59 protein-coding genes and 1 pseudogene (1 of these 60 only partly in view) are annotated in these 53,820 nt (G+C 58.9%); 33 read left to right on the forward strand and 27 right to left on the reverse strand.

Features of this window, described 5'->3' with window-relative positions:
• Window positions 1-79: 79 nt before the first annotated feature.
• The 5 genes from cobN to NW822_RS02235 all read right to left on the reverse strand — a co-directional run bounded on the left by cobN (window position 80) and on the right by NW822_RS02235 (window position 5,476).
• Window positions 80-2,290, reverse strand: coding sequence for a cobaltochelatase subunit CobN (gene cobN / locus NW822_RS02215; RefSeq protein WP_414403375.1), 2,211 nt, complete (start codon window positions 2,288-2,290; stop codon window positions 80-82).
• Between the two features lie 289 nt (window positions 2,291-2,579).
• The gene (locus tag NW822_RS02220) at window positions 2,580-3,767 is read right to left on the reverse strand and encodes an SBBP repeat-containing protein (protein ID WP_414403376.1); all 1,188 of its coding nucleotides are present in this window, start codon (window positions 3,765-3,767) and stop codon (window positions 2,580-2,582) included.
• Window positions 3,764-4,057 carry a hypothetical protein gene (locus tag NW822_RS02225; protein ID WP_414403377.1) on the reverse strand — a complete coding sequence of 98 codons (294 nt, stop codon included), beginning with the start codon at window positions 4,055-4,057 and terminating at the stop codon, window positions 3,764-3,766. Before NW822_RS02225 ends, NW822_RS02220 begins: the two co-directional genes overlap by 4 nt.
• 3 nt (window positions 4,058-4,060) lie before the next feature.
• Window positions 4,061-4,213 carry a hypothetical protein gene (locus NW822_RS02230; protein WP_414403378.1) on the reverse strand — a complete coding sequence of 51 codons (153 nt, stop codon included), beginning with the start codon at window positions 4,211-4,213 and terminating at the stop codon, window positions 4,061-4,063.
• A 156-nt stretch (window positions 4,214-4,369) separates the two neighbouring features.
• Window positions 4,370-5,476 (reverse strand): dockerin type I domain-containing protein, encoded by a 1,107-nt coding sequence (locus tag NW822_RS02235; protein WP_414403379.1) that lies wholly within the window; start codon window positions 5,474-5,476, stop codon window positions 4,370-4,372.
• 181 nt (window positions 5,477-5,657) lie between these two features.
• Between NW822_RS02235 and NW822_RS02240 the strand changes: the two genes are divergently transcribed.
• Window positions 5,658-6,014: a hypothetical protein gene (locus NW822_RS02240; protein ID WP_414403380.1), complete on the forward strand. Its 357-nt coding sequence runs from the start codon at window positions 5,658-5,660 to the stop codon at window positions 6,012-6,014.
• Between the two features lie 23 nt (window positions 6,015-6,037).
• Complete coding sequence (rpmB, locus tag NW822_RS02245) at window positions 6,038-6,274, forward strand: 50S ribosomal protein L28 (RefSeq protein WP_414362805.1); 237 nt, start codon at window positions 6,038-6,040, stop codon at window positions 6,272-6,274.
• 57 nt (window positions 6,275-6,331) lie between these two features.
• Here rpmB and NW822_RS02250 read toward each other — a convergent pair whose 3' ends face one another.
• Window positions 6,332-7,060: a pentapeptide repeat-containing protein gene (locus tag NW822_RS02250; RefSeq protein ID WP_414403381.1), complete on the reverse strand. Its 729-nt coding sequence runs from the start codon at window positions 7,058-7,060 to the stop codon at window positions 6,332-6,334.
• Between the two features lie 244 nt (window positions 7,061-7,304).
• On the opposite strand from NW822_RS02250, the gene gshB reads away from it, so the two are divergent.
• Window positions 7,305-8,252 (forward strand): glutathione synthase, encoded by a 948-nt coding sequence (gene gshB, locus NW822_RS02255; RefSeq protein WP_414403382.1) that lies wholly within the window; start codon window positions 7,305-7,307, stop codon window positions 8,250-8,252.
• A gap of 361 nt (window positions 8,253-8,613) precedes the next feature.
• Here the strand turns inward: gshB and NW822_RS02260 are convergent, their stop codons facing one another.
• From NW822_RS02260 to NW822_RS02280, 5 genes are all read right to left on the reverse strand, one after another.
• The gene (locus tag NW822_RS02260; RefSeq protein ID WP_414362801.1) at window positions 8,614-9,234 is read right to left on the reverse strand and encodes a biotin transporter BioY; all 621 of its coding nucleotides are present in this window, start codon (window positions 9,232-9,234) and stop codon (window positions 8,614-8,616) included.
• Window positions 9,235-9,555: 321 nt separating this feature from the next.
• The gene (locus NW822_RS02265; RefSeq protein WP_414403383.1) at window positions 9,556-10,986 is read right to left on the reverse strand and encodes an RtcB family protein; all 1,431 of its coding nucleotides are present in this window, start codon (window positions 10,984-10,986) and stop codon (window positions 9,556-9,558) included.
• Window positions 10,987-10,998: 12 nt separating this feature from the next.
• Window positions 10,999-11,421: an archease gene (locus NW822_RS02270; protein WP_414362798.1), complete on the reverse strand. Its 423-nt coding sequence runs from the start codon at window positions 11,419-11,421 to the stop codon at window positions 10,999-11,001.
• A gap of 141 nt (window positions 11,422-11,562) precedes the next feature.
• Window positions 11,563-12,345: a hypothetical protein gene (locus tag NW822_RS02275; protein WP_414403384.1), complete on the reverse strand. Its 783-nt coding sequence runs from the start codon at window positions 12,343-12,345 to the stop codon at window positions 11,563-11,565.
• 200 nt (window positions 12,346-12,545) lie between these two features.
• The gene (locus NW822_RS02280; protein WP_414403385.1) at window positions 12,546-13,001 is read right to left on the reverse strand and encodes an ABA4-like family protein; all 456 of its coding nucleotides are present in this window, start codon (window positions 12,999-13,001) and stop codon (window positions 12,546-12,548) included.
• Between NW822_RS02280 and NW822_RS02285 the strand changes: the two genes are divergently transcribed.
• Both NW822_RS02285 and NW822_RS02290 read left to right on the forward strand, forming a co-directional pair.
• Entirely contained in the window at window positions 13,000-13,170 is a 171-nt protein-coding gene (locus tag NW822_RS02285; RefSeq protein WP_414362794.1) for a hypothetical protein, read from the forward strand. The two genes, NW822_RS02280 and NW822_RS02285, sit on opposite strands and share 2 nt — an antisense overlap.
• A gap of 377 nt (window positions 13,171-13,547) precedes the next feature.
• Window positions 13,548-13,811: a ParB N-terminal domain-containing protein gene (locus NW822_RS02290; protein WP_414403386.1), complete on the forward strand. Its 264-nt coding sequence runs from the start codon at window positions 13,548-13,550 to the stop codon at window positions 13,809-13,811.
• On the opposite strand, the gene NW822_RS02295 is transcribed toward NW822_RS02290, so the two are convergent.
• The 4 genes from NW822_RS02295 to NW822_RS02310 all read right to left on the reverse strand — a co-directional run bounded on the left by NW822_RS02295 (window position 13,791) and on the right by NW822_RS02310 (window position 16,990).
• Complete coding sequence (locus tag NW822_RS02295; protein ID WP_414403387.1) at window positions 13,791-14,489, reverse strand: response regulator transcription factor; 699 nt, start codon at window positions 14,487-14,489, stop codon at window positions 13,791-13,793. The two genes, NW822_RS02290 and NW822_RS02295, sit on opposite strands and share 21 nt — an antisense overlap.
• 126 nt (window positions 14,490-14,615) lie before the next feature.
• Window positions 14,616-15,404: an ABC transporter permease gene (locus NW822_RS02300; RefSeq protein WP_414362791.1), complete on the reverse strand. Its 789-nt coding sequence runs from the start codon at window positions 15,402-15,404 to the stop codon at window positions 14,616-14,618.
• Entirely contained in the window at window positions 15,404-16,165 is a 762-nt protein-coding gene (gene cobA / locus NW822_RS02305) for a uroporphyrinogen-III C-methyltransferase (protein WP_414362790.1), read from the reverse strand. Before cobA ends, NW822_RS02300 begins: the two co-directional genes overlap by 1 nt.
• Window positions 16,166-16,231: 66 nt before the next feature.
• Window positions 16,232-16,990, reverse strand: coding sequence for a sirohydrochlorin chelatase (locus tag NW822_RS02310; RefSeq protein ID WP_414403388.1), 759 nt, complete (start codon window positions 16,988-16,990; stop codon window positions 16,232-16,234).
• 130 nt (window positions 16,991-17,120) lie between these two features.
• Here NW822_RS02310 and NW822_RS02315 point away from each other — a divergent pair, with 130 nt between their 5' ends.
• The 4 genes from NW822_RS02315 to NW822_RS02330 all read left to right on the forward strand — a co-directional run bounded on the left by NW822_RS02315 (window position 17,121) and on the right by NW822_RS02330 (window position 20,858).
• Window positions 17,121-18,074, forward strand: coding sequence for an asparaginase (locus NW822_RS02315; RefSeq protein ID WP_414403389.1), 954 nt, complete (start codon window positions 17,121-17,123; stop codon window positions 18,072-18,074).
• Window positions 18,075-18,692: 618 nt separating this feature from the next.
• Window positions 18,693-19,577: a hypothetical protein gene (locus NW822_RS02320; RefSeq protein WP_414403390.1), complete on the forward strand. Its 885-nt coding sequence runs from the start codon at window positions 18,693-18,695 to the stop codon at window positions 19,575-19,577.
• 380 nt (window positions 19,578-19,957) lie between these two features.
• Window positions 19,958-20,686: a hypothetical protein gene (locus NW822_RS02325; RefSeq protein WP_414403391.1), complete on the forward strand. Its 729-nt coding sequence runs from the start codon at window positions 19,958-19,960 to the stop codon at window positions 20,684-20,686.
• 28 nt (window positions 20,687-20,714) lie between these two features.
• Window positions 20,715-20,858: a hypothetical protein gene (locus NW822_RS02330; RefSeq protein ID WP_414403392.1), complete on the forward strand. Its 144-nt coding sequence runs from the start codon at window positions 20,715-20,717 to the stop codon at window positions 20,856-20,858.
• Window positions 20,859-21,165: 307 nt separating this feature from the next.
• On the opposite strand, the gene NW822_RS02335 is transcribed toward NW822_RS02330, so the two are convergent.
• Together NW822_RS02335 and NW822_RS02340 are read right to left on the reverse strand one after the other, a co-directional pair.
• Complete coding sequence (locus tag NW822_RS02335; protein ID WP_414362783.1) at window positions 21,166-21,840, reverse strand: DUF3318 domain-containing protein; 675 nt, start codon at window positions 21,838-21,840, stop codon at window positions 21,166-21,168.
• Window positions 21,841-21,967: 127 nt separating this feature from the next.
• Window positions 21,968-22,459, reverse strand: a complete 492-nt coding sequence (locus NW822_RS02340) for a YajQ family cyclic di-GMP-binding protein (protein ID WP_414403393.1) — start codon at window positions 22,457-22,459, stop codon at window positions 21,968-21,970.
• Between the two features lie 100 nt (window positions 22,460-22,559).
• Between NW822_RS02340 and NW822_RS02345 the strand changes: the two genes are divergently transcribed.
• Both NW822_RS02345 and NW822_RS02350 read left to right on the forward strand, forming a co-directional pair.
• Complete coding sequence (locus NW822_RS02345; protein WP_414403394.1) at window positions 22,560-23,399, forward strand: SDR family NAD(P)-dependent oxidoreductase; 840 nt, start codon at window positions 22,560-22,562, stop codon at window positions 23,397-23,399.
• Between the two features lie 72 nt (window positions 23,400-23,471).
• Window positions 23,472-23,834, forward strand: coding sequence for an FHA domain-containing protein (locus tag NW822_RS02350; protein ID WP_414362778.1), 363 nt, complete (start codon window positions 23,472-23,474; stop codon window positions 23,832-23,834).
• Here the strand turns inward: NW822_RS02350 and NW822_RS02355 are convergent.
• A complete protein-coding gene (locus NW822_RS02355) occupies window positions 23,831-25,054 on the reverse strand; it encodes a lipopolysaccharide biosynthesis protein (RefSeq protein WP_414403395.1) in 1,224 nt (407 codons plus the stop codon). The two genes, NW822_RS02350 and NW822_RS02355, sit on opposite strands and share 4 nt — an antisense overlap.
• A 154-nt stretch (window positions 25,055-25,208) precedes the next feature.
• Here NW822_RS02355 and mrdA point away from each other — a divergent pair, with 154 nt between their 5' ends.
• From mrdA to NW822_RS02375, 4 genes are all read left to right on the forward strand, one after another.
• Window positions 25,209-27,083, forward strand: a complete 1,875-nt coding sequence (gene mrdA / locus NW822_RS02360) for a penicillin-binding protein 2 (protein WP_414403396.1) — start codon at window positions 25,209-25,211, stop codon at window positions 27,081-27,083.
• 333 nt (window positions 27,084-27,416) lie between these two features.
• A complete protein-coding gene (locus tag NW822_RS02365; RefSeq protein ID WP_414362772.1) occupies window positions 27,417-27,725 on the forward strand; it encodes an HU family DNA-binding protein in 309 nt (102 codons plus the stop codon).
• A gap of 85 nt (window positions 27,726-27,810) precedes the next feature.
• A complete protein-coding gene (locus NW822_RS02370) occupies window positions 27,811-29,031 on the forward strand; it encodes a pyridoxal phosphate-dependent aminotransferase (RefSeq protein ID WP_414403397.1) in 1,221 nt (406 codons plus the stop codon).
• Window positions 29,032-29,220: 189 nt separating this feature from the next.
• Complete coding sequence (locus NW822_RS02375) at window positions 29,221-30,171, forward strand: hypothetical protein (RefSeq protein WP_414403398.1); 951 nt, start codon at window positions 29,221-29,223, stop codon at window positions 30,169-30,171.
• Between the two features lie 14 nt (window positions 30,172-30,185).
• Here the strand turns inward: NW822_RS02375 and NW822_RS02380 are convergent, their stop codons facing one another.
• Entirely contained in the window at window positions 30,186-30,668 is a 483-nt protein-coding gene (locus NW822_RS02380) for a bis(5'-nucleosyl)-tetraphosphatase (protein ID WP_414362767.1), read from the reverse strand.
• A gap of 240 nt (window positions 30,669-30,908) precedes the next feature.
• Here NW822_RS02380 and NW822_RS02385 point away from each other — a divergent pair.
• Window positions 30,909-31,193, forward strand: a pseudogene (locus NW822_RS02385) (YidH family protein); the annotation flags it as partial.
• Window positions 31,194-31,287: 94 nt separating this feature from the next.
• Window positions 31,288-31,476 carry a hypothetical protein gene (locus NW822_RS02390; RefSeq protein ID WP_414403564.1) on the forward strand — a complete coding sequence of 63 codons (189 nt, stop codon included), beginning with the start codon at window positions 31,288-31,290 and terminating at the stop codon, window positions 31,474-31,476.
• Here NW822_RS02390 and NW822_RS02395 read toward each other — a convergent pair.
• Window positions 31,443-31,850, reverse strand: a complete 408-nt coding sequence (locus tag NW822_RS02395) for an ArsR/SmtB family transcription factor (RefSeq protein ID WP_414403399.1) — start codon at window positions 31,848-31,850, stop codon at window positions 31,443-31,445. The genes NW822_RS02390 and NW822_RS02395 overlap by 34 nt on opposite strands.
• A gap of 113 nt (window positions 31,851-31,963) precedes the next feature.
• Here NW822_RS02395 and NW822_RS02400 point away from each other — a divergent pair, with 113 nt between their 5' ends.
• Genes NW822_RS02400 through NW822_RS02415 form a run of 4 tightly spaced genes read left to right on the forward strand, consistent with a single transcriptional unit; the run spans window position 31,964 to window position 35,594 of the window.
• A complete protein-coding gene (locus NW822_RS02400; RefSeq protein ID WP_414403400.1) occupies window positions 31,964-32,680 on the forward strand; it encodes an MBL fold metallo-hydrolase in 717 nt (238 codons plus the stop codon).
• A gap of 42 nt (window positions 32,681-32,722) precedes the next feature.
• Window positions 32,723-33,190, forward strand: coding sequence for a DUF29 domain-containing protein (locus tag NW822_RS02405; protein WP_414362762.1), 468 nt, complete (start codon window positions 32,723-32,725; stop codon window positions 33,188-33,190).
• 44 nt (window positions 33,191-33,234) lie between these two features.
• Window positions 33,235-33,810 (forward strand): rhodanese-like domain-containing protein, encoded by a 576-nt coding sequence (locus NW822_RS02410; protein WP_414403401.1) that lies wholly within the window; start codon window positions 33,235-33,237, stop codon window positions 33,808-33,810.
• The gene (locus NW822_RS02415) at window positions 33,807-35,594 is read left to right on the forward strand and encodes a SulP family inorganic anion transporter (RefSeq protein WP_414403402.1); all 1,788 of its coding nucleotides are present in this window, start codon (window positions 33,807-33,809) and stop codon (window positions 35,592-35,594) included. The genes NW822_RS02410 and NW822_RS02415 overlap by 4 nt, the downstream gene beginning before the upstream one ends.
• Here NW822_RS02415 and NW822_RS02420 read toward each other — a convergent pair.
• Window positions 35,557-36,825 carry a hypothetical protein gene (locus tag NW822_RS02420; protein ID WP_414403403.1) on the reverse strand — a complete coding sequence of 423 codons (1,269 nt, stop codon included), beginning with the start codon at window positions 36,823-36,825 and terminating at the stop codon, window positions 35,557-35,559. The genes NW822_RS02415 and NW822_RS02420 overlap by 38 nt on opposite strands.
• A 218-nt stretch (window positions 36,826-37,043) precedes the next feature.
• Here NW822_RS02420 and trxA point away from each other — a divergent pair, with 218 nt between their 5' ends.
• The gene (trxA, locus tag NW822_RS02425) at window positions 37,044-37,376 is read left to right on the forward strand and encodes a thioredoxin (RefSeq protein ID WP_414334976.1); all 333 of its coding nucleotides are present in this window, start codon (window positions 37,044-37,046) and stop codon (window positions 37,374-37,376) included.
• 21 nt (window positions 37,377-37,397) lie between these two features.
• Window positions 37,398-38,132, forward strand: coding sequence for a lipoyl(octanoyl) transferase LipB (gene lipB / locus NW822_RS02430; protein WP_414403404.1), 735 nt, complete (start codon window positions 37,398-37,400; stop codon window positions 38,130-38,132).
• A 42-nt stretch (window positions 38,133-38,174) separates the two neighbouring features.
• On the opposite strand, the gene NW822_RS02435 is transcribed toward lipB, so the two are convergent.
• Complete coding sequence (locus tag NW822_RS02435; protein ID WP_414403405.1) at window positions 38,175-38,711, reverse strand: tetratricopeptide repeat protein; 537 nt, start codon at window positions 38,709-38,711, stop codon at window positions 38,175-38,177.
• A 117-nt stretch (window positions 38,712-38,828) separates the two neighbouring features.
• Between NW822_RS02435 and purB the strand changes: the two genes are divergently transcribed.
• The 7 genes from purB to NW822_RS02470 all read left to right on the forward strand — a co-directional run bounded on the left by purB (window position 38,829) and on the right by NW822_RS02470 (window position 47,136).
• Window positions 38,829-40,124: an adenylosuccinate lyase gene (gene purB / locus NW822_RS02440; protein ID WP_414403406.1), complete on the forward strand. Its 1,296-nt coding sequence runs from the start codon at window positions 38,829-38,831 to the stop codon at window positions 40,122-40,124.
• A 9-nt stretch (window positions 40,125-40,133) separates the two neighbouring features.
• Window positions 40,134-41,114 carry an aspartate carbamoyltransferase catalytic subunit gene (locus tag NW822_RS02445; RefSeq protein WP_414403407.1) on the forward strand — a complete coding sequence of 327 codons (981 nt, stop codon included), beginning with the start codon at window positions 40,134-40,136 and terminating at the stop codon, window positions 41,112-41,114.
• A gap of 484 nt (window positions 41,115-41,598) precedes the next feature.
• The gene (gene pstS / locus NW822_RS02450; RefSeq protein ID WP_414362538.1) at window positions 41,599-42,672 is read left to right on the forward strand and encodes a phosphate ABC transporter substrate-binding protein PstS; all 1,074 of its coding nucleotides are present in this window, start codon (window positions 41,599-41,601) and stop codon (window positions 42,670-42,672) included.
• Window positions 42,673-42,944: 272 nt separating this feature from the next.
• Window positions 42,945-43,916 (forward strand): phosphate ABC transporter permease subunit PstC, encoded by a 972-nt coding sequence (pstC, locus tag NW822_RS02455; protein ID WP_414362539.1) that lies wholly within the window; start codon window positions 42,945-42,947, stop codon window positions 43,914-43,916.
• A gap of 18 nt (window positions 43,917-43,934) precedes the next feature.
• On the forward strand, window positions 43,935-44,822 hold the full coding sequence (gene pstA / locus NW822_RS02460) for a phosphate ABC transporter permease PstA (protein ID WP_414403408.1): 888 nt from the start codon (window positions 43,935-43,937) through the stop codon (window positions 44,820-44,822).
• 67 nt (window positions 44,823-44,889) lie between these two features.
• A complete protein-coding gene (gene pstB, locus NW822_RS02465) occupies window positions 44,890-45,687 on the forward strand; it encodes a phosphate ABC transporter ATP-binding protein PstB (protein WP_414403409.1) in 798 nt (265 codons plus the stop codon).
• A gap of 93 nt (window positions 45,688-45,780) precedes the next feature.
• Window positions 45,781-47,136, forward strand: coding sequence for an FAD-binding oxidoreductase (locus NW822_RS02470; protein WP_414362542.1), 1,356 nt, complete (start codon window positions 45,781-45,783; stop codon window positions 47,134-47,136).
• A 17-nt stretch (window positions 47,137-47,153) separates the two neighbouring features.
• Here NW822_RS02470 and NW822_RS02475 read toward each other — a convergent pair whose 3' ends face one another.
• From NW822_RS02475 to eda, 3 genes are read right to left on the reverse strand one after another with little or no spacing between them, the layout of a single operon-like run.
• Window positions 47,154-47,663, reverse strand: a complete 510-nt coding sequence (locus NW822_RS02475; RefSeq protein ID WP_414403410.1) for a diacylglycerol kinase family protein — start codon at window positions 47,661-47,663, stop codon at window positions 47,154-47,156.
• Complete coding sequence (gene ybeY / locus NW822_RS02480) at window positions 47,647-48,138, reverse strand: rRNA maturation RNase YbeY (protein WP_414403411.1); 492 nt, start codon at window positions 48,136-48,138, stop codon at window positions 47,647-47,649. The genes NW822_RS02475 and ybeY overlap by 17 nt, the downstream gene beginning before the upstream one ends.
• A gap of 34 nt (window positions 48,139-48,172) precedes the next feature.
• Entirely contained in the window at window positions 48,173-48,868 is a 696-nt protein-coding gene (gene eda, locus NW822_RS02485) for a bifunctional 4-hydroxy-2-oxoglutarate aldolase/2-dehydro-3-deoxy-phosphogluconate aldolase (protein ID WP_414403412.1), read from the reverse strand.
• A 160-nt stretch (window positions 48,869-49,028) separates the two neighbouring features.
• Between eda and NW822_RS02490 the strand changes: the two genes are divergently transcribed.
• Window positions 49,029-50,189, forward strand: a complete 1,161-nt coding sequence (locus tag NW822_RS02490) for a murein hydrolase activator EnvC family protein (protein ID WP_414403413.1) — start codon at window positions 49,029-49,031, stop codon at window positions 50,187-50,189.
• Here NW822_RS02490 and NW822_RS02495 read toward each other — a convergent pair.
• Both NW822_RS02495 and NW822_RS02500 read right to left on the reverse strand, forming a co-directional pair.
• Window positions 50,180-50,830, reverse strand: coding sequence for an ABC transporter ATP-binding protein (locus NW822_RS02495; protein WP_414362547.1), 651 nt, complete (start codon window positions 50,828-50,830; stop codon window positions 50,180-50,182). The genes NW822_RS02490 and NW822_RS02495 overlap by 10 nt on opposite strands.
• Window positions 50,831-50,888: 58 nt before the next feature.
• Complete coding sequence (locus NW822_RS02500) at window positions 50,889-51,137, reverse strand: hypothetical protein (protein ID WP_414403414.1); 249 nt, start codon at window positions 51,135-51,137, stop codon at window positions 50,889-50,891.
• A 150-nt stretch (window positions 51,138-51,287) separates the two neighbouring features.
• On the opposite strand from NW822_RS02500, the gene NW822_RS02505 reads away from it, so the two are divergent.
• Together NW822_RS02505 and metE are read left to right on the forward strand one after the other, a co-directional pair.
• The gene (locus NW822_RS02505; RefSeq protein ID WP_414403415.1) at window positions 51,288-51,812 is read left to right on the forward strand and encodes a low molecular weight protein-tyrosine-phosphatase; all 525 of its coding nucleotides are present in this window, start codon (window positions 51,288-51,290) and stop codon (window positions 51,810-51,812) included.
• Between the two features lie 112 nt (window positions 51,813-51,924).
• Window positions 51,925-53,820, forward strand: partial view of a 5-methyltetrahydropteroyltriglutamate--homocysteine S-methyltransferase gene (gene metE / locus NW822_RS02510; protein WP_414403416.1) — the 5' portion only. It continues 363 nt past the right edge of the window; only the first 1,896 of its 2,259 coding nucleotides appear in the window; it begins with the start codon at window positions 51,925-51,927; its stop codon lies off the right edge, out of view.

Consider the following 53,820-nt stretch of genomic DNA (forward strand, 5'->3'; position numbering starts at 1 on the left):
CCCCCTGCCCCTCTCCCGGAGGGAGAGGGGGGCTAGGGATTGAGGCGGCGAGCTTTCCCTTGCAATTCGGTAGCGACTTTTAGGCCGGCGGTTTGTCCGGCCAGGGATCCGTGAGGTCGGCGGCCAGGGGATCCCAGTCCCAGCCCCAGTCGCGGGCGATGGCCTGCGTAAGGCCCAACTGTCCAGCACCCGGGTAGCGGGCCAGGGCCAACAGGAGATCCACCAGTTGCTCGCCAGTGGGGGTGCGGCCAAAAATGTGCAGTCCATCCCGGATCTGGGATTCCTTGAGCTCGCAGAGGTAGCCATCGAGGCGGGTCCAGTCTTCCTCTTTCTCTAGGTTGAACTGCAAGTCGAGGTGCTCTTGGCGGACAAGTTCCTGGATCTGGGCGCGGATCAGCGGGCAGCGCCCCGGATCCATCTGCTGGGCCTCGTAGTACTCGTCCATCAGCCGCTCCAGTTCCGCCAAGGGTCCGTAGAGCTCGGCGCGGGTTAGGGGCGGGGTGAGGTGGTCGAGGATGACAGCCTGAGCCCGCCGCTTGGCCTGGGATCCCTCGCCGGGATCGTTGACGATGAAGGGGTAGAAGTGGGGCAGGGGCCCCAAGGCTATTTCTGGGTAGCAGGTGGCTGAAAGGGCGGATCCCTTGCCAGGCAGCCACTCCAGGTTGCCGTGCTTGCCCACATGCACCACCGCCTGCACGCCAAACACTTGCCGCAGCCACAGGTAAAAGGCTAGGTACTCATGGGGCGGTACCAAATCTGGGGCGTGGTAGTTCAAAGAGGGATCCCGGTCGTAGCCTCGCGGCGGCTGGATGCCGACAAAAACCTGCTCCAGCTGCAGGCCGACAATGGGGAGGTCGTGGGCGGGCGGATCCCCCCACTGCCGCACCAGATCCTCTTGGACAGCGGCAGGCAACTGGGCAAACCACTCCCGATAGAGGGCAGCCGGCAGCACCTGCCGCGCCGGGCGTAGGGATCCCAGCGGATCATAGGTTTGGCCCTGGGTTAGCCAGCGGATGAGCTCATCTCCGCTCTGGGGCAGTGGACAGGCGCGGTAGCCAGCTTCCGCCAGGGCCTTGAGGATCTCCACGCAGCTTGCCGGTGTATCCAACCCTACCCCATTGGCCAGCCGTCCATCCCGGCTGGGGTAGTTGGCCAAAATCAAGGCTAGACGGCGCTGATTGGCAGGAGTGCGCCGCAGCTTTACCCAGTTGGCCGCCAGCTCGGCCACAAACGCCACCCGATCCGGCACAGCCTCATAGGCCATGATCTCCGTCTGCAGGCGGGGATCCCACTGTTGAACCGTCTTGAACGAGATGGCGCGGCTGAGGATGCGCCCGTCCACCTCCGGCAACACCACGTTCATGGCCAGATCCCGCGCCCCCAAGCCCCGAGTGGAGTTCTCCCAGCGCTCCCGCGACCCACTGCTCAAGACCACCTGCACAACCGGCACATCCAGCTCCTGCCAGAGGCGGACATCGGGCTGCTCGCTCTCCAGGCGGGCCAGGGAAAAGCTAGTGGTGTTCAACAGAAGTTCAATTTGGCCGCCGAAGTGCTCCCGGATGGCCTGCGGCAAGTCCGGTTCCTGCAGGCCATAGGTGTACAGACACAGCGGCTGCAACCCCCGCTCCTGCAGGGCTTTGGCCAGGGCATCTATTGGCTGCGTATTCCCCGCCAAAACATGGGCGCGGTAGAGCAGGATCCCTACCTTGGGGGCGTGGGGATCCCTGAGGGGGGATAGGGGGGGATGGTAGATCCCCAGCCGAGGCAGCACCTGCGGCTCTGGCACGGCGTACTCCTGTCCCAGGAACTCCCTGGCCAAGAATTTCAAGCAAGCCGCCACATTGGCTGCTCCTCCCTCCAGCCAGTACTGCCACACCCGGTCGGCCACTGCCAGGGGCACGGTGGAGTGGCTAACCAAATCCCAATCGGGGCGGTCATCCCCAGGGATCACAATCAGGGTGGATCCCGCTGCTGCCGCTACCTCTTTGGCCACCTCCAGGCCATAGCTCCAGTAGGCCCTTCCCCCCAACAGGCGCAGGAGCACCACCTGAGCTTGCCGCAACACCTTCTCGGCGTAGTCGTCGATGCTCAGAGGCTGTTGCAACTGCAAGAGGTTAGCCGCCCGCACCGCCGGGAAATCAGCCGGCAGCAGGCGCATGGCTGCGCTCAAGGCCGTCAGATCCGTGTCGGCTGCCGACAGGACAACGATGGGGGCCGGATCCTGCTCCAGGAAAACGACCCCGCCTTGGGAAGGATCCCATCCCCCCGGCAAAGCAGCTATCCGGTGCATAGAGCCAGCGCCAGGCGCCTCGCCATCTCCTTGAGACTACCCAGAAGGATAGCTTGGTAGCCCTGCACTTGAGTGGGGGGCGGAAAAGGGTATACTTGCCGAAAAGGTGTATCGTTCCCGGGCCAGCAGCTAATCACGGTGAAAAATCCGCCTGGTGTAAGCGTCCGGGACGCGAGAGGGCTCCGCCCCGCTGAGGCGAGCAGGGCTTTGCCTCAGGGGACTGTCTAGAGGCGTCTTGACAGCGCCACTACGTAAGAACCCTACGCCTTGAGGCGGTGGGAGTGTCAACCTAACGGCCGTACTTGAGCACAAAGACATCTTTCAGACCAGCATGGGGCTCTCCGGCGAGGGATCCCCAGGTTACACCTACCACCCCGAGGGTGCCCTCTTGGTCTAGCGCCATGGCCTGGATCCAGTCGAAGTCGGCGCTGCCGAACTGGTGGCGCCAGAGCTCGCCGCCGTTGGTATCGTAGAGGCGGACAAAGGCATCGCTGCGACTTGCAGGAAATCCCTGGGTGGATCCTGCCACCCAGACCCTTCCGAGCCTATCCACGGCAATGGCCAGAGGGCGCTCCCCTTTCGCGCTGTCCCATTGGCGGCTCCAGAGCTCGTTGCCGTAGGGATCATACTGCCGCACAAAGACACTGTACCCCTGGAGCAAGGCCTGTCCAGCAGGAGCCTCTTGGGTATAGCCCGCCACCCAAACTTTTCCCTCCTCTCCCACAGCGATGGCAAGAGTGCCGTCGCCCCCTTTGTTGGAAAACTGGCGCAGCCAAACCTGGTTGCCGCTGGGATCATACTGGCCGACAAAGCCGCCGGCCCTTGTGCGGTCGCGGACGAATCCGGTTATCCAGAGATTTCCTGCCCCATCGGCGGCCAGGGCAGTGACCTGGGCCCCTAGCTCGCGGACCCAGAGGGGTTTGCCGTCAGCGTTGTATTGGCGCACAAAGCTCTTGCCTCCGCTATTTCCGGCTACCCAGACATTGCCCTTGCCATCCACGGCAATGGCAGTGACCTGGTCAGGCTCAGCACCGCCCAACTGCTGCGTCCAGCGCTCCCGACCCTGGGGATCGTGCTTACGCAGGAAGATGTCTTTTGCGCCGGCATTGCTGTAGCCAGGGAAAGCGCCGTAGGTCACTCCTGCCACCCAGGTGTTCCCTCTCCTGTCCACTGCCACCGCCACAACTTCGTCTAAAGCAGGGGTGCCCAACTGCCGTGTCCAGAGCTCTCGGCCCCAGGGATTGTACTTGCGCAAGAAACCATCACCACCCCCTGCCGAGCTTTGGCCCAAAAAGCTTCCCTCCGTTACTCCCGCCACCCAAATATTTCCCTTTCCATCAATTGCGATGGCGCGAGCCTCGTCAGAGGAAGGGGTACCAAACTGGCGCAGCCAAGGGCTGGGACTACAGCCAAAACCTAAACCGAAAAAAGCTAAGCCGCCCAGAACTGCTCTAGCCAGTGCCTGTCTCCTGCTCATAGGCCCTCTTTTGGGGGGCACTGGGCAAAGCATAGCAAGGGCTCTCCCCAGCTATCGCGAGGGATAAGCCTCCACGTCTTCTGCAGCAGCACAGGATCCCTAGGTAACCTGAGGCATTGCTTCAGGGCTAGCCAGGCGCGGCAAAAACTGCAGTGCTGCTTGCCCTGGAACAGGCAAAAAGGCTGGGCCTCTTCAAAGTTGAACTCAGGCTGCCACTGCACGGCAATAGCCCAGGGATGGATTTCCTGCGCGATGGCCTCGATGAGCTCGTCGGGGAAACAGGCAGCCAAACGTCAGCCCGCCGGCACTCCCCAAACAGCCGGGTGGTGCCAAGAGACCAGGGAGAGGGCTTCGACGCCGACAATGAGCAGGTGGAGCGGAGGAGGCTGACGCTGGGGCAAATGGGCTTGCGATTGATCCAGCTCGTCGTACACCAATCCATCCACGGCAGCTAGCAGCGCTTGTGGCTTGCTTTCCCCCAACAGCAGCGCAAATGGCCTCCCCGTAGGGGCTCAGCGCTACAACGACACCCAGGTCATGCTTTGAAGTTGGAAAGCCTTCGCGCAAGTTACGGCCTAACTGGCGCAAGTTAGCTTGGGCGTTTAGTTGGGGATCTCAATCGCGACATTGGCCAACTGCACATCGTCGTAGTCCACCCAAGCCCCACCATCCTGGCCGAGGGTGTCACTCCCCAGCGGCACAACGATATCCAGGGATCCCCCAAAAAGAGGGATACTGATCCGGGGGCCGCCAGCGATCCTGCCCGGCTGGAGCACCGTTTTGCCAGTGCGCAGCGTCACCGTATTCGATCCCAGGCGCAAATGCTGCAGCGGCAGAGGGATGTGTAGGTCGTCTCCTCCCAACTGGAGCTGCTCCACCTCTACCCCGTTCAAAAGCACGCGCATGGGAGACATATCGGCAGTGGGGATCCGGGACTGGCCAGCCCGATAGGCAGCGGCTGTGTCCAACCCAATCAGGGATCCAATGCGCAAAACCGGTGGGCGGGGCGGCAGACGTTCTAGGCTGAAGGAGCGGGTCATTTCCACCCCTTGGGCAGGACCAAGAAATTGCCCGGCGGCAGCGGATTCCGGGGAGTAGTGGTTATCGCCCAGGCGGATGACATTTGCCTCCAGGACCAGAGTTGTGTTGGGATCCCAGCGCTCCAACTGCAACTGCCAAGGTCGATCCCCGCCGGCTGAAACTCTGCTTGTACTTTGGGAATAGGGCAAGTAATTCTCCAGGCGCGCTACCAAAATCTCCTCTGCCGGCAGCGGCTCCGGCAGGCGAAACCGACCCTGAGCATCCGTGCGCACTGAAATCCCCGCCCCCGGAATGGCCACCTCCACACCGGCCAGGGGCTGCCCCGTCAGGCGATCCACCACCTGACCCGAGTAGGCAGAATCTAACTGCCCCTGTCCTGGGGGAGCATCCGTAGCGGCTTGAAGGCGCTGCTGGAGAACCTGCCCATCGGCTTCGCTAATCTGCCCGTCCTGATTGACATCGGCAGCTTGAATCTGCTCGTTGGTTAACTGCAGCTCTCCGCGCCAATAGGCTCCCAGCAGGTTGAGATCCTGCCCCGTCAAATGACCATCTCCATCCAGATCGCCCGGTTGAAAAGGCTGAACCTGGGCAGCGGCAACACCCATCCAGCCAAAACTCAGGGATCCCAGCAGCAAGAGAGAAGGGGCTAAACGGGAAACCCTACACATGGCAACTTTCCGTAGGGAAAAAGCTGGAAGGCGTCCTCTATGTTGTAACTCAGCTCACTTTCCCGCAGCAGGACTGCTTAAGCCGAGGCAGGGTACTCTCGAGCGCAATTTTGCTCACTTGCCTTCGGCTGCAGGAGCCGAAAACTTGATGGTAGGATAGCCGTGGTGACTTGCTTCCCCTATGGCTCGATACTCCTGCGTTACCCAGCTTGTGGGTTCAGCCGAGCAGTTGAGCGAAGCAATCCGCGCCCTCTTGGAGCGTTGCCAGCTCACCATTCTCCACAGTGGCCCTGACTACTGGGTGGCCGGCGAGCCTCCTGGAAAAAACCCCTACCCCAAGCTGGTAACAGTGGAAGTGTTTGTGGATCGCACCCGCCAGACCTCCGATGGGTCTGTCCAGGTAACCTGCATTGCTAAAAACGAAGAGCTGCCTCTAAGAAGCGTCAACCATTGCCAACAAACCTTTAACCAATTGAGGGCAGAGCTAGCCCAGTTGCAAGCCCAACTTGCTGACCAACGGAAAAACACTATACAATAGCAGCGCTGAGTTGCTTGTATTCCATGGCACGTCGTTGCCAACTGACCAACAAAAAACGCAACAACGCTTTTGCCATCTCCCACTCCCATCGACGTACCAAGCGCCTACAGGAAGTTAACTTGCAGTGGAAGCGCATCTGGTGGGAAGAGGGCAAGCGGTTTGTCCGCCTGCGTCTTTCGACCAAGGCCCTAAAAACCCTCAAGACCAAGGGGATAGGAACCATGGCCCGCGAGGCTGGCATTGACCTCAACCAATTTTAAGAGGTCGCTTGGGAAACTGGGCCCCTAGGCGGGCCTGGGATCCAAGCCAGTAGGCCTCTACAGCAACCCAAATAGCTTGCGCGACTTGGGCTGAAGCCCCGCCAGCAGCGTGTTGAGGGTGTCCCGCTGGGTTAGTTCGTTGGTGCCGCTGGCGTGCTCAATCAAGAACTTGCGCATTTCCTCGGAGAGCTTGGCGTCAGTAAAGTCGGCGCCAACAAAGCTGGCCCCCTCAATTTGGGCCTCTTGTAGATTGGCCCCCACCAGGAGGGCCTGGTCAAGGTTGGCCTCCTGCAACTGACAACTGGCCAGGACAGCCTGGGAGAGGTTGCAGCGAAATAGGTTGGCTTGGCGAAAGTCGGCGCCGAAAAAGTTCCCCTCTGTCAGGTTGGCAGCTACCAGGCTAGCCGCGCGAAAGATGGAGTGGCTGAAACGCCCCCCCTGAAAGCTGCTTTTGTCCAGCTTGGCAGCGGTGAAGTTGCTGTAGTCTCCCACGGCTTGACTGAAGCTGGATCCCCGCAGATCTGAAGCGGCAAAATTGGCCCGCTCCATCTCGGCACGGCGAAAGTTACACAGCCGCAGATCCGCCTGCTGCATGCTAAGGGAGCGCAAATTGGCCCGCGTCAGGTTGGCCTTGGGCATTTGAATGCGGTCGAACAGGCCTCGCGAGAGGTAAGCACCTTCGAGGTTGGCACCCACCAGGGAGCGTCCTTCCCGCAGGGCTGCTAGCAAGTCCCGCGTGGTTTCAATGCGAACCGGCTCCAAGGGCTGAGAGGGAGGGGCACTCACAGGCTGGCTATTCCCTACAAGCAGTCTAGAAACTCGATCAACCCCGCTAGCAACTGACCGCTAGCTCACAAAGACCCCTAGCTACCAGGCTAACGTTTGCACCGCCTGCTGAGGTTAAGAGGAAGTTAACAATGGCTCTCCGCCAGCTGTTCTGGCAACCCTTGCCGAGATGGCCTTCTAGTTGAATTGGCCTCGATTTATTGCATACTCAGGGCAGCCCTTCGTCTGTGAACCCTAACCCTCTATGCAGGTAGCCTTTATCCTCGATCCACTGCCCCAGTTGCAGGTGGGCCACGACACCAGCGTTGCCTTGATGGAGGCGCTGCAGCGACGCGGGCACCGCATTTTTTGCCTAGAACTAGCCGATCTCTACTGGGATCAGGGAGAAACCTGGGGGGCGGTATCTGAAATCCGGCTGGATCTAAAGGCGGATCCCTGGTACGAGGTCAAAGAACGGCGCCTGGTGCCCTTGAGCCAAATGCAGGCGGTATGGATGCGCAAGGATCCGCCGGTGGATACGGCCTATCTCTATGCCACCTACCTCTTGGATCGCCTCCCTCCCAGTCGTACCTTGGTACTCAACCATCCCGCTGGCATCCGCTCCGCCAACGAAAAGCTCTATGCCCTGCAATTTAGAGAGTGGATCCCGCGCACCTGTGTTAGCAGCAATAAGGCCTTGCTCCGCCAATTTGTCGAGCAGGTGGGGCAAGCAGTGCTCAAGCCCCTGGGCGGCAAAGGAGGAGAAGGGATCCTGCGGGCCAACGCCGGCGATCCCAACCTCAATTCCCTCATCGAGCTGAGCACTCAATTTGGCCGGCTGCCCGTGATGGTGCAAGAGTATCTGCCCCAGGCAGCAGCGGGAGATAAGCGCATTTTGTTGCTAGAGGGTGAACCTTTGGGCGCCGTCAATCGCATTCCCGGCGAGGGGGATTTTCGCGGCAATGTGGCTGCCGGCGGTCGGGTGGAGAAAACTGAGATTACCGAAAAAGAACGGGCTCTCTGCGCAGCTTTGGCGCCAGTACTGCGCCAGGAGAAACTCTACTTTGTAGGCATTGACGTAATTGGTGAGCGGCTGACGGAGGTTAACGTTACTAGCCCAACGATGTTGCGGGAGATCAGTCAGTTACAGGGAGTTGATCTGGCTAACCAAGTGGCCGAGTGGTTGGAGAAAAAAGTGCCTGTTAAAACCTAACCTCCCCCCGCACTCATTTAGATGCATGCAGCCACGGGAATTTCTACAGCCAAGACCTTCTACCCCCTCGTTGCGGGGGGCCTATAAAGTCCAGTGCCGCACCCCCATCCCTCACCGAGTTGTATTCAGGTTCTCAGCTATCAAAAACTCTTCAGCGCTGTCAATTCAATAAAAATAGCCCCCAAAGGGGGCCTGTCGCGACCGGCCAGCGACCTACAAAGCCCTAGAGCAAAATAAGAAGCGCTCCATTAATGGGTGGCTTTGAACACCGCTTTGATCAAGTACTAGAATCCCAGAAAAAGAACTCGATCCCGGCAAACATCATCTTTTTTTTAGATTCTCGCCAGGCCAATCCCGCCCCCTAGGATTCGGGAGCAGCTGCTGGCTGCTTCCGCCCTAGCCAGCGCCAAGTGGCGGGCAACAGGACTGCCGCCAGCCCACACTTCAACCCATCGCCGGGGATGAAGGGAAACACCCCCTTGCTGAGCACCGCCAAGACGGAGGTGGGGCCGACATTCTCGTTCAGCCATACTCCCAGCCAGGTAGCTCCCAGAGCGTAGATCAAAACTGAGCAGGAGAGCATGGCTGCTGCCATCTTCCAAGGACTGCGATCCGCCCCCCAGCGCTCTACAAACCAGCCCATCAGCGCTGCAGCCAGGGGAAAAGCCAGCAGGTAGCCTCCTGTTGCCCCAGTTAGGTGTTTGAGACCGGCTCCGCCGCCGGAGAAGAAGGGCAGTCCTAGTAACCCCTCCAGCAGATACAGCAGCAAGGCAAGAAAGCCCAGCCTGGCCCCCAAGCCTGCCCCCACCAGCATTACCCCAAAGGTTTGTCCAGTGATGGGTACCGGCGTAAAAGGCAAAGGAATCCGCACCTGCGCTAGAGCTGCTACGACTAGGCTCCCTCCCACCACCAGCAGCAGATCGCGAACGCGAGAAGGACGGGGCAGAAAAGTCTGGGCTAAGGGTAGGTAAGTGGCAGTCATAAAGCACCTGCAGTATCGAGGTACAAAGCGCAGTATACCAAAGGAGGAAGCACACGCCAACTTCTTCTAGGGGATCCGTGCTTGGGCAAACACATCTTGAGGAATAACTCACAAGCACGGCAAAACCTCATGTGGATAAGCTGTCCGCTTCGCTAAAGCACTGGCTGCAGCTGAGCACTCAACAGCTTCTCTAGAAGTTGGAAAATCCAGATTGGCCTCTCTTCAAGTGCCTAGACTGCCGAACTGTTTCCCTAGGAATTGGCAACAACAAAAAAGGGGCCATTAAGCCCCCAAAAATGGCCTCCCCTTGTTGGGGAATAGCTAGCCTTTGATACACAGAATGGGCTTTAAGCGCGCTACGAGTTTCGCAATCTTGGCTTGGTCGGCAGCGCGCACAACTTTGTCCACGTTTTTGTAGGCCTGGGGCGCTTCCTCAGCTACCCCCCGCAGAGAAGGACTGCGCACAATGACGCCGCGCCGTCGCAGTTGTTCGATAATCTCCTGCCCTGTCCAGGCCTTGAGGGCCTGGTTGCGACTCATTGCCCTTCCGGCGCCGTGGCAAGCTGAAGAGAGGGAAAGTGCCTCGCCTTGCTCGGTGCCAACTAGAATATAGGAGGCCGTGCCCATGGAGCCACCGATGATAACCGGCTGACCAACAGAACGAAAAGCTTGAGGGAGCTCTGGGTGGCCAGGCCCAAAAGCGCGCGTTGCCCCTTTGCGGTGGACAAACAGGCGGCGTTTTTTCCCCTCTATGACGTGGGTTTCCTCTTTACAGGTGTTGTGGGAGACATCGTAGATGAGGTCGAGTTCAGCCTTGGGAAAAAGCTCGGCGAATACCTGGCGCACCCAGTGGGTGATGATCTGGCGGTTAGCCAAGGCGCAGTTGACGGCTGCCCGCATTGCTCCCAGGTAGCTTTGCCCCACTTTGGACTGCAAGGGCGCACACGCCAGCTCGCGATCAGGTAGTTCTATGCCGTGCTCTTTAGCCGCCTGTTGCATCTTCTTCAAATATTCAGTGCCAATCTGGTGACCCAAGCCCCGCGAGCCGCAGTGAATAGTAATGACGACTTCCCCTTGCTTGAGACCAAAACTCTCGGCAACCTCGGGATCGTAGATCTCATCGACAACCTGGACTTCGAGGTAGTGGTTACCTGAGCCTAGGGTTCCCATCTCGCGCCGCTGGCGCTCACGGGCGTAGGCGGAGACTTCGCCTGGCTTTGCTCCCCGCATGCGGCCATGTTCTTCGATGCGCTCTAGGTCTTCCTTCTTGCCGTAGCCTTGAGCCACAGCCCATTCTGCCCCACCTTCCAGCATGGCTTCCATCTCTTTGTCGCTCAAGGAAAGCTTGCTGCGGCTGCCGAGCCCTACCGGTACGCTGGCATACAAGGCATTGGCTAAGGGTTCTGCTGCTTCCTCCACTTCTTCGCGCGTCAGCCCCGTCCGCAGGGTTCTTACCCCGCAGGAGATGTCAAATCCCACTCCGCCAGCGGAAATCACTCCCCCTTCTTCCGCATCGAAGGCGGCCACCCCACCAATGGGAAAGCCATAGCCCCAGTGGGCGTCCGGCATCACGTAACACGCTCCCACGATCCCTGGCAAGGTGGTCACGTTGCTGGCCTGCTCAGCCACTTTGTCGTCCATCTCCCGGATTAACTCCTCATCGGCAAAGATGAGGACCGGGACACGCATTTTGCCTTTAGGAGGAATGCGCCAGACCGTCTCATCTACACGCTCAAGTTTTCTGATATCCATAGACTGCCTCCCTTACACGTCCACCACACACTGTGCCACCCAAAGCTCACCCTCTTGGGCCACCTTGAGTTGCGTGTAAGTTGCCCCTTTAACTTCTACTGCCGGTCGGTGCTTGATGCGGTCAACTCTTTCCCCCCACAGGCTAGCCTTGAGATGGTCTTCTGCAAGATGCACTTCAACTTTTCCAAACAACATTCCTCTAACTGCCATCTCGTAGATCACTGCGTTGAGAAAATCCACCAACACAGGTTCTAGATCGCCTGAATTTTCTAGCTCGATCTCTATCCGCTCCGTCAGAGCCACCTTATCCAGGTCAGTGATTACAGCGGTTAGGGCCAGAGCTGCCTGGGCAAAAGCTTCCTCTGGCGTTGCCCCATAGCCGCGGACGCCAATGTCGGCCATGTGTTCAAAATGCTCCCATTTTGCCTGTACCACGGCAGTCTCCTTAGCTATCTTTTGCAGACCAAAGCCAGAGGCCACCTGCCACCTAGACTGACATCCTCCTGCCGCTGACCCTACGGCTACAGCACGGGGGTTCTGCAGGTTTGAGTTGACAACTTCCCACGCAGGGGATCCCTAGAAACCGGAAAGAAGATGTAACTCAAAGGTGAGGATGTTGGCCGCCAAAATCTCTAGCGCTCCTCCCTCAATGAGCTCGCGCGTGAGACCGCCTCCAGAGCCACTTTGTTGGAGTAACTCACGGCTGCGGCGCATCGTCTCTTGGCGTTGGGGATCGTCGACGACCACTTGCCGCTGGTTGGAGAGACTGAGGCGATAGTAGTTGGGTAGCTCGCCGCGAGTGGCATCAATGGCTAGATTCGTTTCTTCGGGAGCAACGCGAAAGGGGGCGCGGGCGGTGAGCAAAGCCACCTGGATATCCTGGTTTTGCCCGTCTAGGCCTTCTAACTCCGAGAGGTCGATTCGGAACCTAAGGGTGTCGCGGTCACGGTTAACGCGCTCAACCCGCACCTGGTTGAAGCCGACGGCAAACTCCCGCTCCTGCTCACCAAAGCGCTGAATGGTGGCTTGCAAGACGGACTCCTCGTTGAGGGGGGTAACCCGAATGAGGTAGTCCCAGTCCCGCACAAAAGCGTACTCATTGGGCCCGACGCGGACACTGGGATCCACCAGGTTGGCAGTGGGACCGGGGCTACCGGCTCGGCTAAGGGCCACCATGTACCAGTAATTGGGGCTGATGGGCAGGCCCATGGTCATGCGCACCTCTAGTACAGGCCGCCCCCAGGCCGCTCCAGCCGTAAGGGCCACCGCGGCTGCTGCTCCAAGGCAGCTCTCTAGCCACTGCTGGGGACGCAGGTCAAGCTGAAGCGGGGGAAACCAAGTTACGCCTCTAGTCCTCATTGAACCGTCTCTCCGGCCTCAAGGCCGAAGGCTCCTATCCCAGATCCTAGCCTCTAAGAACTCCGTCTTGCTGGGGGACCCTGGGATCCCTCCCTCCAGCCCCTTGTTGTGGCGCCCCACCCCTAGCCTTCTACAGGCAGGCCGAAAAACCTGCCACACCCTTGGCCCTGAACCACGGAATCTGCAGCGGTAGGGAGCGGTTACGCCGACTCCTGCGGCAGTCCTGACTGCTTCTGCCGATATGCCTGGACAACCGCCACCGTAAGCAGATGGGAGAGCAAGCCCACTGGCCCGGCAAACAAGCACAAAAGTAGCGAATGGGTGGTCCATACCCGCTTTTCCCACCCCTCCAGGAAGATCCAGCGCCCCACAAACAAATCCATGACGATGTAGTGAACCCATCCCGTAGCCATCACCGAGGGCTGGCTAAAGAGAGCCGTCAGAGTGCTCAGAGAAAGCTGGGGATTGGAAAACTCTCCAAGAGTCCCTGCGTTAAACCCGCTCACCAGAAGATAGAGATAAACTGCTGCCAAAAGGGCAGTGGGCAAGAGCGATGCCATTACCCTACGGGTTACCCCCCAACCCGGCAGCAGAATCATCAAGGCCCAAAAAGGTAGCGCGAACCAGTTGGCTGCGTTAAAGATTATCTCCAGCATGCTTGGCAACCTCCAACATTACCTGTCTATTCTCGGCCTCACAACCCCTGCAATAGAGCTGACAGCACGACGGCCACTGTTGCTGGTGGCGGCAATGCGAGAAATCCGGGATCCGCTATCGCTCAAGGCCCAGAGATGGCTAATGCTTTTGGCCGCGGAGGTAGGTTGAGCTGGGCCAATACGGGATTCTCCTGCCTCAGCGTCGGGGGATTGCTCCGGAGAAGAGAGCAACACCCTAGGTTTCTCTCCCTGCTGGGCTGCGGTAAGCCCTGCCTTGCTGGGCTGCTGTAACTGAGGCGGCAGGTTCCCAGGTGGCAGCAAGGGCATTCCAGGGAGAGGGCTGCTAGGCTGGGGCGCCGTCTTGGCTGGAGAGGCGAGCTTTCCCCACAGAACTTTGAGGAGTGGCCACATATGGCTTGGCTTCTTGCGAAGGCGCAAAGGGGAAACGGCGTTATCCTGCCATGCCTTCCTCCTTCTTGCCAAGGGCTGACAAACCAAACTCATAACGAGTATGATTAAGAGGTCCAACGCAGAAGGAGAGTTGGCATGGTGGAGATTCGCGAGATTCCCCTGCAGCAGATTTGTCGCCCGCTGCCGCGGCGAACGGATCCGGAGAAGGTGCGGGCCCTGATGGCTTCCATCCAGGAAATAGGCCTGCAGGAGCCGATTGAGGTTTTGGAGGTGGAGGGAAAGTACTACGGCTTCTCGGGCTGCCACCGCTATGAGGCCTTTGTCCGCCTGGGCAGGGAGCGGATCCCGTGCCGCGTGCGCAAGGCCACCCCTGCTGTTTTAAGGCTTCATTTGGCTTGAGGGAGGGACCCCTTTATCGCCCGGCTCTGCCTGGGAAATGTAGCCCCGCTCATAGGCAAAGCGCACCAGTTGGGAGCGGTTTTCCAGAGAAAGCTTGCTGAGAATATTAGTCAGGTGGGTCTGGACAGTGCGTGGGCTAATGCACAGCCTTTCGCCAATCTGCTTATTGGTGTAGCCCTGGACCACCTCCCGAAACACCCGCTCCTCGGCGGGGGTTAACTTGAGCTCCGCCAAGCGAGGGCGAGGGGCAGTTTCAGCTTTAGCGGAGTTCTGCTGCTGGATGAGACGGAGGATCTCTAATTGAGTGCGGCGGGATCGTTCAATCTGCGCCTCGATCTTGGCCACCAACTCCAATGGCTCAAAGGGCTTGATGATGTAGTCATCGGCTCCCCACTCATAGCCCTGAATGCGGTCGCCCAATTCGCCCCGGGAAGAGAGAAAGATAAAGGGGACGAGCTCACCACCCCGCTGTTGGCGCAGCTGCCGGCAGAACTCGAAACCGTTCATTTCCGGCATCACCACGTCCGACACCACCACATCCGGCTGCTCTTCAGCAAACAGGCGCAATCCTTCTCTGCCGGAAGTGGCTGTGCAAACCCGATAGCCATGCTGGCTAAGATGGCGGCTTAGCACCTTGAGGGCAAGGGGATCGTCATCCACAACGAGGACACGCTTCATAATGACCCAAAGGGGAGTTGACGCAGGAGAGACTCCTGAGATCCTCGCAGTTAACCTGGAGATCCCTAGCCCATGATAATCGCTGCAGGGGGCTGGAGGCAGTTCAGGCTCTGCGGGCAGCAAGGACTAAGCCCCCATCCCTGAGTAGCGTTGCAGGCCCTTTCGCCATAGCCAACGGTTGACCAGCCAAAACAGCCCCAGCCAAGCCAGGCTCATGCCAAAACCGCGCAGGAGGTCTTGCGGGATCCCCACCCAGAGGCTGGCGGGAAAATGCACCAAGTAGGGAAAGGGCGTCCAGGCTAAGACCTGGCGCACTGCCGGCGGAAACACCTCTAAGGGGGCAATTACACCCGAGAGGAACAAGTACACCAAAAAGTGAAACTGCTCTAGAGCTGATATTCGCTCCACCCAAAAGGCCAGCAGGGCCAGCGTGTACTGCATAAGAAAACGCAGGGCAAAAGCCAACAGAATAGCCAGGGATCCAAGGGCCACTTGTTGCCAAGAGGGGATCCAAAAAGCGCGGGGGTAGAGCAAGAAGAAGAGGGCAAGCAAAGCCACCGTAAAGGGAAGGCGGGCAAGGCGTTCCATGAGGTGGCTAACCACGTGGTGCCAAGCAGGATCCAGAGGTTGCAACAGACGCGGCGAGAGCTTCCCCTCCACAATCTCTCGCTCAAAATCCCAGATTACCCAGATGATGGTGAACTGGCGCACCAGGAACACCGCTAGGAAATAGCGGATGAACTCCAGGGAAGATAGGGCAAAGTTCCCCGAGCGAGCGGCCTCGCTCCAGAGCCCCATCATGATTAAGGGTAAAGATGCAGCCAACGCCCACAAAAGGAGTTCCGCCCGGTACTCCAGCATGTAGGCGTAGTAGGCGGAGCAGAGAGCAGCCAGCTTGCGCAGAAAAACCTTCATCAAGACCCTGCCGGTAGGGGAGGCAAAGGACGCAAGGTGGGCAAGACGTTGGCCAGCGTGACTACCGCTCCAATAACCACAATGGCAGGGGGCAACACTGGCGGTGGCTGGGCAACCAAGCTGTCCAAGCGCAGCAGATGGATCTCCTGCTCTGGAGTGGTACCCCAGCGGATTAAGGCCACTGGTGTATCGGGAGCTTTGCCGCCGGCCAACAATTCGGTGGCAATGTGGCCGAGGTTATGAATGCCCATGTAGATCACCAAGGTTTCCACAGCCTCGGCTAGGGCGCGCCAATTGACCTGGGGGCGGTATTTCCCCACCGCCTCATGGCCAGTTACGAAGGCAACTGAGGAGCTGAGCTCTCGATGGGTGAGCGGGATCCCGGCATAGGCGCTGGCAGCTATGCCCGCCGTAATTCCCGGCACCACCTCCACGGGGATCCCGGCCTGCACCAGCGCCAACATCTCCTCTCCCCCCCGCCCAAAGATAAAGGGATCCCCCCCCTTCAGGCGCACCACTACGGCTGCTGTCTGGGCTTTCTCAATCAGCAAGGCCGTGATCTGCTCCTGGGGGAGGGTATGGGCGCCACATTGCTTGCCAGCGTAGATTCGTTCTGCCGTTGGGGGGATCAAATTTAAAATGGCGGATCCCACCAGGGCATCGTAGATCACCACATCCGCATGGGCAAGCAGGGCCTTGCCCTTCACCGTCAGCAGCCCCGGATCCCCAGGCCCTGCCCCCACCAGATACACCTTGCCCATCTTGAATCCCAACAGCCTCCTGGAAAGATCCATTCTGCTTAAGCAGGACAGGTTTGACCAGCCCATCTAGCTAGGACAGGCCATCTGGACTGTCTCAACAATTGCCTGCATCAATTGGGGATCTCGCCAGAGGGGTGGCTCTACCTCCAGCTGCAACAAGGGCCACTGCCGCCGCAGCTGCCGCACCTGGTCTTGCAATGAGCGCAACAAGCTCCCCGGAAAGAGGAAAAAGGGCAGCACCCGCAGGCGGTACTGGCTTAGGCGCAAGCAGCGAATGACAGTGGCCTCTAGCGTAGGAGGCTGGGCAGCAAAAGCCGGGTGAATCAGGATCCCGGGCAGGCGCTGTTCCAGCACTCGGATCCCAGCTTCGAGTTGGGCGGCAAAGCTAGGCAGGCGGCTGCCGTGGCCAAATAGGATCCAGCCATGTACAGGATCGCCTAGGTGTTGCGCTGCCACCATGCGCGCTGCCAACAGATCAAGGAGGGCCGGGTGCTGACCGATGGGCGGTGTCAGAAGCAGCTTTAGCCGGGGCCAGCGGGCACGAAGCTCCTCCAGAGCAGCCGGCAGATCCTCCTCCACATGGGATCCCCCGCCCATAAAGAGCGATACCAGCACTACTGGGCTGGCGAGCCTAGGCCGCTGAGCCGCCAAGTGGCTGTGAATCTGCTCCCCCAGGCTTAAGGACCCACTTTCCAACTGAACCAGCTCCACCGCCTGCGGAGCCAGCCGCTGCCGCACCCGCGCTAGCAAGTCCGCTGCCGCCTGCTGGTATTCCGGATCCCGGCTGCCGTGACAGACCAAAAACACCAGGGGAGTTGAAGACATGGTAGAGCCGAGGGATCCAAACGCACCTGCTCCATTTTGCCCCCTTCCGGCAAGGTTTCGCGCCGGATCTGGACGTATGAGATAATGGGTACATACCTTTCCAGACTCGTCGGCCCTTTCCCAGGATTTCATGTCATTTGAAAATCGCTCCTCTGCTCCTGAACTGTTGATCCACGTCTTGCGGGAGGGCTTGACCGAATCTATCCACCATTGCCAAGCGGTGGTGGCCGATAGTCGCGGACGCTCCCTAGCCGTAGCTGGCAAAAGCACCACCCCAGTCTTTGCCCGCTCTGCCCTCAAGCCCTTTCAGGCGCTGGCCATGCTTTCCACCGGCATCCGGGAGCGCTATCGACTTACTGAGAAAGACATCGCCATCATGTGCGGATCCCATCAGGGCACCGCGGCCCACGCGCGGCAGGTGTTCAGCATGCTCTGGCGCGCCGACCTCTCCCCGGAACTGCTGGTCTGCCCCACCCCCCCTGGCAAGCCTAGCCCCCTGTGCCACAACTGCTCCGGCAAACATGCTGGCATGCTCCTGGCCAGCCGCGCCCAAAACTGGACTCTGTCGGACTACGCCCAGCGGCACCATCCGGTGCAAGCCCTGGTGCGAGCCAAGTTGGCGGATCTATTGCAGATGCCCTCGGAAGAGTTTTTGTTTGCCCGTGACGACTGCGGCGTGCCCACTTACCAGTTACAACTCAACCACTTGGCTTTTCTGTATGCCCAACTCACCGCTGGCGAGCGACCCGAGCTGGAGGCCATTGCCCGCGCCATGACCCACCATTCGGAAATGGTGGCTGGCGAGGGATGTTTCGACACAGAATTGATGCGGGCCACCCAAGGCGAGCTGGTCAGCAAGTCCGGGGCCGAAGGGATCCAGTGCATTGGGCGCTTGGGGGAAGGGATGGGCCTGGCCATCAAGGTCCAAGACGGAGCAGCGCGGGCCAAATATGCCTTGGCTTTGCACCTGCTGCAGCGCATGGGCTGGATCCAACCTGCCGCTGCCGAAATGCTAGGGGAGCGCTTCCTCGCCATCGGCCCCTACACCCGCCTGGAGGTGGAAGGGGAGCTGCGCATGCCCTGAGCAATCCAACCGGGGCTGAGTCTTGCATCTTACTCCCTGGCAGTGCTACCTTGTCGAAAAATTGGAAGAACAATGTTTGAGGAGTCTTTCAAAGCTCTCGACGGCGAGCTGCCAGCTTAGTTGAGCTAACTAAGAAAGTAACAAAAGCGGTAGGCAGTGCTCAAGCTGCTAGCAAAAGGGGAGATCTCCAACCAGAGAGGGGGTACGTATTGACCGCAAGATTTTCCGATCCCAGCGGCCCAGTGCTATTGCTGAGGCAATCAAGCGAGCAAGAGCCGCCAAGAGCAAAGAGACTGATCCCCAGGCTGTCCTTCAGCTCATTTGGAAGGCAGCAAGAATTGCGGCAGGCTACCTGAGAAAGCGTGTGGAGCAACTGCCTAACTCCATAAGTGTAGCTGCGCGAGATGTCTTCGATGTTCTCCACCTCAATAACTCAGACTACACAGAAGCAGAATTTACGCGACATCTTTACCTTCTAGATCGAAACCCAATCAATAGTGTGGATGGCTATCGCTTGATCTTCTCTGCATCCACAGGTACACGCTCAGGTCGCTGCTATCGCATTCGCGATGAACGCGGTGAGGAACATATTTACTATCTTTTGAAGTTTGAGCGTCTATGAGTGGGGAAACCCAGAGTTGTCTACAGCTTGATTTATGGCTGCGTTGTCTTGAGAAAGACTACCTGGGATCCTTCATCTCTGCGGGTGGTGCGACCGTCAAGCTAGCTGTTGTCCCAAAAGATTCCTACTCCCGCCTCTACAAATCTCTTCGGGAAAAGCTATCTCCTCCTTCTTTTCGGCTTTTTGATCTAAGCGAAGAGTGCATCAATCTACATTCAATTGAGAATTTTTGGTTCGCCCTTGCTCAGAAGGTGGACTGGGAATCTTTTGCCAGAGAACTGCGCTATAGCATTCTCAGAAAAATTGGATATTCCCCCAGCTCAGAACTTCAAGACTGCACTTTAGAGGAACTGGCGGAGCTTTACCAAGTTGAGGCCCGCGAGATCAACATACAGTTGCAGCGAGAAATTAAGAAGCTGATTTTTCAGGACTACTCTCTGGCTCTCGACTTTCGCAAGGCTATTTCCCGTCTTATCTACGAGCCTCTCCAAAGTCCAGGCACTCTAGAAGGTTTGTGCCTTGCGGTTCAGGAGTGGCTCAAAGGCACACTGAAATCTATTAGTCAAGTGCGTGGGGCAGCTATTTTTCGAAGGATTGATAGGACAAATTCTCGAGAGATTCTACTTTCTTTTCTGAGGCTTTTTACGCGCCAGCTCGGTTGCACAGCAATTCTTGTCAGTCTGTTTCATTACTACGAGCGAAGAGAAAATGGACGTCCAACCTTCACTCGTAGGCAAATTATTGAGCTTTACGAAACCTTGCGAGAGTTTATAGATGCAGAGAGTAAGCTTGAGAAAACAGTTCTAATCTTCATGGCTCCTCCAGATTTTATTGAATCAGAACTTTTGTCCTACCATAAGTACCGGGCAAACTCGAATTGAGAACGAGGTATATTCTCCCAATTATCCCAATCCTTGTACAACTATGGTTCAACTTCAATGAGTGCATCACTTGTAGCCCGGCGAGCGATTGAAGCGCTGCGAAACGGTGTTCCCAATCCATTTGCGGTTGCAGAACTTGGCTTTTGGCAACAAGAGGTCGAAGAGAAGTTTTGGGAATTATGCAACGCCCCCAGCTTAGAGCCTGGGGGGATGCTCGTGAAGGGGGACTTCGGAACTGGTAAGTCTCATCTTCTACTAAACAGGAAAAAGCAAAGAAGCAGGGTTTTGCCACTTCGCTGGTTGTCATCTCTAAAGAGCTGCCTCTTGGCAATCCTAGTCGCCTAATTCCCCGCATCCTTGCCGAAATCGAACTCCCTGACATGGCTGAGCGCGGGCTCCAAGGCATTGCAGGTCGTCTGCAGTACAAACAGCCTTCTTTCCAGGAGTTCCAGCTTTGGGTTAACCAATGGCGATTTGGAGAGGGCTGGTGGCCGGCTACTCTAGCTTTACACCAAAGGCTAGAGGGTGACGATGAGAAACTAGATGCTATTGTCCGCTTTTGGGCCGGTGAATCCACTCTGAGGCTCTCAGAGGTGCGGCAGAGACTTCGGGATCACGGTCTGGCAGGGGCTCACTCCGTCAGCAAGCTACCTCCTGCGGAAAGTTTGCACTGGCAGCGCCTGGCTTTTTCTGCTCAGCTATGTCGGGCCATAGGGCTCAGGGGCTTGGTGGTTTTGGTGGATGAAATCGAGCTGATTGCACAGTACAGCATCCTGCAGCGGGTCAAGTCCTGCCGCGTTCTTGGCCACTTGTTTGGCAAGGAAACTTTACCTGAAGAACTAAAAGCAGCTCCGCTAATTCTAGTGGGAGCAGTAACCCGCGACTTTGAGCAGTCTATCTTGCAGGAAAAAGGGGATTGGGAGAAGGCACTTGAGATGGCGCGCCAGAAGTATGTTTCTGAGGAAGCTGTAAGGGCCGGCATGGAGGCCATTCGGCGGGCTATCCCCCTCCGTTCCTGTTCGGAAGCTCAGGAGGCCATTCAAGCGATGTTGCACAAGGTGGCGGGTCTCTACCAGAAGGCCTACCCTGATTGGGTAATCACTGTCTGAGCTCCCTCCTCTTTACGGCACAACTACCGTGCGGTCAATTATTCGCCGTTGGATTGCTGAGTGGGATGTGCGCCGGTACTACAACCCCACTGGTACAGTTCAGATTGAGGAAGACAAAGCGACTGGACACACCCCTACGGAAGAGATCCAAGAACTGGAAGAGGAAGCTTAAGCAAGCCTAGGTGCTCCTCAAACTTAATCGGCGGGAAGCCCCGCACTGTATGAAGAGCCAATCAGTGTCGGGATGAAAGCCGTTCGTGCTTCAGTTGAAGAGATTGAGTTAAATCTCTGGAGAGCTCCCCTGACTGGTTTCCGCCGTGGGTTGCACGGTGGCAGCATGCTGAGACCTCTGTACCAACAAGTCAGTGAAGCGTGAAGCCGTACGCTATCTGTTCGCGCAGCGTGGCGTCAGCCATGTTGTGCTTACTCAACAAAGATGAGGGTCGGGAGTCATCCCCCACCTAGTTTGCAGGAACTGCTCAACGCTGAAAGGGATTTTGGTACGGGTTGGGGTTCTGGCCCTTGTTGCGGTACTTGGGATTGATGGTCAAGGTGCCGGATCCCAAACCCCGCTGGGCCAGGAACTCCAGGTTGCGGTGGCGCATGGTGGTGTCGTAGTCGCTCTTAACGCGATCTTCGAGGATAGCCACCTGCTGCAGGGCACTCAGCAGAATGGCAGCCGCCTGTTCAGAGGTGTAGCCATTTTGGGAGGCATAGCGCACGGCAAACTCATCAGCTGCCACCTGGGCCTTCTGGCCTTTCTCTGCTTTGCGCAAAAGAAACGCCGCCGATGCTGCCAAAGCAGCTGCCAAGCCCACGCCGAGGTTATCCCCCATCTGCAGCTCCACCACAATGCCCATCGTGCCCGCCCCAATGAGAGCAGGATACAGCAACAGCGCTGACCAGTTGTCTCCCAAGGCCAGCTCAGTGGCCATCACGGCTTCCCGCAAAAAGTAGATCTTCTGTTGATCGGGGCTCAGCTTCTGCCAACGGCTCAGGTCAATGGCAAAGCGGGTGTACTTCTGCCAGGGGAAGCGCCAGAGTGGTTGCACAACCCGAGATTGGTCAGGGGAGCCAATCTCAATCTGCACCTCGGGGCGGATCTCCACCGGGAGAAACTGGATTAGGCGATCAAACTCAGAAATGGTGTACATCGGGGTAGAACTGCAGTTGGAGATGGAGATCACTACCCATGGTAAAGGATTCTGGCCTTCTCTGTGGGCTGGCTCCCAGAAAGCCTAAAGCCAAGGGGCGGCGGGAACCTTGCCCGCTGTTGCTGGGCTAGCGGTAGTTGACAAACTGCAGCGCTACCGGGTAATCCTGCTGCTTGAGCATTTGAATGACCGCCTGTAGCTCATCTTTGTCTTTACCGGAAACCCGCACCAGATCCCCTTGAATGGAGGGCTGCACCTTCTTAAAGTTGTCGCGGATTTGCTTGGCAATCTGCTTGGCCAACGCTGCGTCGATGCCTTTTTTAAGGCGAACCACCTGGCGCACCCGGTTGCCAGCGGCACTTTCCGGGGGCTGAAAGTCAAAGATCTTCAGAGAGAGGCCCCGCTTGGCCGCTTTGGTTAGGAGGAGATCCCGAATCGAGTTGAGAGCCATCTCGCTGGCGGTGGTGATGGTCAGGGATCCCTCCTCCAGCTTAATTTCCGTCTGAGTATCCTTGAGGTCATAGCGCTGCTTGACCTCCCGCTGCACTTGATCCAGCGCGTTCACCAACTCCTGCCGGTTGAAGTCGCTAACAATATCAAACGAGTAGGTGGAGGCCATAGCCCTTATCTTCACTGGCATTCCGTACTCTAAGCCTATCAGGGGCTCCCCAAGGGCGGGAGAAGCTACAACAGAAAAAGAAGTTCCGGGGAGCAGGAGGATGGCCAATGTTGTTTTAATTACAGGCGCTTCCGAGGGTATTGGTAGGGCAACAGCCTTCACCTTCGCCCGCGGTGGCTACCGCCTGGCGCTGGCTGCCCGCACCGCCGAAACCCTGAAGCAGACGGCTATCGAGCTGGAGCAAAGCTTCAATGCGGAGGTGTTGGCCGTCCCCACCGATGTAACGCAGCCGGAGCAGGTGCAAAAGCTGGTCGAGGCCACCCTGGAGCGCTATGGGCGCATTGACTGCCTCATCAACAACGCCGGCATCTGCCTGAGCGGTCCTTTCCTGCAGACTACGTTGGAACACTGGCAGGCGCTGCTGGCAGTGAACTTCTGGGGCTATCTGCACACTATCCGGGCGGTGCTCCCCGACATGCTCAAGCGCAAGAAAGGCCAGATTGTCAACGTCGGCTCCATAGGTGGCAAAATGCCCCTGCCGCAGATGGCTGCCTATTGTGCCAGCAAGTACGCAGTCAGTGGCCTGACGGAGGCGCTGCGTCTAGAGCTGCAACCCCACGGCATCCAGGTCATCGCTGTCCATCCGGGCCTAGTCAACAGCAATTTTCTCAAGCGGGCCGTCTTTGTGGAGGAGACGGAAGCGGAGGTTTCTGCCGAGGAAAACTTAACCCACCCTAGCGGGGCACGGCAGCGAATGCAGCAGGCCCTGGAGAGCTTCTGGGTAAGCCAGCCAGAAGAGGTGGCGGCAGCCATCTGGGAGGCGGTTTGCCAGTCCAAATCCGAGGTGATCGTTGGCATGGCCCAGTGGGCAGTAGGGGCCTACACCCTCTTTCCTGGCTGGGTTGGCCCCTTGCTGCAAAGTTTGCCTGACTGGTCTTAGGCTCTACCTTGGCCAAGGGCGGGGCTGGACTATAGTGTATGCTAAGCCTGGCAGTTGCAGCGGTAAGGAGCTATGGTTGGTTCTGCGCCTTCTCCCCCAAGTACTCAGCAGCACCTCCTCATTGTGGAAGACCGCGATGGCCGCCGCACGCAGGTACTGACCGCCGCCAAATACTTTATCGGTCGCGACCTGGCCAACGACATCTGTCTCAACTCTCAGTACGCCTCCCGCTACCACGCCATGCTGCTGCGCATTCCTGCTGAAAGGGAGGGGGAATACTACTACCGCATTTTAGATGGAGACCTGGAGGGCCGGCCCAGCACCAACGGCCTGATGATCAACGGCCAGAAAATTTCTACCCACCAGCTTAAGTCGGGGGATGTCATCAGCTTTGGTCCGGACGCCAAGGCCACCTACATCGTCAAGACCCTCTAGCTTGAGCTTGGCTTACCTCCCTTCTGAGGGCCCAATTGCTGCCAAAGCAGCAGCAGCAAGGCCAGCACCAGGGTCACTTCTGAGAGTAAGGTGGCCAGGGCTGCCCCTCGCCACCCCCACGCCGGGATCCAGAGCCCGTTCAAAGCTCCATTCAGGACCAGGGCTGCCAGCTGTCGGCGGCTGCGCAGCTTTTGCAGGCCAGCACTAGTGAGCAGGTGGGACAACAGCAGGTGGATCCCTTCCAGCAAAATGACTGGACTCAGCCAGCGGAGGATGAGGGCAGTCTCTTGGTAGGCGGATCCCAGCAGCCAAGGGATCCCGTAGGAGCCCAGGGCCACCCCCACAGTAGCCAAGCTGCCGTAGCCCACCACCCAGGGGAAAAGCTGCCAGGCGTAGCGGCAGCCGTGGGATAGGCCCTGCTGACCCTGGCGGCACAGCTCGGCAAAATGGCTGGTGAGCAGAGCAATCATCGGCGTTTGCGAGAAGTTGATGACCCGGTAGGCGGCGCTGTAGAGTCCCCCCGCTGCTGTTGAGGCCAGGCGGGGCAAAAGCAGTTTGTCCAAGTCGGTGAAGGTTTTCGCCGCGGCCAGCCCCAGGGCAAAGTCCCAACCCGCCCTCAGCCGTGCCCTTACCTCTTGCCAGTCCAAAGCCGGGAGGCGAGAAGGGGCACACCACTGCCGCATTCCCCAGCTCATCCCCGCCAGCACCAGCAGCACCATCAGCCCGTAGAGGATGGCCCATTGGGTTAGGGATCCCCAGTCCAAAACCATCGCCAGCAGTACGGCGCTCAATCGCCCCAGCGCCATGCCCGTGTCAATGAGAGCCACCCCAGCAATTTGTTCCTGCCCAATCAGGATCCCCCTGTACACTTCGGGAAGGGCAATAAACAGCAGGTCGCTCCCCAGGAGGATCCCCACCTCAAGGGGTGAGGTCTCGGCCAACCAAAGGCTCAACAGAGGTGTTAACAGCAGCACCATCCCACTGCAGACCAGTCCGGCCAGCCACAGGCTGGGACTGATCTCCGGGGCAACCGCGGCAGATCTCCGGTTGCTTAGGCGCTGGATCAGCAATTCCGATTGGCCCCAGTAGCCAAAGGGGGCAGCTAGGTTGCTGCAGGCCAAGATGGCGGAGAACACTCCAAACGCTTCTGGACCCAGCAGCCGCGCCAACAGGACGAAATAGGCCCCAGACACCCCCAAGCGCAGGCCATTGCCCAGCATCAGCCAGGCTGCCTGGCGCAGTCGTCGCCCTGCCTTATCCAGAGCCGTTTTTCCTGGACGAGGCCTGGCGAAGCTCGAGATACTGAATAGAGGCTGAGGCTGCCCACCTAGCTGGGCCCAGGGTCGGCTCCCGTTCTTCTTCCAGCAGTTCTTCATGGCCAAACTTTACCCTCTTGCCCCGCCCAGCTCCAGGGCTTTAGGGGAGCGGAAACCCTCCCCCTTCAAGCCGGCTGGGCCGCGGCGAGTCCCTTCCCCACCGCCGTCTGGTAGCCCCCCCTGGCTGGGATCCCCCCCGGCCAAAACGGTAGGTCAAGGCTATCGGTCCGTTGCCTTGCTCTTGCTGGCCAGCGGGCTGCTGTTTGGAGGACTGGGATCCCGCCTGGCCTACCTGCAACTGGTGCGCACTCAGTATTACCGCCAGTTGGCCGACACCAACCGCATTCGCCTGTTGCCCCAGCCGCCGGAACGGGGACGCATTGTGGATCGCAACGGCGTGTTGCTGGCGGGTAGTCAACTGTCCTACTCAGTTTTTCTCTGGCCCTTGGTGCAGTCGCGGCAGGGCTGGCAGGAGACGATCCCCAAGCTGGCCCAGTATCTGGAGATGGCTCCCGAGGAGATTGTCCAGAAACTGGAACAGGCGGGCTACCGCTCTCTCTTTCCTGTGCGCATCCTGCGCAACGCCAGCCCCGAGGTCGTGACCCGATTGGAAGAAAGAAGCCACGAGCTGCCGGGGGTGATGGTGGAAGCAGAGACAGTGCGGTTTTATCCCCATGGCAGCTTGGCCGCCCACGTGCTGGGCTACACCGGCGAGATCCCCCTAGAGCAGCTGCAGGCGGATCCCAGCTACCGCCTGGGGGATATTGTCGGCCTGATGGGGGTGGAGGAATTGTTTGAGAGTCATCTGCGCGGCCAGTGGGGTGGGCGCCAAGTGGAGGTGGACGCTCTAGGAGAAGTGCTGCGGGTGCTGGGCGAACAGCCTCCTCAACCGGGCAAGACTCTGCAGCTGACCCTGGACGTGCGGCTGCAGCAGGTGGCAGAGCAAGCCCTGGGCCAGCAGAAAGGAGCAGTGGTTGCCATGGATCCCCGCGACGGCTCGATCCTGGCTATGGCCAGCTATCCCACCTTTGATCCCAACCTCTTTTCCAGCCGCATCACCCAAGCCCAGTGGGAGAGCCTGCAAAAACAGGACTTTCCCTTCCTTAACCGCGCCCTACGGCCCTACCCTCCTGCTAGCACCTACAAAATCATCACCACCGCCGCTGGGATCGAGTCGGGGGTCTTCCCCCCAGATACGGTGCTGCAGACGGCTCCCTACATCACAGTAGGCGGCTGGCGCTTTTGGGACTGGAACCGGGCTGGCTTTGGGCGGCTGAACTACCGCCAGGCGATAGCCTACAGCAGCGACACCTTTTTCTACCAGATTGCCCTGGGTACCAAGGCCGCCCCCTTGCAAGAATGGTCGCGCCGCTTTGGGCTGGGCCAGCCTACTGGGATCGGCCTCAAAGGGGAAGCTGCTGGCCTGGTGCCTGACGCCGAGTGGAAACAGCGCCACTGGGGGGAGCCCTGGTACGTGGGCGATACAGTGAACATGTCCATCGGCCAGGGGTTTATCACCGCCACGCCCCTGCAGATGGCGGTGGTAACAGCAGCAGTGGCCAACGGTGGCTGGCGGGTGCGTCCCTTGCTCTCGCAGCAGGTGATCCCGGAAAGTCCCGTGCCCCTGCGGCAGAAGGTAGGTCTCTCCCCCGCTACCCTGGAGATCTTGCAACAGGGGCTGCGAGATGTGGTGGTTTACGGCACTGGTGGCAACGCCAACCTGGGGCCAGGCTTTCCCCCAGCCGCCGGCAAAACCGGCACTGCCGAGGATCCGCCGCGGCGATCCCACGCCTGGTTTGTCGGCTATGCTCCCTCTGACCGTCCGGAGCTGGTAGTCGTGGTCTTTCTGGAAAACAGTGGTGGCGGGGGCGGAACCCGAGCAGCCCCTATCTTCCGCCAGATCATGCGGGCCTACTTCCAAAGCAACTCGTGATCCTCCAGCTGTCCCCTTTCCCTAGCAGGGAGCATTATGGGCCGAAAAATTCCGCTCTTCTCCTCCATTGCCTTAGTGGGACAGAGTCCCTAAACTCCTTCTCCAGCCGGCTTCTAGCTTAATTTGGCTGTAAAATAGGTCAGTGATTTGGAACCCAATGGCTACAATCCTGCCATCGGCAGTGGCTGTGCCTTGACCTAGGGTAGGGCTAGCCCTGCTTCTCCAGCTACAACTTCTCTGAGCCGTAGGTGCTCCGCCCTGCTAGCGCCAACTTGGAAAAACACGGCCAGAGAAGGCTTTCAACCCATTGCCCAGCTCATTGAGGAGACTAGGATGAACAAGGCAGAGCTTGTGGAAGCCGTCGCTCATCGCGCCAACGTAACCAAAAAAGAGGCTGAGGCTGTCCTGACGGCAGCACTGGAGATCATCGTTGAAGAGGTTGCCTCCCGCGATGAAAACGGGGAACCCAAGGGGAAGGTCACCCTAGTGGGCTTCGGTTCCTTTGAGGCCCGCAAGCGCAAAGAACGGGAAGGCCGCAACCCGAAAACCAATGAGAAGATGGTGATTCCGGCTAGCGTTGTTCCCACGTTCACGGCCGGCAAAGCTTTTCGCGATGCGGTGGCAGCTGGTCACAAGTCTTGAAAGTGCGGGTGTAGGGGGACAGAGTCCTTGCGGCTAATCTGAGTCCCTATTGGCGGAAGCAGGATGGAGTCCTTAGAGGATTAGCGTGCAACGGCCTCAACATGGGGGCAATCGGGCCTGGGCAGCAGCAATTGCTGGTTGCCCTTCGGAGGCCATTTTGGATTTCTCCGCTAGCCTCAATCCCCTGGGCCCGCCGCAGTCGGTTGTGCAAGCCCTGGTGCAAGCGTTGGAGGCACCCGAGCCGGTTGCAATTAGCTGCTACCCGGACCCCGACTATCGAGAGCTACGCGCTTGTTTGGCGCAGCATTGGTCAGTTGATCCAGAGTGGATTTTTGTCGGCAACGGAGCGGCAGAATTGCTCACTTGGGCGGCTCGGGAGGCGGAGGGGCGGGAGGTGTGGCTGCCTCGTCCCGCCTTTGGCGACTACGAGCGGGCACTGCGGGCAGCAGGGGCAGTCATCAAGCCACTGGATTGGTGGTCTTGTCCGGGATCAGCCACTGCTGCTTTGCTGCAAGAAGGGCTCCCCGCCAACAAGAGCGGCAAGGTGCTCTGGCTAAACAATCCCCACAACCCAACGGGCCAGCTGCTCCCGCGGGAGGCCATTCTGCCTCTTCTGCCCTACTTTGAGCAGGTGGTGGTGGATGAGGCCTTTATGGACTTTCTCCTCGGAGACGCGCCCCAAGACCAGAGCGAGCTCTGCTCCCCAAGGGCTGGCGGGCTGGAGGCCTCTTTGCCCCGTAGCCAAACCTTGATTCCCTATCTTGAGGCCCACCCCAACACCCTTGTCATCCGCTCGCTGACCAAGTTTTTTACCTTGCCTGGCTTGCGCATTGGATTTGCGGTGGGCCATCCGGAGCGCTGGCGGCGCTGGCGACAGTGGCGGGATCCCTGGAGCGTCAATGGCTTGGCGGCAGTGGCAGCAGCAGCCGCCTTGGCTGACACGGACTTTCGTCGGCGCACCTTGAGGTGGTTGCCCATGGCCCGCGAGCATTTGCTCAAAGGTTTGCGGGCGCTGCCCGGCTGGGATCCCTGGCCTAGCCAAGCCAATTTTGTGCTGGTGCGCTGTCCTGTCTCTGCCTCACAGCTTCAAGAGCAGCTGCTGCGGCAGCACGGCATCCTAGTGCGGGATTGTCTGAGCTTCCCCGAGCTGGGGGATCGCTACCTGCGCATTGGCCTGAGAACTCTGCCAGAGCAAGAGCGCCTGCTATTGGCCTGTCAGGAAATTCTAGAAAATCTCTCTGGCAAGAGGAGAAACGAGCTGGGTGGAGACCTTGGTTGCCCCTGCTCGCTCACACCCCCTGACTGACGAGTGTCTATCTTGCGGCCAAGCTCTAGAAGCCGGCCTCAGGTCTATGGCATGGTATTATCTGGGGCAGGGCAGTGATGGCTTATCTCCGTCCTTTGCCCCATTCCCGCCGTTAAGCTGTCAACAGGTGGGGTGGGAGGTTGGCTTCGTAGACCTCTTGGTTCCTAAGCTCGGGAGGGTAGGTTATCCATGGATTTTTCTCCGCTTCCAGATCCTACTCAGCCCCTGCCGCCGCCCCAGAAAAACCCGCCGACACCCCAACGCACGCTTCCAGCAGCCCTCAGCCCTCTGCACCCGGATTCCCCCAGGCAAAGGCAGCACTTTCGTCTCTGGCCACGTTTACAACGCCGCGACTCTCTCCCACCGCTGCGGGGCAGCCATCCTGGTAGAACCCTTCCCACCCACCGTCCTTCTCCTGTACTCCTTCAAGAGGTGGTGGAGGATTTGGAGAAAGAAGTGCCCCGCCCTTCTAGAGGAGTTTCGCCTCTAGGGGCTTTGCTAGTGGGGGTGCTCTCGTGGGCGGGGATTGGCTTTGGAGTGCGCTGGCTACTCTGGCCAGGGGAGCTGTTGCAGCCCAGCGTCGAAGAGAGCTTTGCCCCGCTGGACTTAGCCCAGCTCCCTCTAATTCCTTTAGAGCCACCGGCGGTGGAAGTGGGAGAAGAGTTCTATTCGGGTGGGGTACCCCCTCAGCAGCTGGCGCTGGGGTTGACCACCCCCTCCGTGGAGGAACTGCAAGTTGAACCCCTTGAAAATCTCCCCAACCCTCTAGACAGCCTGCAGACCCGTTCGGCCCTTGGTGCCCAGCAACTCCCTCCCAGAGAGGAGACATGGGTAGAGAAACTGGCAGCCAGCTTGGAGCGCTCCTCTCAAGAAAAGCTGCTCAAGACAGTACCCTTAGCTAGTAGTGACCCCGACTCGCTGGGCCCAAACCGCGGCGAGGGCACCTTCTTGGTGCTGACCACCTACGCTGGGGAGGAGAGCCTGGCACAGGCTCGCCGCGTTGCCCCTGACGCTTTTGTTAAAGATGTGAACGGCCAGAAGTTTGTGCAGGTGGCAGCCTTTGAACAACTGGAATATGCCCGCTACCATGCTGAAACCTTGAAGAATCAAGGTTTTAACGTCACAATTGTCGAGCAGTAGCTTGGGCGGTGGAGTTACAACTCTCTTTGACCTCTCCACCACTCTTCTAGATAAGCTTGACAGCGGCGTAAAAGCTGGCGGCTTTCTTCAAAGGTAATTTGTTCCAAAGCTTCGAGGTAGGAGCACCAGCGGTAGGCAGCCACCTCTTCCGGTTGGATCCGTAGCTCCGGCGGAGGAAACTGGGGTGGCAGGAGAGCTATGTAGTAGGTAACAGTCTTAACCACGGCATACCCGGCTGAATCGGTGAAGGTGTAAGTCTCCTGTAGCGATAGAGGCTCGGACTGGCCCGGCAGTACTAGAAAGTGGTACTCGGTCAAGCCGGTTTCCTCACGCAACTCCCGCTGCGCTGCCGCCAGCTCACTCTCACCCTCATCTTTGTGTCCTTTGGGAAAGGCCCAGTGCCCCTTTTGGTGCTGGATGAGCAGATAGAGATGGGAGCCCTGGTCAGGCGGAAGAGGAAGCACCGGGATTATGCCGTAGGCAGCATCTGTCAGCATGCAAACTGGGCCTTGACACTCCTACCAATTAAAGTCGGGGGATTCTTACGCAGTCGATAAACGGAGGCAGAGAGGTGTTGTCAAACCGCCCCTACGCAGGTTCTTGAGACAAAGCCTCAAGGTTCTACTTTTAGCAAGTTGGGCTGGAACCCCCTCTTTGCCGCTTGGTACAGTCCTCGCGTAAGACCAGCGCAGAGGCTTGCCATCGCTCGGGTTGTTCCCTGGAATTGGGCAGCTCGTTTGCCTCCCAGAAGTTGGCTTGCAAGCTGTACCTACAATAGCAGTAGCTGTAGCGTTGGTTGGCAACTAAAAAGGTACGCAAGCTATCCTTCTTTCCAAAGATTCTGGCGCCCTCCTTTTGGATGGCATTGGCCTAGCGCAGCCGTCGGCAAAGGTCAGCCTTCAGATTCCCAAGGGATCACCTGCCCCCAGATCGCCCACCAGGCCAACGAGCGCACCTTTCTGGCCTGGCTGCGCACCTCTGTGGCTCTCATTGCTTTTGGCTTTGCCCTCGCCCGCTTCAGCCTCTTTTTGCAGCAGATCGAAGCCGCCAGCTCCCCCAAGCAGCCCGCTCCGGCGCACGGCCGCCTGAGCACCCACAACTTGGGCCTCCTGTTGGATGATCGGCCTTTCTGCTTGGCGCTACAACCAGGTGATGCGGCAAATCGAGGCGGGCGACTTTCGCCCCAGCCGTTTCCTCATCTGGATCATGGCTGCCCTGGTGGCCCTGTTTGGGCTGCTGAGCCTTCCCCTGCCGCTGCGCCGCCCCCGCCCTCAGGAGCCTTCGCGGCTTAGCCTGCCGGAGTGAAGGGCCGCCAGCGGCTCCAATTGCCGAGCCTGCTGCTTGAGGCGCTTAATTAACTGCTTGCACACCACCTCGCACAGCTCAAAACAGATGGGATCCGCAATTTGGTAGTAGACGCTCACGCCCCTGGGCTCGCGGCTGACGATCCCTGCCTGCGCCAGGATCTTGAGATGTTTGGAAACGTTGGCCTGGCCCATGCCGGTGGCCTCTAGGATTTGGGTAACGTTCTTGGGCCCCGAGCGCAACTGACACAGGATCTGGAGCCGGCTGGGCTCCGCCAGAACCTTGAAGTACTCCGCCACGCTGGTCAGCACTTCCGGCGTCAGGGTCAACTGGCACTCGTCTTTGCCAGCTTGCACAAGCTTGTCCCAATCCATAGGCTGTCTTGAGGGAGGTGGTAGCTTGATTTTAACACCAAATAGTTATACAGTAGAATAAGAACCCGGATGCGGAGCACGTTCGGGTTCTTGCCAACAGACAGGAGGGCAGCATGCTATTTCGCCAACTATTCGACGCTGAGACGAGCACTTACACCTATTTAATCGCAGACCCAGACACCCGCGAGGCCGTACTGGTGGATCCGGTGTTGGAGCAGGTGGAGCGGGACTGGAAGTTAATTCAAGAGCTGGGTCTGACCTTGAAGTACTGCTTGGAAACCCACGTCCACGCCGATCACATCACCGGCACCGGCAAGCTGCGGGAGTTGAGCGGCTGCCAAGGGGTGGTGCCGGTTCAGGCCAAGGCGCAATGTGCCGACCGCTTCATCGGCCATGGGGAAACGCTGCAGGTGGGATCCATTGTCATCGAGGCCATTGCCACCCTGGGCCATACCGACAGCCACATGACCTACCGCGTCAATGGGGATCGCGTTCTTACAGGAGACTCGCTGCTGATTCGCGGCTGTGGCCGTACGGATTTTCAGAGTGGGGATCCCGGCTTGATGTACGACCACGTAACGCAGCACCTGTTTACCCTGCCGGACGAGACGCTGGTTTATCCCGGCCATGACTACCGGGGACACACCGTCTCCACCATTGGCGAGGAGAAGCGCTGGAACCCCCGCTTCGTGGATCCGGAAACCGGTAAGCTGCGCTCGCGGGAGAGCTTTATTGCCCTGATGAACAGCCTCAACCTGCCGCAGCCCAAGAAGATCCAGGAAGCGGTGCCGGCCAACGAGCAGTGCGGCCAAGTGGCAGCCGCAGTTTAGTTGCTAGTGTCAGGCGGCTCGTCAGAAAGGGGAGGGTTGAGAGTGGATCGCCAAAATCTCTATGAGAGGGATTTCTATGCTTGGACTCAGCAACAAGCCCAATTTCTGCGGGAGCGGGCCTGGGAGAAGCTGGATCTGCCCCATTTAATTGAGGAGATGGAATCATTGGGCAGGCAACAGCGGCAAGAGCTGCGTAACCGGCTGGGGGTTTTGGTGGGGCACCTTCTGAAGTGGGAGTATCAGCCGCAGGCCAGATCGGTAAGCTGGCTTCTTACCCTACAGGTGCAGCGGCAGGAAGTTCTGGATCTGCTGGAGGAAAACCCAAGCCTGAGACCCTATTTGCCGGAGGCCATCTCCAAGTCTTACCTGAGGGCGCTCCAACTGGCTCTGGAAGAGACCAAGCTGCCCAGAAAGACTTTTCCCAAGACCTGCCCTTATTCTCCTGAGCAAATCCTGGATAGCCAGTTTTATCCTGGCGAGCCCAGCAGGTTGCTAGAGGAGGAAGATTAGAAATCCCTAAGTCTTACAACAACCCTAGAAGCAAGGAAGAAACCATGATCGTAGCCCAACAAAATCCTACAGCTCAGCAGGAACGGGATCCCCGTCTTAAGGAGATCGACGCCTTGACTTTAAAGCAGTGGCTGGATCAAGGGCGGGTACAGCTCATTGACGTGCGGGAGCCGGCAGAATACCACGACGAGCGGATCCCGGGGGCGATCAACATGCCTCTATCTACCTTTGACCCCGCCAAGGTGCCGATCTCGACGCCGGAAAAGCCGGTGGTGCTGCAGTGCCGCATGGGCAGCCGCTCCATCCGTGCCGGCTGTCAGTTGCTCGAATACGGCTGGCCGGAAGCCATTAGCCTCAAAGGTGGGATCGAAGCGTGGAAGGCCGCCAAGCTGCCCACCACCCGCACCCGCAACGCGCCCATCTCGCTAATGCGACAGGTGCAGATTACAGCGGGATCCCTGGTGCTCATAGGAACCCTGCTGGGAGCCTTTGTCCACCCGGCCTGGCTGGTGTTGAGTGGCTTTGTGGGAGCGGGGCTGGTGTTTGCCGGGATCACCAACACCTGTGGCCTGGCGCTGCTTTTGGCCCGCCTGCCCTGGAACCGGGGTCAGACGCTATGAGCGGGATCCCGTCCGCCTCTTCCCCAAAGCAGGGGATCTGGGCGCGTTACCTGCCCTTGGCCAAGGATTCCCTGTGGTGGCTTCGCTACCGGCGAGAGGATCTGCCGGGGGATCTCATTGCCGGGGTGGTCTCGGCCATCCTGTTGGTGCCCCAGAGCATGGCCTACGCGCTGCTGGCCGGCCTGCCCCCCGAGACAGGCCTCTACGCCAGCATCCTGCCGGTCATCGCCTACGGCTTCCTGGGATCCAGCCGGGCTTTGTCGGTGGGGCCGGTGGCCATCATCGCCCTGCTGGTAGCCTCGGGTTTGGAGCCGCTGGCTGAGCCGGGCAGCCCGGAGTATGGCCAGTTGGCGCTGGGCTTAGCTCTGGAAGCGGGCCTGATCCAGCTAGGGGTAGGGCTGTTGCGCCTGGGGTTTTTGGCCAATTTCCTGAGCCACTCGGTTATAACGGCCTTTAGCAGTGCCGCAGCCCTAATCATTGCCCTTAGCCAGCTCCGCCATCTGCTGGGGGTGAAGATTGCCAACACCGAGTCCTTCTGGCTGCTAGTGCAACGGCTGTGGCAGAGCCTGGATGGGGTCAACTGGGCCACCCTGGGGCTGGGGCTGTTGTCCATCGCCCTGTTGGTGTACGCCCAGCAGAAGCTGCCGGCGCAACTGCGCCGCTGGGGGATCCCGCCCCTCTGGGAGTTGCTGCTCACCAAGAGTGCTCCCCTGGCGGCCGTTTTCTTAACTACCCTGCTGGTTTGGGGGCTAAACCTCTCGGAGAGAGCGGGAGTGGCGGTGGTGGGATCCATTCCGGCTGGCCTGCCACCGCTGACGTTTCCCCAACTGAGCTGGCCAGAATGGGGATCCCTGCTGCCCACCGCCCTAACCCTCAGCTTGGTGGGCTTTACGGAAAGTTATGCCATGGCCCAGGCCCTAGCCAGCAAGCGGCGGCAGAAAGTGGATCCCAACCAGGATCTGGTGGCCCTGGGAGTGGCCAACGTGGCAGCAGCCGTCAGCGGTGGCTTTCCGGTCACGGGTGGGATCAGCCGCTCGGTGGTGAACGCTCAGGCGGGGGCCAACAGCGGTCTGGCCTCGGTCATCACGGGATCCCTGATAGCCCTGGCCATGATCTGGCTGATGCCCTTGTTTACTTTCCTGCCCCAGGCCACCCTGGCTGCCGTTGTGCTGGTGGCGGTGCTGGGACTGGTGGATTTTCACCCCCTGCTGCAGAGCTGGCGCTACGACCGCGGCGATGCCCTCGTTTGGCTGCTCACCTTTGCCAGCGTGTTGGCAATTGGGGTAGAGCGGGGGGTTGGTCTGGGAGTGCTGGCCTCCATCCTTCTCTTCCTCTGGCGGGCCAGCCGCCCCCACATTGCCATTGTTGGCCAGGTGCCGGGTACCGAGCACTACCGCAACGTGCTGCGCCATGAGGTGATTACCGATCCGCGCATCTTGGCGGTGCGAGTGGATGAGAGCCTGTTTTTTGCCAACGCCGCCTACCTGCAGGAGTACCTCCTTCAAGAGGTAGCAGCGCGGCCGGAAGTGGAACAGGTGCTGCTGGTGGCCAGCGCCATTAACTTCATCGACGGCAGCGCTCTGGAGGCCCTGACCCAATTGGTGGAACGTCTGCACCAAATGGGGGTGGGCTTTGCCCTAGCCGAGGTAAAGGGGCCGGTGATGGATCGCCTCAAAAGGGTGGGGTTTGTGGAAAAAGTGGGCGCTGAGCGCTTCTTCTTGTCAACCCACCAGGCAATGCAGGCTCTCAAATCCCAGGCAATGCCGGCAGCCGCTTCCGGATGAGCACCAGGGGTGTCTGCTCCGCCGCATTGCCCGCTGGGTTCTTGCGCAGCGCCTGCTCCACCAGCTCCCGCTCCACCCCTGGGCTGGCCGCCAGAAGAGTTACCTCTCCCAAGTCGTTGGCATCCACAATGGCCACCTCGTAGCCGGTCTGGGCGTGGAGCTCAGCCACCAGCTTAGCCGGCTGCCGCGGCCCTAAGACGATGAACTGGTCGTAGGGGGGCAAGGTGCCGGTGACATCGTCGATGAGGTCGGCCTGCTCCCCCGCCAGGGCATAGAACACCCCTGGGATCCCCAACAACTTGGCCAGGGATCCGACAACAAAAGCCGCCAGCACCCGCCAGGCTCCCGAGCAGTCGATCAGCGTCTGCATCCCGTAGCAGCTCGAGAGACTGGTCTTGGAGGGGAAGAAGTAGCAGAGGGTGCGGGCTAGCCAGCCAGGCTGCACCTGCAGGGGATGGCGAAAGTTGCCCTGGACGATGGCTGCCGCGCTTTCCGAGATGGCCACGATATCACCGGGCTGGATGTGAGGGCCCACGTAGCGCCGCAGCACCTCGGCGAGGTCATCGCTGGGGGTAAGCAGATGGGTGGGAATAGCAGCCCAACTCACTGGCCCCTGCTGCTGCCAGGCCAGCTCCGGCAAGGGCTCCACTTCCTGCAAGGGCAGGATCAGGTGGCTAGTCTTAAGGGTGCGCCGCTGCCGCCCGTACTGGACGTAGTCCAGCTCCAGCCAGGCCGAGCGCAAATCTGCCAGCTCTTCCCCCCTCAGCTCGATCTCCACTTCCAAGCCGGTCTGGCTTTGGGGGGTGATGATGTAGGCCTGCCAGTAGTTGTCCTGGCGAGGGGGCAGATCCACATGGCGGGAGCGCAGGCGGACCTGGGTTTGGATCCCTTCGATGGAGCCGGCACTGAGCAAATGCAGTCGCGGCTGCACCTGGGCCAAGGTAACCTCAAAGAGGGGGTTGAGGTTGCGGGCCACGAACTCCGCCTGGATCAGCCAGTGATCGGGGCTGAGGCGGTTGAGGTGCCAGCTCTGCGGCTCCACCACCAGGCAGTCGGCGGGGCGGGTCTTCCGCCAGTACAGCACCGTCGCCAAACTCAAGAGCAGCCCGGCCACCACCTGAATCCAGCCTGAGGGATCCCCCAGCCAACGCCAGATCCCCCAGAGGCTCAAGACCACCCCCGCCAATACGCCGACCACCACACCTCGGCTTACCATCCGGATTGTTGCCATCGGGATCCCACTCCTTGCAATCGTTAAGCCCTGCTAAAGCCTGCCCCTTCCGTCCAGCCCGCCCCCTAGACTACAGGTACCAACCAAGCCCTAGCCATCCTACCGGGAAACCGACAGCAAGCGGTCGCAGAATCTCTACCCACATTTCCATCTCAAACATTTAGACTACAAATAGGTTGCATTCTAAGTTTTCCCACAGCATCCTGCGGAGGTCGCCCATGGCCCACAAACAGCAGTTCAAAAGCTTTGACGACATGATCCAGGGATCCAAAACTCCCATTCTGGTGGATTTCTACGCCACCTGGTGTGGTCCCTGTCAGGTCATGGCCCAGGTGTTGGAGCAGGTGAAGCCCCAGGTGGGGGACGCCATCTCCTTTGTTAAGGTCGACACCGAAAAGTACCCCAACATCGCTGCCCGCTGGGGGATCTACGCCGTGCCGACCCTGATCCTGTTTAAAGACGGGAAGCCGGTTGACCGCATTGAAGGGCTGCTACATCCCCGAGCTCTGCTCGAGCGTCTACGGGCCCAGGTCAACCTACCGGTGGCCTGAGCTTTGCAGGGGCTTGAGCCTGTGCCGCTTCTCCAAGTTCACCTGGCAGGAGAAGTGCCCTACCGCACCGCTTGGGCTTGGCAGCAGGCCCGGTTGGCCCGGATGATCCGCCATCCTGAGGTGCCAGATGGGCTTTTGTTGCTCACCCACCCGCCGGTCTACACCCTGGGGGCAGGGGCCGATCCCAAGTTTCTCAAAAGCCTGGCTGGACGGATAGGATCCCCGGATACTCAGCCAGAGTCCCCTGCTCCTGAGGGGCCGGAGGTTCTGCGGGTGGAGCGGGGCGGCGAGGTGACCTACCACGGGCCGGGCCAGTGGGTGGGCTATGCCCTACTGAACCTAAAGCGCCATAGGACTGTCTACGGCTCCCATGGCCAGCCGGATCTGCACCGCTACCTGCGCCACCTAGAAGAGGTGCTCATCCAGACCGTAGCCCACTTTGGCCTGCGGGGGGAGCGGCTCCCTGGCCTGACAGGGGTTTGGGTGCAAGGCCACAAGGTGGCGGCCATCGGCATCAAGGTCTCCCGCTGGGTTACCTACCACGGCTTTGCCCTCAACGTCTGTCCGGATCTGGCTGCCTTCGCGGCCATCGTGCCCTGTGGGATCCCCGATCGCCCGGTGGGATCCCTGGTGCAGTTTTGTCCGGAGGTAACAATGGCTGCCGTAGCCCCAGTGTTGGTGCAATCTTTTTGTCATGTCTTCAGGCTGCAGGCCCAGGCAGTTTCCCTGGCCGAGTGGTTGGGAGAGCCTCCTTAGTTTGTCTAAATCCGAGATGGCCCTGGATTAATCCAAGGGCGACTACTCCACCCCCAACTGGCGCAACAGTTGCTGCAGGATGGCTTGGTCAGCAAAGTTGCCGCTTTGGGAAAAAAGAGCCAACGCCTGGCGAAAGTCAGCCATGGCAGCCTCTCGCTCCCCCAGTTGCAGGTGGGCCACGCCGCGACTAAAGTAGGCCTCTGGGATCCCCGGATCCAACTGGATGGCCCGCTCCGCATCGGCTAGGGCCTTTTGGGGCTGGCGCAACTGGTTGTAAACGTAGCTGCGGTTAACGTAGGCTGGCGCATAGGTGGGATCCAACTCTACTGCCCGATCCAGATCCGCCAAAGCCGCCACCGGATCCCCGCGCAGCAACTTGAGGGATCCCTGCCAGTTAAACTCGGAAGCAGAGCTTCTGGTGGAGGTCTTCTCAGGAGGAGTGGGGGAGGTGGGCAAAGAGAGGGCGGGGGCAGGAGCCAGGAATGCCGCCAAGCAACCTATCACAGCCACCCTTCCCCGTCGCCGCTTCATCGTGCCCCGCTGAGGATCCCAACCCAGTCCAGTATAGACTGCCCGCAAGAGGAGCCATCCTTGCACTTAACCAACCCGCCGAGAAGCCCCGCTTTGGACCCGGGATGAGAGGCGGATTAGCTAAAATAGCTTGGCTTATCCTATCGTACTGACGGAAAAGGCACCTTGATCGAGCGCTACACTCTGCCAGAAATGGGCCAGATTTGGTCCACCGCCCACAAGCTCCAGACCTGGCTACAGGTAGAGCTGGCCGTCTGTGAGGCGCAGGCGGAGCTGGGGCGGATCCCTCAAGAGGCTCTGCAGGAGATCAAAGCCAAAGCTGCCTTTGACCCGGCGCGGGTTTTGGCAATCGAGGCGGAAGTCAAGCACGATGTTATTGCCTTCTTGACCAACCTCAACGAGCATGTGGGCGAGGCGGGGCGCTACATCCACCTAGGCTTGACTAGCTCCGATGTGTTGGACACAGCCTTGGCCCTGCAGCTTGTAGCCTCGGTTGAGATCTTGCAAGCTCGTCTGGCCGATCTCATCGCTGCTTTGCGTGAGCAGGCCCGCCGACACCGCTACACTCTGATGATGGGCCGCACCCATGGCGTCCATGCCGAGCCTATTACCTTTGGCTTTAAGCTGGCCGGCTGGCTAGCCGAGTGCCTGCGCCATCAGGAGCGCCTGGCACGCCTGCGGGAGGTGGTCGCCGTGGGCAAGATCTCCGGCGCCGTGGGTACCTACGCCAATGTGCCCCCCCAGGTGGAACAGTTGGCCTGCGCCCGCTTAGGCCTCAAACCGGATACTGTCTCAACGCAGGTGATCTCCCGCGATCGCCACGCCGAGTATGTGCAGACCTTGGCTTTGATTGGCTCTTCTCTGGAGCGCTTTGCCACTGAGATCCGCCACCTCCAGCGGACAGAGGTGCTGGAGGTTGAGGAGTACTTTGCCCCCGGCCAAAAGGGATCCTCCGCCATGCCCCACAAGCGCAACCCCGTCAAAGCAGAACAACTGACGGGAATTGCCCGCCTCTTGCGGGGCTATGCTGTCTCAGCCCTGGAAAACATTCCCCTTTGGCATGAGCGGGATATTTCCCATAGCTCTGTAGAGCGGGTCATCCTGCCCGATGCCTCCATCCTCTGCCACTACCTACTGGTCAACATGGCAGATCTAGTGCGCCACCTGCAGGTTTACCCTGCCAACATGGAGCGCAATCTCACCCTCTACGGTGGTGTTGTCTTTAGCCAGCAGGTGCTTTTGGCTTTGGTGGAGAAGGGCTTGAGCCGTGAGGAAGCCTACCGCCTGGTGCAGGAAAATGCCCACCGCGCCTGGAATCAGCCTGGTGGAGATTTCCACGCCAATCTGCTGGCGGATCCCAGAGTAATGGCCCACCTGAGCGAGGCGGAGCTGCAGGCCTGTTTTGATCCACGGCGGCACCTTGCCCACCTGGACGAGATCTTTGCCCGCTTGGGCATTTGAGGATCCCCTATGGCTTGGCAGCGGCAACATGTCTTGGGGCTGGCGGACTTTACCCGCGAAGAGTATCAAATTGTTTTGCAAACCGCCGCCAGCTTTCAGGAAGTGCTGACCCGGCGGCTGCCCAAGGTGCCCACCCTGCAGGGGAAGGTGGTGGTGACGCTGTTTTTCGAGCCTTCCACCCGTACCCGCAACAGCTTTGAGCTGGCAGCCAAGCGCCTGTCAGCGGATGTGCTCAACTTTTCCCCCGGCACCTCTTCGCTAAGCAAGGGGGAAACCATTTTGGATACGGTTCGCACCTTTTTGGCCATGGGATCCGACGTGCTCATCGTCCGCCACGCCCAGGCCGGGGTGCCGCAGCAGTTGGCCGCCGAGATCAATCGCCGCGGATCCCCAGCGGGGGTGCTAAACGCGGGGGACGGCCTGCACGAACATCCCACTCAAGGTTTGCTGGATCTATTTACCCTCTGTAGCCACCTGGATCCGCAGCGACCTCGCCTCGAGCTGCTGCAGGGGGTGAAGGTGGCCATTGTCGGCGACATCCTCCACTCGCGGGTAGCCCGCTCCAACATCTACGCCCTGGTAGCTGCTGGCGCAGACGTCCACTTGGCCGGCCCGCCCACCCTGTTGCCCAAAGACTTTGCCCAGTTTGTGCCCGGCTATACTCTGCCGGTGCACTGGCAGTTGGAGCCGGCCCTAGCAGGAGCCCGCTTTGTCATCGCCCTGCGCCTGCAACGGGAGCGGATGAGTGAATTCCTCATCCCCAGCCTGCAGGAATACCACCACCTTTTCGGCCTCACCCGGCAGCGACTGCGCCTGTGCCACCCCGAGGTGAGGGTTCTCCACCCCGGCCCGGTCAACCGCGGCGTGGAACTAAGTTCTGAGGTGATGGAGGATCCCAACCTCAACCTCATTGAGCGGCAGGTTGCCCACGGCGTGGCGGTGCGCATGGCTTTGCTGTACCTGATGGGCGGCGGGCGGATCCCGGCCTAGACCTCCCCCTTTCTCCTTTGGTCGGGGAACCTGAGGAGCTGCTGGACGTCTAAGGTACCGAGGTTACTCTTCTAGCCAACTCAAGCAGCTCTTGCTTGGGCTTTTCTAGCCACATTAGACCCCACACAAGCCTATATAGGCTTAGCAGGACGGGAGCAACTTTCTACTCCGGAGCCTGCTTAGCCTTTTAAGCTTTTTTTCAGCTTGTTAGTGTGATTTTTTACTTCGATCGGGGTCACATAGGTAAGTCTAAGGCAAGTCAAAAGCTTTGTGAGACGGGCTTTTTCCCAGATCCTTGGCTCCTTTGCTGCAGTCTAAGCCTGAGTAAGCCGTTAGGTAGAAAGTTAATACTTTATGGCAATCATCTCACTCAGAAACCTATTGCCTCTTTCTCCCGACTTAACCTAAAGCTAACTTTAAGATAACCTAATCTTAACCTTGAGGCTGTAAGGTTACAGGTGTTGATTAGCACTAGACATTTTTTATGCGATCCCTGCTCGCTGTTTCTTCTATCGCGGCTCTGGCGGTGGGAGCCCTGGCACTGGCCCCGGCCAAAGCCCAAACCGTGCAAATCTCCGGCGCAGGTGCTACCTTCGCTGCGCCGCTGCTGCAGCGCTGGTTTGATGCCTACAATCGCACCGTAGATCCCAACGTGCAAATCAGCTACCAGTCTGTTGGGAGCGGTGCCGGTCTGGAGCAATACATCAACGGCACGGTGGACTTCGCTGCTTCCGAGGGGCCGATGACCGAAAAGTACAACGCCTCTCGCTACAAGAGCTTCAAAGAGAAATACGGCTACGAGCCCCTGCAACTGCCTCTGGCGGGGGGCGCCATTGAATTTGCCTACAACCTGCCCGGCATCGGTGACAAAGAGCTCGTGCTCAAGCGGGAAACCTACTGTGGCATTATTACCGGCGAAATCACCCGCTGGGACGACATTCGCATCAAGGCCCAGAACCCCAACCTGGCAAATCGGCTGCCTGCGCTCGACATCACTTGGGTGCACCGCTCTGACGGCTCTGGAACGACCTTCGTGTTCAGCAACCACCTCAACGCTGCTTGCCCCAACTGGAAGGGCGGCGTGGGAACCACGGTGGAGTGGCCGGTTGGCATCGGTGCCCAGGGCAACGAAGGGGTAGCCGCCACCATCAAGCAGGAGCCAGGGGCAATTGGCTATGTGAACCAGTCCTTTGCCAAGCTGGAGAAACTGACTACTGCTCGCATAGAAAACAAAGCGGGCAAGATTGTCGAGTTTTCTCCTGAGCGGGCTACTTCTGCCCTCAATGCTCCGCTGCCCGAAAATTTTGCTCTGCTGGTGCCGGATCCCGAAGGGCCTGACGATTACCCCATCGTTGGTTTGTTCTGGGTAATGCTCTACCGCGAATATCCTGACGAGCAAAAGCTCAAGAAGCTGGTGGAAGCCATCAAGTGGACGCAGGGGCCAGAGGGCCAAGCCATCACCAAAGAATTGGACTACATCCCCATGCCCCAGCCGGTCATCCAGCGGGTCTTCGCCGAGCTGGATAAGATCAAGGTCAACCCCAACGCAAAGCGATGAATTGCTGTCCTGTTGAAAGGTGTTAGTTGAGGGCCAGTGGTCAACAAGAGGCTGTGCTCTTCCTGTTGGCTACTGGCTTGTCGCTTTGCTGATTTTTGACGGGCAAAAGTTTTGTCGGCACTGACTTTTGACGTTGTCGCAAGTCCAAGTCCAACGAGCTTTTGGTTTCAATGTTGGCCAGAACACAGACAACTGCAACACCGATGGAATGCAGCGTGAGAGAGGTTTTGCCACAATCTGCCCACAAGTAGAATTGCCATAGGGGAGATCCTATGACGTCGGCAGCTAGAGACTACGACTTATCAACGGATGTTGCTATTGAAAAGAAAATGGACATTTCCCGCGTTCTCGACGTGGGTTTTGTCCGCCTAACTTTGGTTTTGGCGGGGTTTGCCGGTGTCATTCTCATCTGGGTGATCCTGCAGACCACTGAGGCAGCCCTGCCGGCCATGCGCCAGTTTGGCTTGGACTTTCTGGTCACTAGCCGCTGGAACCCAGTGGAAAACATCTATGGGGTGTTGCCCCAGATCTACGGCAGTTTGATGACCTCTCTGGTGGCCCTGATTTTTGCCGTTCCTCTAGGCATTGGCACCGCCATCTTCTTGACGGAAGATTTTGCCCCCAAGTGGGTAACGGCGCCGATTGCCTTTGCCATTGAGCTGATCGTAGCCATTCCCAGTGTGGTGCTGGGGCTGTGGGGCATCTTTGTGCTCATCCCGGCGGTGCGGCCCATCTTCCGAGCCATCAATCAGACGCTGGGGTGGATTCCTCTCCTTGGGGGCCCTGCCCCCCGTGGCCCCAGTTTGCTGCTGGTGGCCATGGTGCTAGGGATCATGATCTCCCCCATCATCATCTCCATCACCCGCAGCACCCTTGAATCGCTGCCCCGGGGCCTCAAAGAGGGCGCTTTGGCGTTGGGAGCTACCCGCTGGGAGACGATCTTAACGGTGATGATCCCTGCCGGGCTGTCCGGCATTGTCAGCTCGATCATGCTGGCATTGGGACGGGCCTTGGGAGAGACCATGGTGGCAGCGATGATTTCTGGGAACGCCAACCGCATCAACATCTCCCTACTGCAGCCAGGATCCACCATTACCGGCTTGATTGCCTCTCAGTTTGGCGAAGCAGGACGCCTGCAGGTGTCGGCCCTTATGTATGCCGGTGTGGTGTTGATGGTGCTGACGTTGTTGGTTAACGTCATGGCCGAGATCATCATCCGGAAGTTTCAAAACTTGGAGCAGTAACCGAGGAGCCTCGTCATCATGTCCAAGTCAGCCCAGCTTGTTCCTGAGGAGATCGACATTGGCCGTGCCGGTGTTGCCCCCCTGCGGAGATACACGGGCATTGCCTTGACGCTGCTGAGCGGACTGTTTGTCGTCGCCATCATGGCTGCCTTAGCGTGGGTGCTGTGGGATATCGGGAAGGGGGGCATCCAGAGGATAAGCTGGGATGTCCTCACCCAGACGCGCTACCCGGCTCCAGGGTTAACAGAGGGGGGGTTTGGCCACGCTATCGTCGGCAGCGTAATGGTTCTGGCCACGGGGGCGGCTTTGAGCTTTCCCTTCGGGATCCTAGCCGCCGTTTACCTGTCGGAGTTTGGCCGCGGCAGCCACTTGGCTTCTTGGGTCAAGTTCTCCTGCAACGTGCTTACAGGCGTACCGGCCATTCTCTGCGGCCTGTTTGCCTACGCTTTGGTAGTTCGGGGATCCGGCTTCTCGGCTTTTTCGGGGGGAGTTGCTCTGGGCGTGTTGATGTTGCCCATTGTCATCCGCTCCACGGAAGAGGCGCTGCTTTTGGTGTCGCCGGATATGCGTTTGGCTTCGGTGGGCCTGGGGGCCACTCGCTTTCAGACCACAATGCGGATTGTCCTACCGGCAGCAGCTCCGGCCATTGTAACAGGCTTAATCTTGGCCTTGGCACGGGCTGCTGGCGAGGCAGCACCTCTACTTTTTACTTCCTTCAACAACAATTTCTGGTCAACTGACCTGTTTGGACCGGTGGCTACTTTGCCGGTGATGGTCTACTTCTTCTCAATTATTCCCTTCAAGGTGCAGCAGGAGATGGCCTGGGCAGGAGCCCTGGTGTTGCTGGCCATTGTTTTGGCGGCCAGCTTGCTTGCCCGCTTCCTGGTCTACAAAACCAGAAGATAGTTTAAGCCTTGTTGGACAGCAGCCAGGTGTGAATCAGCTTCTTGATGAACTTTCTGCGAGCAGGACCATGCACACTCAATCTGCTAACCCAACCCCCTATGTCTTCCGAATGGAAAACTTGAGCGTCTACTATGGCTCTAACTTGGCGGTGAAGAATGTCACCATGGACATTCCTGCCCGCCAAATTACAGCTTTTATTGGGCCTTCCGGCTGCGGCAAAAGTACCATCCTGCGCTGCTTTAACCGCACCAACGACCTGATCCCAGGGGCACGCGTCGAGGGCAAGCTCATCTACCGCGGCAAGGACCTCTACGCCAAGAATGTGGATCCAGTGGCAGTGCGGCGGCACATTGGCATGGTGTTCCAGAAGCCCAACCCCTTTCCCAAGAGTATCTACGACAACGTCGCCTATGGCCCGCGGGTGCTGGGGATGAAGGTCGATTTGGACGAAGTAGTGGAAACCTCCCTGAAGCGGGCTGCCCTTTGGGACGAGGTCAAAGATAGGCTGAGGGAGAACGCGCAGTCGCTCTCGGGCGGGCAGCAGCAACGCCTCTGCATTGCCCGGGCCTTGGCGGTGCAGCCAGATGTCATCCTCATGGACGAGCCCTGCTCGGCCTTGGATCCCATCTCCACCCGCCGTATCGAGGAGCTGATGAAGGAGCTGAAGCAGGACTACACCATCATCATCGTCACCCACAACATGCAGCAGGCCAGCCGTGTCTCAGATATGACGGCTTTCTTTAGCGTAGAGGTGGTGGGATCCAACCGCGTGGGCGAACTGGTGGAGTTTGACCGAACCGAGGTGATCTTCAGAAACCCCGCCAAGGAGGCGACTCGAGACTACGTGGCCGGGCGCTTTGGCTAACCCCCTGACTTAGGGCAGGCCAATGGTGAGCTTGTTGGCGGCTCTCCTTTGTAATGATGGGATCGAGGCAGATTACCCCCAGAGAGGATCCCTATGACTGTTGTGGCCCCTGAAAAGCTGCAGGGCCTGCTTGCGGAGCTGGCCGACATTGAAACCATCACCGATCCAGCGCAAGTTGCCAAGTTGTCGCTGGACTTTTACCACTACAGCCCTGTGCTGAGCCGGCAGTTGAGCGACAAGCGAGGGGATGTGGTGGTCCGCCCAGCAAATGAGCAAGAGGTCAAGCGGGTGGCAGCAGCCTGTGCCAAGTGGCGGATGCCTCTAACCGTACGGGGCGCAGGCACCGGCAACTACGGCCAGTGCATCCCCCTAGCTGGCGGCGTGATCCTGGAGATGAGCAAGCTCAATCAGGTGCTCTGGGCCAAGCCGGGTCTGGCGCGGGTGCAGGCAGGAGCCAAGCTGGCTGCAATTGACAAGCACACCCGGGAGATGGGCTGGGAGATCCGCATGGCTCCTTCCACCTACCGCACCGCCACCATCGGTGGCTTTATTGCTGGCGGCAGCGGCGGCATTGGCTCCGTGACCTACGGCCAACTGCTGGATCGGGGCAACATCTTGGGGCTGCGGGTAATCACGGTGGAGGAGGAGCCGCGGGCCCTGGAGCTGCGGGGGGACGACGTGTTCAAAGTCAGCCATGCCTGGGGCCTCACCGGGATCATCACCGAGGTGGAGATCCCGCTGGCGCCGGCTTACCCCTGGGCAGAGCTGATAGTAGCCTTCCCGCCGGAGGTGGGGTTCATGCCCTGCGCCCACTTTGGCCAGGCTCTGGCTGAGGCAGATGGGATCCTAAAGAAACTCATCAGCCTGCACGCCTGGCCGATCCCTCGCTACTTTCTCCCCTTGCAGGACTACTTGCCCCAGGGATCCGCCGTGGCCCTGTTGATGGTGGCCGAATATAGTCTGGAGCCGCTGCTGGAGCTAACCCGGGAGTATGGCGGCCAGGTGGTTTACAACAAAACGGCTCAGGAGGCCGGCAAGGGGATCTCGCTGGGGGAATTTTCCTGGAACCACACCACCTTGCACTGCCGGAGCGTGGATCCCAACTTGACCTATCTACAGTCAATCTTCCCGCCTGACCGGGAGCTAAAGGTGGTGCAGCACCTATACGAGCACTTTGGCGACGAGGTGCTGATGCACCTGGAATGGATTCGCCTCCGGGGACAGGCTACCCCGGTCGGCCTGCAAATTGTGCGCTTTACCACGGAAGAACGCCTTAACGAGATCATGCGCTATCACGAGGCGCAGGGAGTCTTCATCGCCAATCCCCACACCTTCATCATCGAAGAGGGGGGGCGCAAAGTGATGGATCCGCGCCAAGTTCGCTTTAAAGAGGAGGTGGATCCCTATGGGCTGCTCAATCCGGGCAAGATGCGCAGCTGGCGGAAATAAGCCTCTGCCTAATCTGCTTAAAAGGGAAGAAGCAGCTCCTGCGGCAACAGCAGCAGCAAGGGGGGAAGGAACAGCCAAACTGCCACCCCTAGAGATGCCAGCGCCGCCATCAACACCGCCCCAGCAGCACAGTCTTTGGCAATTTCTGCCAGCAGGTGATAGCGACTGCCTAAGGTGAGATCCACCACTGCTTCTAGGGCGGTATTCACCAGCTCGAGCGCCATCACTAGCCCACTGGTTAGGCTAATCAAGGCCATCTCTACGGCGCTCAAGTGCAGGACCAGGCCTAGGCCAAAGGCCAGCACCGTTGCCAGAAGGTGGATGCGAAAGTTGCGCTGGGTGCGAACGGCATATAGCAAGCCCTTGCCTGCGTAGTAAAAACTTTTGCCCAGGTTGGTGGCTACCCGCCAAGAAGACGGGCGCTGACAGGGATCCACTTGGGCACCCGAGGAGGAATGAGCAGGAGCTTGCTGCCGGAAGGCTGCCAAGCGCAGGGGTGAGAGAAAACGACTAGGACTGTTGGCCATGAGCCACCTCCACCTCTTCCTGAATGGCAGCAAGCAAGTGTTGCTGTTGCTGCAGCATGCGCTGCAGGGAAAGCTCATCTGGGTGATCCCATCCCAAGAGATGCAGCAGCCCATGACTAGCCAGCCAGGCCAGTTCGTGGGAGAGGGGGTGCCCTTGGGCCTTGGCCTGGGCGCAGGCGGTAGGTACAGAAATCACAATATCCCCCAGCAGACGCACCCCTGTTAGCTTTTGCAACTCTACAGGAGTAACCATCTCCTCAGCAGCAAAGGCTAGCACGTCGGTAGGGGCGTCAATGTGACGAAAGTCACGGTTGAGCTGGCGAATGTGTTCGTCAGAAGTGAGGCAGAGGCTGAGCTCACAGGGATCCGTCACCCCCAGCTGGCGCAGCCAGGCCTCAAACCAGCGGCGCCAAGTGGCCTCCTCAACCGGGGTGGGGACCTTTTGCTCCAGGTACAGATCTAGGAACCCCTTCATACACCCTGCCCCCTCTTCTACCGGCTTGTTCAAGCTAACCGGGTTTGGGAGCCACCTTTCTCTGGGCAACAAGCTGCTCTAGCGTTTGCCGCAGCTGATTTTCCCACTTTTGCCGGTCCTCGTCTAGCCCCTCTCCTGCCAACAGCTCCGCCGGGAACAGATCCCCTCCAACGCCGACAGCCCAGGCCCCTGCCTGCAAATACTCAGCAGCATTGGCCAGGGTAACTCCTCCAGTGGGGATCAAGGGCAGGGATCCCAGCACGGGCTGGAGGTGGCGTAGGTAGCGAGGTCCGCCTACGCTTTCTGCTGGAAACAGCTTTACCGCCGCTGTTCCTGCCTGCCACGCTCTCCAGATCTCGCTGGGGGTGAGAGCACCCGCAACAATGGGCAGCCCCACTTCCTGCCCCCAGCGAATGAGGCTCTCGTCAGTGAAAGGGCAAACACAGAACTGGGCTCCCGCCCGCCAAGCCTCCTCCGCCATCTGTTGATTGAAGACGGTGCCTACTCCTACCCAACAGTGGGGGTGCTCTTGTCGCAGGTGGCCAATGAGCTGCAAATACTGAGGAACTGGCGTGGTAATTTCAATGTGGCGGATTCCGGCTCGGATGGCCAGAGTGGCTGCCGCTAGGGCTTGGGCAGAGCTGGCCAAGAGACGAATTACCGCAATCAATGGCTGCTGCCACAGCTCGAGTAGCCAGGGGTGTCGTGGCTCAGAACCCTCGAAGACCATTTTTGCAGTTGCCCAGCTTAGCTTAAGTTTCCACCATTTTTGTTATTGGGGTCAGCCGGGTGAGAAGAGGGCTACTGCATTGCCAGTGTTTTATGCTTGGGTCTCCACCAGCCGCCATTGGTATCTTTAGGGGCGGTAGCGGCTGAGAGTGTGAGGAGTGATGACACGCAGCCTAAAGGCATGGGCAATCCTGGGGTTGCTGGCCCTCCTGCTGTTAGGAGGAGTAGGAAGAGTTGCCCCGTCGCAGGCGCAGAATGTCCACCAACTGCAACAGCGGCAGCAGCAGATCCAGCAGCAAATCCAGCGCAACCAGCGCCGCCTTGGGGAGCTGCGCCAAGCCGAAGAAGAAGCCCGTCGCCGCATGGGATCCCTGCGGCAAAACCTTCGGCAGACCGAAGTTAGCCTACAGGATAACCAATACCGCCTCGAGCAAGCCCAGAAAGCGCTGGAGCAAGCGCAGCAGGAGCTCCAAGAGCTGGAAGACCGCTTGAGGCGGCAGCAACGGGGGACGGCTGCCCGCCTACGCTACCTGCAGCGGCAGGGGGCCGAACACTGGTGGGCTTTGTTACTCACTAGCCGGGACCTCAACGAGTTTTTCGACCGCCGCCACCAACTGCAACTCTTGATCGAGGCGGATCGACAGTTAATCCAAGAGCTGCAGGCGATGGCCAAGGAGGTGGAGCAACAGCGCATTGCCTTGGAGGCCCAGCGCAACGAGATCTCTCTAATCTTGCAAGAGCTGGCCGCCCAGAAAAACCAACTGCAGCAGCAGGCGGCGGCCCAAGAGCAGCTGATGAGCCGCTTGGCCAAGGAGCGCGCCGCCTATGAAGCAGCCCAACGGCGGCTGGAAGCCGATTCCCAACAGCTTACTCGTCTCATCCAGTACCTGCTTGCTCAACAGGCCCGCCAGCGAAGGGGTAGGGATCCCTTTCAGGGGAGAGGCCGGCTGCTCCCCCCAGTGCACGGGCCAATTACCAGCGGCTTTGGCTGGCGGGTTCACCCCATCTATGGCAGCCGCCGCTTCCACACAGGGATTGACTTTGGGGTGCCCATCGGCACGCCCGTGAGAGCGGCAGAACGGGGCACTGTTCTCTACGCCGGCTGGTATGGCGGCTACGGCTACACGGTCATCATCAACCACGGCGGCGGCATTACTACCCTCTACGCCCACAACAGCCGCATCACGGTGGAGGTAGGCCAGGAGATCCAGCGCGGGCAAGTCGTTGCTGCTTCCGGCTCCACTGGCCTCTCCACCGGGCCTCATGTTCACTTTGAAGTGCGGGTCAACGGTCAGCCGGTCGATCCCCGCCGTTATCTATAGAGCAACACCTCTGCCGGCAGTGGCTGCAGAGATCCCTCCTGCAGGAGCCAGCGCACATCGGCAATAGCAGCCAGTTCCTCCGGGTCGTGGGAAACCACCAGCACTGTCCAACTAGATTTCAGGCGCGCCAACAGCTCAATCAACTGCTGTCGCACTGACCAATCTAGCCCTGCTGTCGGCTCATCCAGCAGGAGCAAGAAGGGGCCACGAATGAGCTGCACTGCTAAGGCCAGGCGCCGCTGTTGCCCACCACTAAGGCAGTTGGGGGAGCTATGCAAAGGGATCCCTTCCAGTCCCACTTGCTTGAGGACGTTCTCGACTTCCTTGGGGGTCAGCTCCGGGTGGCCAAAGCGCATTTCCTCTAGCACCGTCAGGCCACAAAAGTGCCGCTCCGGAAACTGAAACACTAGCCCTGCTAGGCTGCGCAGCTGCTGAGGAGAGAGCTCTGTTTCTCCCCAGGCAATCCGCCCGCGCGTGGGCCGGGCCAATCCGGCCAAAATTTCCAGCAGGGTGCTCTTCCCGGCCCCGCTTTTGCCCACAATCAGCCCCAGTTGGTTGAGGCCCAGCTCAAAGGAGAGATCGCGGAGAATTGGCTGGGGAAGAGCTGCCGGGTGATAGAAAAGGTGCTGGACCTGCAACATGGGCGCCTGAGCTGGGAAAGCTGTCCTCATTTTGGCACCGGAAAGCGGCCAAGAACAGCTAGAGCCACTCTTCTAGGCGCCCCAGCTGATCCCGGAAACCATCGGTGAGTTCGCGGTACCATTCCCGCAGCTCCAATTGATCCACGGCCCGCCGCAGCACCTCTTGGGAGCGCTCAATGGGGCGCAGGGCTGTTGGCGGGATCCCTTCTTGGACAGCCCACTGTTCAAACAGAGCCAGCTCCGTTTGCAGGTAGAGGATGAGATTGGCCACATCCTGCGGGTGGGGGTAGCGGGTGGCATCTGGCATAGGGGATTGAACCAGAGGAACTAGCTCTATTTTGGCCGAGAATCTACCCCCCTGCCTGCGGGGGAGAGCCTTGCCAATCCTTGCCCACTTCTGTACGCTGAACCAGAGAACGCGGATAATGCAAAGGGAAATGCTTCCTGCTGCCACTCCATGAACCAAAAGCTTTTGTTTGTGTGCTTGGGCAACATCTGCCGATCCCCTGCCGCCGAAGGGATCACCAATTACCTCTTACGCAGCAGCGGCTACGAGGGGGCTATTATCTGTGATTCAGCAGGGACAGCTGCCTACCACATTGGCAGTCCCCCAGATCGCCGTATGCGCCAGGTTGCCCAGCGCTATGGAGTGGAGCTGCACGGCCAAACCCGGCAAATTCATCCTTTGGATCTGCGGGAGTTTGACCTAATCCTGGCCATGGATCGGCAAAATTATCGCGACATCCTCAGACTTGATCCTCAAGGAAAGTATGCTGAAAAAGTGCGCCTAATTTGTAGCTACTGCCGCTTCCATACGGACGAGGAAGTTCCGGATCCCTACTACGGAGGTGAGACTGGCTTCCATTACGTCATCGAGTTGCTTTGGGATGCCTGCAGTGGCTTACTGGAGTCCCTAATCCCCGGGATCCAATGCCCGCCCTTGCCAACCCAACCTTCTCAGCCTTCTACATCCGGAAGTTGACTTGAAAAGTTGAGGAGCTGGCCGCATCCCCCCCTGGCGCATAGGCAGGCTTGCTCGGTGAGCTCTAGAATAATTAGCCACTGCCTCGGAAACCGTCTGTGATGGTGGAGCTATGGCCTTTTCCACAGCAACTCTAGGTTACCCTCGAATTGGGAAAAATCGTGAACTGAAAAAGGCACTTGAGTCCTTTTGGAGTCAGAAATCTGATGCAACGAGTATCCAGAAAACCCTGCAACAGGTGATGCTAGACAATTGGCAGACACAGAAAGATGCAGGTATTGATTACATTGGTATTGGGGACACTTCCCTCTATGACTTAGTTCTGGACTGGAGTGTATTTTTGGGATTGATCCCCAAGCGATTTCGTCACTTGTCGGGGCTTGATCAATACTTTGCAATGGCCCGAGGGAAAGAGGGTATCCCGGCTCTAGAAATGACCAAGTGGTTTGATACTAACTACCATTACCTAGTGCCAGAAATTGATGAGGATACCCAACCCGAAGCCAATTTTTCCAGCTTCCTAGCAGTAGTCAACCAAGCGCAAAGCATCCTAGGGCAGAGAGCTGTTCCCATTATTCTTAGCCCCGTCACCTTACTTTGCCTCAGTCGCCTTAAGGGGAGCTTGCAAGAACATTTGCAGCGCTTGCTGCCCCTGTATGCTGAATTGCTAAGGCAACTGGCTGCAGGTGGCATTACTGAAGTGCAGTTCCACGAACCAATTCTGGTTACAACCCAAGCAGAAGCCCTGCAAGAAGCAGTTACAACCACGTACACTCAACTGACCACTATAGGAATTCCGATTCATTTGGTGACCTATTTTGACGACTTGGGAAAAACCTATCCTTGGGTCGTGGAATTGCCGGTAGCAGGCATTGGCCTGGATTTTACGCGGGGGAATAACTTAGAACTTCTGCAAACCTATGGGTTTCCTAGTAATAAGCAACTGGAGGTGGGGTTGGTAGATGGTCGCAATATTTGGAAAATTCGCCCCCAACGTGTGCTTTCTATCCTAGAGAACATTCAAAAGGTTACTACCAATTTGCGAATTCAGCCCTCTGCATCCTTGCAATTTGTACCCTATGATGCCCGACGAGAAACCCACTTGCCCACTCCCCTGCTCCAAGTGCTGAGTTTTGCAGAACAGAAGTTAGAGGAAGTTGTCCTTTTGGCCCAGGGAGGTTCAGCAGCCCAGGAGCAACTGGCCACTATCGAGGCGCAGTGGCGGGAATTTGCTGAGTTTAGTCCCCAAAATCCAACTGTTCGGGAGCGAGTTCGTCAGGTAACCGCCCAAAGTCTGGAACGGGCGCTGCCTTACGACCAACGCCGCCCTCTGCAACCTCAACTGCCCCTTTTGCCTACCACCACTATTGGCTCCTTTCCCCAAACTGGTGAGATACGTCAACTGCGAGTCAAGCGCAAACGGGGTGAGATTACTCAGGCGGAGTACGAAGCAGCCATTGATGCGGAAATTGCTCGCTGTATCCGTTGGCAGGAGGAAGCGGGGCTAGACGTTTTGGTGCATGGGGAATTTGAACGCACCGATATGGTGGAGTTTTTTGCACAACAGCTGGAAGGCTTTGCCTTCACAGAACACGGCTGGGTGCAGAGCTATGGTAGCCGCTGCGTGCGTCCACCCATTATCTATGGTGACGTGGCGCGCCGTCAGCCCATGACTGTGCGAGAGTTTCGCGTGGCTCAATCCCTTACCTCGAAGATTGTCAAAGGAATGTTAACAGGGCCCGTAACCCTATTGAACTGGTCTTTTGCACGCGATGATCTCCCCAGACGGGATCAGGCAATCCAGATTGCTTTGGCGCTGCGGGATGAGGTGGCCGACCTAGAGGCTGCGGGCGCTAGGATAGTGCAAATTGATGAACCGGCACTGCGGGAGGGATTGCCCTTAAAGCGAGAGCGTTGGGATGAATACCTCTCTTGGGCAGTGGATGCTTTTCGCCTAGCTGCAGGTGTTGCCAGGCCTGAAACCCAAATTCATACTCACATGTGTTAC

It is taken from the genome of Synechococcus sp. H70.2 (genome assembly GCF_047462275.1).
Taxonomy (GTDB): Bacteria; Cyanobacteriota; Cyanobacteriia; order Thermostichales; family Thermostichaceae; genus Thermostichus.

What these genes read in the sequence shown, in the direction of transcription:
- cobN (WP_414403375.1), bottom strand. Translation starts at nt 2,290, where the DNA reads ATGCACCGGATAGCTGCTTTGCCGGGGGGATGGGATCCTTCCCAAGGC.
- NW822_RS02220 (WP_414403376.1), bottom strand. Translation starts at nt 3,767, where the DNA reads ATGAGCAGGAGACAGGCACTGGCTAGAGCAGTTCTGGGCGGCTTAGCT.
- NW822_RS02235 (WP_414403379.1), bottom strand. Translation starts at nt 5,476, where the DNA reads ATGTGTAGGGTTTCCCGTTTAGCCCCTTCTCTCTTGCTGCTGGGATCC.
- NW822_RS02240 (WP_414403380.1), top strand. Translation starts at nt 5,658, where the DNA reads ATGGCTCGATACTCCTGCGTTACCCAGCTTGTGGGTTCAGCCGAGCAG.
- rpmB (WP_414362805.1), top strand. Translation starts at nt 6,038, where the DNA reads ATGGCACGTCGTTGCCAACTGACCAACAAAAAACGCAACAACGCTTTT.
- gshB (WP_414403382.1), top strand. Translation starts at nt 7,305, where the DNA reads ATGCAGGTAGCCTTTATCCTCGATCCACTGCCCCAGTTGCAGGTGGGC.
- NW822_RS02260 (WP_414362801.1), bottom strand. Translation starts at nt 9,234, where the DNA reads ATGACTGCCACTTACCTACCCTTAGCCCAGACTTTTCTGCCCCGTCCT.
- NW822_RS02265 (WP_414403383.1), bottom strand. Translation starts at nt 10,986, where the DNA reads ATGGATATCAGAAAACTTGAGCGTGTAGATGAGACGGTCTGGCGCATT.
- NW822_RS02275 (WP_414403384.1), bottom strand. Translation starts at nt 12,345, where the DNA reads ATGAGGACTAGAGGCGTAACTTGGTTTCCCCCGCTTCAGCTTGACCTG.
- NW822_RS02285 (WP_414362794.1), top strand. Translation starts at nt 13,000, where the DNA reads ATGCTTGGCAACCTCCAACATTACCTGTCTATTCTCGGCCTCACAACC.
- NW822_RS02280 (WP_414403385.1), bottom strand. Translation starts at nt 13,001, where the DNA reads ATGCTGGAGATAATCTTTAACGCAGCCAACTGGTTCGCGCTACCTTTT.
- NW822_RS02290 (WP_414403386.1), top strand. Translation starts at nt 13,548, where the DNA reads ATGGTGGAGATTCGCGAGATTCCCCTGCAGCAGATTTGTCGCCCGCTG.
- NW822_RS02295 (WP_414403387.1), bottom strand. Translation starts at nt 14,489, where the DNA reads ATGAAGCGTGTCCTCGTTGTGGATGACGATCCCCTTGCCCTCAAGGTG.
- NW822_RS02300 (WP_414362791.1), bottom strand. Translation starts at nt 15,404, where the DNA reads ATGAAGGTTTTTCTGCGCAAGCTGGCTGCTCTCTGCTCCGCCTACTAC.
- cobA (WP_414362790.1), bottom strand. Translation starts at nt 16,165, where the DNA reads ATGGGCAAGGTGTATCTGGTGGGGGCAGGGCCTGGGGATCCGGGGCTG.
- NW822_RS02310 (WP_414403388.1), bottom strand. Translation starts at nt 16,990, where the DNA reads ATGTCTTCAACTCCCCTGGTGTTTTTGGTCTGTCACGGCAGCCGGGAT.
- NW822_RS02315 (WP_414403389.1), top strand. Translation starts at nt 17,121, where the DNA reads ATGTCATTTGAAAATCGCTCCTCTGCTCCTGAACTGTTGATCCACGTC.
- NW822_RS02320 (WP_414403390.1), top strand. Translation starts at nt 18,693, where the DNA reads ATGAGTGGGGAAACCCAGAGTTGTCTACAGCTTGATTTATGGCTGCGT.
- NW822_RS02325 (WP_414403391.1), top strand. Translation starts at nt 19,958, where the DNA reads ATGGCTGAGCGCGGGCTCCAAGGCATTGCAGGTCGTCTGCAGTACAAA.
- NW822_RS02335 (WP_414362783.1), bottom strand. Translation starts at nt 21,840, where the DNA reads ATGTACACCATTTCTGAGTTTGATCGCCTAATCCAGTTTCTCCCGGTG.
- NW822_RS02340 (WP_414403393.1), bottom strand. Translation starts at nt 22,459, where the DNA reads ATGGCCTCCACCTACTCGTTTGATATTGTTAGCGACTTCAACCGGCAG.
- NW822_RS02345 (WP_414403394.1), top strand. Translation starts at nt 22,560, where the DNA reads ATGGCCAATGTTGTTTTAATTACAGGCGCTTCCGAGGGTATTGGTAGG.
- NW822_RS02350 (WP_414362778.1), top strand. Translation starts at nt 23,472, where the DNA reads ATGGTTGGTTCTGCGCCTTCTCCCCCAAGTACTCAGCAGCACCTCCTC.
- NW822_RS02355 (WP_414403395.1), bottom strand. Translation starts at nt 25,054, where the DNA reads ATGCTGGGCAATGGCCTGCGCTTGGGGGTGTCTGGGGCCTATTTCGTC.
- mrdA (WP_414403396.1), top strand. Translation starts at nt 25,209, where the DNA reads ATGGCCAAACTTTACCCTCTTGCCCCGCCCAGCTCCAGGGCTTTAGGG.
- NW822_RS02365 (WP_414362772.1), top strand. Translation starts at nt 27,417, where the DNA reads ATGAACAAGGCAGAGCTTGTGGAAGCCGTCGCTCATCGCGCCAACGTA.
- NW822_RS02375 (WP_414403398.1), top strand. Translation starts at nt 29,221, where the DNA reads ATGGATTTTTCTCCGCTTCCAGATCCTACTCAGCCCCTGCCGCCGCCC.
- NW822_RS02380 (WP_414362767.1), bottom strand. Translation starts at nt 30,668, where the DNA reads ATGCTGACAGATGCTGCCTACGGCATAATCCCGGTGCTTCCTCTTCCG.
- NW822_RS02390 (WP_414403564.1), top strand. Translation starts at nt 31,288, where the DNA reads ATGATCGGCCTTTCTGCTTGGCGCTACAACCAGGTGATGCGGCAAATC.
- NW822_RS02395 (WP_414403399.1), bottom strand. Translation starts at nt 31,850, where the DNA reads ATGGATTGGGACAAGCTTGTGCAAGCTGGCAAAGACGAGTGCCAGTTG.
- NW822_RS02400 (WP_414403400.1), top strand. Translation starts at nt 31,964, where the DNA reads ATGCTATTTCGCCAACTATTCGACGCTGAGACGAGCACTTACACCTAT.
- NW822_RS02410 (WP_414403401.1), top strand. Translation starts at nt 33,235, where the DNA reads ATGATCGTAGCCCAACAAAATCCTACAGCTCAGCAGGAACGGGATCCC.
- NW822_RS02415 (WP_414403402.1), top strand. Translation starts at nt 33,807, where the DNA reads ATGAGCGGGATCCCGTCCGCCTCTTCCCCAAAGCAGGGGATCTGGGCG.
- NW822_RS02420 (WP_414403403.1), bottom strand. Translation starts at nt 36,825, where the DNA reads ATGGCAACAATCCGGATGGTAAGCCGAGGTGTGGTGGTCGGCGTATTG.
- trxA (WP_414334976.1), top strand. Translation starts at nt 37,044, where the DNA reads ATGGCCCACAAACAGCAGTTCAAAAGCTTTGACGACATGATCCAGGGA.
- NW822_RS02445 (WP_414403407.1), top strand. Translation starts at nt 40,134, where the DNA reads ATGGCTTGGCAGCGGCAACATGTCTTGGGGCTGGCGGACTTTACCCGC.
- pstS (WP_414362538.1), top strand. Translation starts at nt 41,599, where the DNA reads ATGCGATCCCTGCTCGCTGTTTCTTCTATCGCGGCTCTGGCGGTGGGA.
- pstC (WP_414362539.1), top strand. Translation starts at nt 42,945, where the DNA reads ATGACGTCGGCAGCTAGAGACTACGACTTATCAACGGATGTTGCTATT.
- pstA (WP_414403408.1), top strand. Translation starts at nt 43,935, where the DNA reads ATGTCCAAGTCAGCCCAGCTTGTTCCTGAGGAGATCGACATTGGCCGT.
- pstB (WP_414403409.1), top strand. Translation starts at nt 44,890, where the DNA reads ATGCACACTCAATCTGCTAACCCAACCCCCTATGTCTTCCGAATGGAA.
- NW822_RS02470 (WP_414362542.1), top strand. Translation starts at nt 45,781, where the DNA reads ATGACTGTTGTGGCCCCTGAAAAGCTGCAGGGCCTGCTTGCGGAGCTG.
- NW822_RS02475 (WP_414403410.1), bottom strand. Translation starts at nt 47,663, where the DNA reads ATGGCCAACAGTCCTAGTCGTTTTCTCTCACCCCTGCGCTTGGCAGCC.
- ybeY (WP_414403411.1), bottom strand. Translation starts at nt 48,138, where the DNA reads ATGAAGGGGTTCCTAGATCTGTACCTGGAGCAAAAGGTCCCCACCCCG.
- eda (WP_414403412.1), bottom strand. Translation starts at nt 48,868, where the DNA reads ATGGTCTTCGAGGGTTCTGAGCCACGACACCCCTGGCTACTCGAGCTG.
- NW822_RS02490 (WP_414403413.1), top strand. Translation starts at nt 49,029, where the DNA reads ATGACACGCAGCCTAAAGGCATGGGCAATCCTGGGGTTGCTGGCCCTC.
- NW822_RS02495 (WP_414362547.1), bottom strand. Translation starts at nt 50,830, where the DNA reads ATGTTGCAGGTCCAGCACCTTTTCTATCACCCGGCAGCTCTTCCCCAG.
- NW822_RS02500 (WP_414403414.1), bottom strand. Translation starts at nt 51,137, where the DNA reads ATGCCAGATGCCACCCGCTACCCCCACCCGCAGGATGTGGCCAATCTC.
- NW822_RS02505 (WP_414403415.1), top strand. Translation starts at nt 51,288, where the DNA reads ATGAACCAAAAGCTTTTGTTTGTGTGCTTGGGCAACATCTGCCGATCC.